Here is a 57,671-nt window from a genome sequence, read left to right on the forward strand (position 1 = left end):
GTTGACGCTTGAGATCACCGAAAGCATGTTCCTCAGCGATACACCCGGCGTGATGGACGCATTTCAGCGGCTGCGACAGAGCGGCGTCGGCCTTTCCGTCGATGACTTCGGCACAGGCTATTCGAACCTGCGCTCGCTCGAAACCTTTCCGGTTACCGAGATCAAGATAGACCGCACCTTTATCAGCGAACTCGCAACGAGGCCGTCCAGAAGGGTGATCGTCCAGGCCGTTATCGATCTTGGACGCGCCCTTGGGTTAACTGTGGTTGCAGAAGGCGTGGAGACCGAGGCCCAGCGCAAAATGCTTCGCGAAATGGGCTGTCCGGTCGGCCAAGGCTACCTTTTCGGCCGTCCCATCGACGCCGAAGTTTTTGCAGCCGGCTTGGCACGGATTGGGAGCGACGGGATGGAAACAGCCTAACGTCAGCGGGAGTAAGGACCGATTTGGCCCCGCGAGTAATCGCGGAGCCAAGAGACGCTGATCAGATGAGGCTGACGTTCTCGGCCTTGGACTTTCCAGTCTTGCGGTCCTGTCCAACATCGTAGCTGACCTTCTGGCCATCCTGAAGAGAACCACCAAACCCTACGGCGGAGATGTGGACGAAGACGTCCGGGCCGCCGTTGTCCGGTGTGATGAAGCCGAAGCCCTTGTCCTGTGCGAAAAATTTGACGGTACCTGTTGCCATGTTATCCTCGTTAATTGAATACGACGCGGTAATACTATTGTTCGATGGCGGTGGCCACAAGGCTTTATGGCCTTCTCGAGACAAGTCGCCGTGGATGAGTGGTTTTCAAAAACGCCTGTTTTGCGGTCTCAGTCACGATCAGCGCGCGATCTTTTGAATTTCAGCACGAATTAATTCGTATTTCCATTCTGCTCCCGCGCACAAAAATCGAAGCAACGAGTTGCTTATGAACAAATTTGTCGCGTTGAGCGGGCCTGATCTTGATCGGAAAAGCAGCGCAGTTTGAAGGCATAGAGAGTTGCGGCCGCCGAGATCGCTTGCTCTATGTGCATACAGCGTCTCTATAGCGGTCAAAATGCTTAAAGTTTAGTCATTCCCAGGGTTGCGGATATTTTCATCGATCTATCTTGCGGATACGCTATTTGCGTGCTTGTATAGACAACCTAGGCAGTCATCACAGTTGCCGAGCCTGAAGGCGCAGACAGAGCGCAGGAGAGATTTGCATGATCGTCTTCGACAAGGTCACCAAGCAATATGCGGGCGCGGCTACTGCCGTAAACGGTTTGTCCCTGACGGCGCCAAACGGCAAGCTGACCGTGTTCGTCGGCCCTTCGGGTTGCGGCAAAACCACATCCTTGCGGATGATCAACAGGTTGATCGTACAATCGTCCGGGTCGATCCTTCTTGACGGCGAACCGACAGATGGCATGGACGTGGCACTGCTGCGTCGTCGTATCGGTTATGTCATCCAGCATGCCGGGCTTTTCCCCCATCGCACCGTTGTTCAGAACATTGCGACCACTGCGCGGCTAAACGGAGCGCCGAAGGAAAAAGCACTGCGCACGGCGCATGAGTTGCTTGAGCGTGTAGGGCTGACCGCCGCCTTTGCCGATCGCTATCCGTGGCAGCTTTCGGGTGGCCAGCAGCAACGTGTCGGAGTTGCACGTGCACTCGCTTCCGATCCCAAATTCATGCTGATGGACGAACCCTTCAGTGCTGTCGATCCCGTCGTTCGTACACAGTTGCAGGACGAATTTCTTCGCTTGCAGCGTGAGATTGGCAAGACCATCATCATGGTGACGCACGATATAGACGAGGCGTTGAAGCTTGGCGATCAGGTTGCTGTTTTGCGTGCCGGCGGAACGCTTGCGCAGATCGCCACTCCAGAGGAATTGCTGGCGCGCCCGGCAGATGCCTTCGTGGCGGACTTTATCGGCCGGGACAGAGGGTATCGCTTCCTGAGTTTTGCAGAATTTGACGGAGCAGTTCCTCTCGGTGCGGAGCCGACAGCCTTGCTCGGCGCAACACCGGACAGCCTTCGTGGCGTTGCAACGGATCGCTGGGTTCTGGTGACTGACGCCGAACATCGTCCGATCGGATGGGCCGATGCGCAGGGTCTCAGGCAACCACTGCGTGAGGGAGATCTCAATCTCAGTGGTACGCTGGCGCCGGAAGGCAGCAGTTTGCGCCATGTGCTCGATGCAGCGTTGAGTTCGCCCTCCGGCCGCGGGGTCATCGTAGGGTCAACGGGCCAGCTTGTCGGCACCGTCACACTCTCTGATGTCGCCAAAGCCATCGAAGCCGCGCGGGTCGGTCGCTTCGGAGGTCAGCCATGAGGTTTGATTGGCTCTACCGGGAATCCGGGCGGATTTTCGAGCTTTTTATCTGGCATCTCGGCCTTTCGGTCATCCCGGTGGTGATCGGCCTGCTTCTTGCCCTGCCGCTCGGTTGGATTGCGCAGCGGGCCGGTTTATTCCGGTCGACCCTGCTGGGGGTTGCCGGACTTCTTTACACAATTCCGTCGCTTGCGCTGTTCGTCCTGCTGCCGCTGGTGCTCGGCACCCGTATACTCGATCCGCTAAACGTCGTCGTCGCGCTGACGATCTACGCGTTGGCGCTTCTGGTGCGAACAGTGAACGATGGTTTGGAATCGGTTTCGCCAGACGTCCTCCAGGCGGCGAATGCCATGGGCTACAGACAGGTTGCGCGTCTGGTGATGGTGGAGCTACCTCTCGCGGTTCCTGTGATTGCCGCCGGATTGCGTGTGGCCGTGGTTTCCAATGTCAGCATCGTTTCCGTAGCGGCACTGGTTGGAACGCCGCAACTTGGTCTGCTCTTCACGCAGGGGCTTCAGCTGCGGTTCCTGACGCCGATCATAGCAGGCATCGTACTCTGCGTGCTTCTCGCAGCCTTGCTGGACGGGCTTGTTCTGTTCATTTCACGCCGCCTGACGCCGTGGCAGCCTGGGAGTGCGGCGCGATGATAGAATGGTTTAGCGATCCAGCTCACTGGACAGGGAGTGATGGTGTCATCGTTCTCGTCGGTCAGCATCTGGCTTATAGCTTTGCGGCCCTTTTCCTCGCCTGTCTGATTGGCTTGCCGGTTGGGCTTTATGTGGGACACACGGGACGCGGTGTCGTCTTCATCGCGGGTCTTGCAAATGCGCTACGCTCCCTTCCAAGCCTCGGCCTGATCGCACTTCTTGTGATTGTTTTTGGCCCCGTTTTCGCATCCGATATGGCTTTTATCGTACCCAGCCTTATCGTGCTCGTGCTTCTGGCCGTGCCGCCGATCATGACTGGCAGTTACGCCGGTATCGCGGCGGTGGATCCCGCTGCGGTGGATGCTGCAAGAGGCATGGGGAAACGTCCGCTCGATATTCTGTTCGATGTGGAACTGCCCTGCGCTCTGCCATTGATCTTTTCCGGTCTGCGCAGCGCCACGCTTCAGATCATCTCGACCGCAACTATCGCCGCTTATGTTTCTCTTGGTGGTCTCGGTCGCCTGATCATCGATGGGCGGGCGCAGAACGATTATTATCAGATGGCCGCAGGTGCCGTTCTCGTCGGTGCGTTGGCCCTGACCGTGGATCTGATCATCGGCGTCATATCGAGGGTCACCGTATCACCAGGGCTGACGCGTCGAGCGAAGCGTTAGAGGTTCTAAAATAACCGGGTTTTCTATTCCACGACTGTTTCAACATAAAGGAGAAGCTCGCATGGCATTCAGGATCATCACTGCCGCCAGCGCATTTGCGCTCATGGCACTTTCCGCTGCTTCGGCATTGGCGCAAAGCAATCCGCTGGCCGCGCCAGCCACTCCGCGAACCGATACGACGACAATCATCGTCGGTTCCGCCGACTTCCCCGAAAGCCAGCTTCTGGCGACGATCTACGCCAAGGCCCTTGCCGCCAAGGGTGTTGCCGTCGAAACGAAGTTGAGCATCGGTAGCCGCGAAGTCTATATCCCTGCGTTGCTCGACGGATCAATCGATCTGTTGCCGGAGTATGCTGGTGCGACGCTGAGCTATCTCGACAAGAACGCGACGGCCCATTCGCCAAGCGATGTGGCCGCAGCGCTCAAGGCGGCTCTGCCGAAAGGCGTCTCTATGTTGACACCCTCCGCAGCACAGGATTCCGATAGCGTGGCTGTGACGCGCGCGACCGCTGACAAATACAAGCTGAAGACGATTGCCGATCTCGCACCCGTAGCCTCGCAGCTCGTGCTTGGCGGTCCACCGGAATGGAAAACGCGCAAGGAAGGCATTATCGGTCTGAAGGAACTTTATGGCCTCGAGTTCCAGTCGTTCAAATCGCTTGACGTCGGTGGCCCGCTGACCCTTTCGGCACTCATCAACGGTCAGGTCCATGCTGCAAACCTGTTCTCGACCGATCCGGCCATCGCTGCAAACGATCTCATCGTGCTTGAAGACGTCAAGAACCTCTTTCCCGCCCAGAACATCGTACCAGTGATTGCCACACCGAAAGTTAGCGACGTTGTGACAAGCACTCTCGATGCTGTTTCTGCCGCCCTGACGACGAAAGATCTCGTCGTTATGAACGGTCGTCTGGCCAATCACGACAGTTTCGATGTCGTGGCGGGCGACTGGCTGGCCGAACACAAATTGAACTGAATCCATCGGCAAAGGGCGTGGCATTGCCCCGCCCTTTGCCGACAACCCTGCGTATTGGTGACGTCATAGCTATGGATCACGACAGAGAGATTTTCCGGGAAGTGATGCCGCCGATATCTGAGGACGCTCGTGACGCGCAGGGCACCGAAGACCAGAGTTCACCGCTTTATGTAAAGCTGAAAGACTACGTCCGCAGTCGCGTCGAGGCGGGTGAGTGGAAGATCGGTCAACGTGTTCCATCGGAAAACGAACTGGTCGATATTCTCGGTGTCAGCCGTATGACGGCCAACCGCGCTTTGCGTGAGCTGGCCGACGAAGGGCTTGTGGTGCGTGTACGCGGCAAAGGTTCGTTCGTTGCGTCCAAGAAGCGCACATCGCAGTTCCAGAGCGTACCCAACATTGCCGAAGAAATAACACGCAACGGCGGTGTTCACAGCGCGCGGGTCATACTTCTTCAAATCGAAACCTGCGATCCAGATCTTGCCGAAGCGCTCGCTGTTCCGGCTGGCAGCCTTGCTGCGCACTCGATCATTGTGCATGCGGAAGACGGCGTGCCGATGCAAATCGAGGATCGTTTCGTCAATTCGGACTGCGCGCCCGATTACATCAAACAGGATTTCAACCTCGTAACACCCAACGGTTATCTCACGCGAGTGGCACCGATCGTGAAGGCCGAGCAGCATATCGAGGCGGTCAGCGCACAGCCCTGGGAATGCAAGCTGCTGGCGATTTCCAAGACGGAACCATGCCTGCTCGTGCGTCGTCGCACATGGTCTACAAAGGGGATCGTGTCTTCTGTCCGCCTCCTTTATCCCGGCAGCCGCTATCGTCTTTACAGCAGTAATTGAGACACGGGCCAACGCTGGCAGTATTCAAGATGGAAAATTGCCGCTCCTCGCAGCCGTTTCTGCATCATAGGAAAACGTCATGACTGTTCTACTGGATGATGGATTGAGTTGGCGCGATGTTGCCCATATCGGCAAGGGCGAGGCACTGCGTGTGTCAGACGCGGCCTATCTGCGGATTGACCGGGCGAGCCAGATCGTTGACAGCATCGTCGAAAGCGGTGTGCGTGCCTATGGCATCAATACCGGGGTCGGTGCACTGTCGGACACTGTGGTGGATCGCACCGCGCAGGGTCGGCTTTCGCGCTCCATTATTCTCAGCCATGCCTGCGGTGTCGGACCGTTGTTGGATCCTCGCGAAGTTCGGGCAATCATGGCGGCGCAGATCGCCAATTTCGCTCATGGGCACTCCGGTGTCCGACGCGAGATCGTCTCGCATCTGTCGACGTTTCTGGAACAGGATTGTATTCCCGACGTGCCGTCCCGCGGATCGGCGGGCTATCTGGTGCACAACGCGCATGTTGCGCTTGTTCTGATCGGAGAGGGCCAGGCCCGGCTCGGCGGGCGCATTATGAGTGGACGGGATGCCCTGGCGGCAATGGGACTTCAACCCATCGTGCTGGGTGCCAAGGAAGGGCTGAGCCTCGTCAATGGTACAGCCTGTGCGACCGGTCTTTCCTGCATGGCACTCGCGCGGGCCAATCACCTGCTAGATTGGGCCGATGCCATAGCGGCGCTGACGCTTGAAGCAGCAGGCTGCCAGATCGACGCTTTTGACGAGACGGTTCTCGCGCTGCGTCCCTCGAAGGGAATCGCGGCCGTCGGGGCTGCTCTGCGATCCCGGCTTGAAGGCAGTGGGCTGGTTGCCGCCGCTCATGGCAGGCGGACACAGGACGCGCTAAGCCTGCGTGCCGTGCCGCATGCGCATGGTGCTGCACGCGACATCTTCGATGCCTGCGCCTCCATCGTTGACCGAGAGCTCGCCTCCGTCACCGACAATCCCGCGATCCTTGGCACGCCCAAGCAGCCCATCGTCTCGTCGGAGGCCCATGCCGTTGCCCCGGCATTGGGGCAGGCGGCAGACAGTCTCGCCATCGCCATTGCACAGATTGCCTCCATGAGCGAGCGCCGTATCGACAGGCTGGTCAATCCTCTGGTGAGTGGTCTGCCGCCATTTCTGGCGACCGATGCCGGAAGCCATTCAGGTTTCATGATCGCGCAATATACGGCCGCAGCCCTTGTCGGCGATAGCAGACGTCTTTCCGCGCCTGCCTCCACAGATGGAGGGCTGACATCGGGATTACAGGAGGATTTCCTCTCTCATCCCACGGCAGCCGCCAACAAGCTGCTCGCGGTTCTCGACAATGCAGAATATATTCTGGCCATCGAATGGATGGCCGGGGTGCAGGCCCATGATTTCCTGGAAAATGTTGCCGTGCGGGCAGCCGGAACAAATGCGGTCTACAATCTGCTTCGCGAGCACCTCCAGCCCTATTCGGATGACCGGCCCCTGTCTGCGGACATGGAAAAGGCAAGGCTGCTCCTGCGTGATTTCTCGCCACCGGATATGTGATTGAAAGCCGTAAGGCTCGTGCCTTACATGGTGAAAGGCAGATCGATACCCTTGGCGCGGATGAAGGGCAGGCCTTTGCGCCGTGCAGTCCAGCCGATAACGTGAAGGCTCCGGGCGGCCGGTTCATGCCGTTGCGCAAGCATCCAGGATTTGCAGTCGATCGCGGCAATGTCCGCCCGGCCCTCGGCCACTGCGATGACGGAAGCGCGGTGCGCACCGGTTTCGAGACAATTTTCAAACAGATCGAGGCCCGCGCCTTCTGCTTCCAGATCGCGTTTCAAGCTGAGATAGCCGGATAATGACTTGTGCTCGTTGAATGCCAGTATTTTCCCGCTAAGAAATCCTTTCGGCAAAGCGGCCTCACCGGTTCTCGAAGGTTCAGCACCCTCTCCACCGTCGGCTATGCGGGCAATGATGGCGCTGGAATAGAACTCGCCTGCACCACCCTTGATGCCATTATAATCGCTCTGTCCAATCACCTGCACATGATCCTCCAGGCCAAACTCCATTGGCCCCCAGCAGGTGCCGGAGATCAGCAGAGCCGGATGTCGCCAGAGCACCGCAAGATCCAATGCATCGGGATCGAGCGTGGCAGGGTCTGCGGCAATGATGGCGCCGTCCTTTCCACGAATACCTCCCGGAACCGCCGGCATATCGCCGTTGCGTCTGGTGAGGCCTTTGGGAGCGTCGATACCCTTTGCTAAAAAACGGGTGCGCATATCGGCCCACAGCCTGTCCGTCTCATTGCGCAGTTCGGGCCAGTCATACATTGGCAGTGCCGCGATCCATGTCACGACGGAATTTCCAGTCTCGCGTCTTGTTCCTGCATCGCATGGTCAGAAAAAATCAGAGCGGCAGGCACGACGGGTGACGCGATTAAAACTTGCTCGTCCCGTCTCAAGACAGGATGCGCTACCGGTTCCTTGGCCTTGAAGGCGAAAGCGCGGAACACCTCGAAATAATTGCTGAACACATATCCGTCATTCATCTTCTGCCACTCCGCCCGCCTCTCGCTGTAGAGGGAGGGCAATTTATACCAGGCGGCTGTCGGCATTTTGTGATGCACGAAATGCAGGTTGTTATAGAGAAACAGTGGAGCCAGGATGGAGTTTTCAACAATGATCGTTCTCCCATCCGGCTGTTCGGACCATTGATGTTCGCAATAGGAGCGAATGGCAATGATGGATATGCCCAGATAGGCCGCCACACTGACATAGAGCCAGATTGGAACGCCGAAAATCAGGGATATGACCAGCAGTGTCGGAACAAGTCCGGCCAGATGCAGGGTCCAGGCATATATCACCCGCCGATCACCCTGCGCGATCTTGCGCCATTCGGATATCGTGAAACCAATAACCATCAGCGGAGGGCCGATGACCAGACGCCCGATGAACGTATTGTTCCATCCCAACAGGACCTTGAGGAACGACGGCATCTTTTGCCAGTCGCCCATAGCCCGGTAATAGCTTTCCGGATCGTCGAATGGGTCGGTCAGACGCTCGTCTGCATGGTGTTGCAGATGCGTGCGCTTGTAACTGCGATAGGGGTAGAAAATCCCGAGCGGCAGAAAGACCAAAGCTTCGTTCAGTCGTGCATTGCGCGTAGGGTGCCCATGCAGAACCTCGTGCTGGAGGGAGGAGTGCAGGGCAACTGCAATGCCCATGAGCACCAGAGAAACGATTGGAAACAACGGATACAGAAAATATCCTGCGAAAATCCAGAGACCGTAACAGACCGCCAACAGCGAGACTGTTGGCCATTCAATTCGGTCACGCGTTCTTCTGCGGCGCACGCCAGTCAGCCGCGCCGTCTTCTTTGCCAATATGTCTGTCATTTCATACTCTTGATGCCCCTGTCACCGTAGGGTCGCATCAGTCTCAGCCAGCCACAACGGGTTTATGGTGACCAACTGTTGATTTTGATAACAGTTTAAGCATTATGGTGATAATTATAAACAAACGGGTGAATTATGGACAAACGTGCGCTCGCAGAATTGTTTCGTGCCCGCCTGATCCAGCTGGTGAACAGGTCAGAAGACAGCCAGGCGTCTTTTGCCGCCGCCATTGGCATTGATCGATCAGCACTTTCGCAATTGCTTTCCGGTGATTCGGCGCGGCTTCCGCGTGTGGAGACGCTGCTGAATATCGCCGAGCGACATTCCGTCTCGCTCGACTGGCTACTCGGTCTTTCCCATGATCAGGGGTTGATGGGGGAATTGCGGCCAAGTTTCGAGATCGAGGAGGGCGGTGCTGATTATACGGATACGCTGTTGATGAAGTGGCATGCGGAAGCTGCAGGCACCAAAATCCGTTATGTTCCGGCACGCATTCCCGATCTGCTTCGCACACCCGAGATCATCGCTTTCGAGGCCATGGGCGCGCATCAGAGTGTGATGGCGCAGGCCAGCGAAACGGCGTTTCGACTCGATTATAATCGCCAGCCTGGTACCGATATGGAAGTTTGCATGCCGCTCGAAACGCTGGAAGCTTTTGCGCAGGGGCGCGGTATGTGGAGCGGTTTGGACCGCGAGACACGTGCCGAACAACTCAAACATATGTCGGGACTTATCAGCGAGCTATACCCATCATTCCGGCTGTTTCTGTTCAATGAAAAAGAACGCTTTTCCGTGCCCTATACGATCTTCGGTTCGCAACGGGCAGCACTTTTCGTCGGCGCCATGTATCTTGTACTCAACAACGCTGAAGCCATCCGTAAGATGCAACGTCACTTCGACGAGCTGATACGTTTTACCCGCATTCATGCCCATGAAACCGCGGATTTTGTTATGAATTTGGACGTCGCTTAGTCCTGTGACGGGTACCAGCTTTCGCACATCATCGAACCGGTTTGCTACGTGGCGATATGGTCGGGATTGAACAGGAGAGGAAGGCCGCCATGGCCGCGAAATAACGACCTCCTCCACAAACCGGATCTTTTGTAACGGCGCCAGAAAAAGCCCGGCAGTGCCGGGCTGTAATCTATGATGTTACTTCGGCCGAAAACGCGGATTTGATCAGTGTTTTGGTATATTCAGCCGCCGGCCGCTCGAATATCGCGTCCGTTTCTCCCTCTTCGACAATCTTCCCGTTTCTCATCACGATGACATAATCCGAAATGGCTTTGATGACAGAGAGGTCGTGGCTGATGAAGATGTAGGAAAGGTTGTGCGTTTTCTGCAAATTACGCAAGAGATCGATAACTTGGCCTTGAATGGATCGGTCCAGCGCCGATGTAGGTTCATCGAGAATGACGACATCTGGTTTGAGGATGATCGCGCGGGCAATTGCGATACGCTGACGTTGCCCGCCTGAAAACTCGTGCGGGTAGCGGTTGCGGGCGGCGGGATCGAGGCCGACTTCTTTCAGCGCTTCTATTGCTCGCTCGTCGCGCTGCGCGCGGCTGAGCTGTGGGTCGTGCACAAACAGACCCTCAGTGATGATCTCTCCAACAGTCTGCCTTGGCGAAAGAGATCCATACGGATCCTGGAACACGAGCTGCAGCTGCCGCCGCAATGGCCTCATTGCCGTTCGGCCAAGTCCGGTGATTTCCGTCTTGCCGAAGAAAATGCGGCCTTCTGCAGTGACAAGGCGCAGAAGCGCGCGACCGAGCGTGGACTTGCCTGATCCGGATTCACCGACTATGCCGATGGTCTGCCCTTGATGAAGGCTGACATTAACGCTGTCCACGGCCCTGAAAGCCCGTGACTTCGACAGGAAGCCGCCCGGGATCACATAATCGATCGTGACGTTCTGGCCAGAGAGAACGACCGGCGCTTCTTTGCCGACCGGCGGCTTGTGGCCGCGGGGTTCGGCATCGAGAAGCATCCTCGTATAGTCCGCCTGCGGGCGCTCGAAGATCTCTTCCGTCGGACCGGTTTCAACGATCTCGCCTCGGCGCATAACCGCAACACGATCGGCAAAATGTCTGACGACACCGAGATCGTGCGTTATCAGCACCACTGCCATGCCGAAGCGCTGCTGCAACGACTTCAGAAGATCGAGAATCTGCGCCTGGATTGTCACGTCGAGCGCGGTGGTTGGCTCATCCGCGATCAGAATATCCGGCTCGTTTGCCAGCGCCATGGCGATCATGACGCGTTGGCGCTGGCCGCCGGAAAGCTCATGCGGGTAGCTGTCGATGCGCCGCTCCGGGTCCGGAATACCGACAAGTTTCAGAAGCTCGAGAACGCGTGCCCTCGCTTCCTTCTTGCTGCCGCCCCGGTGATGGACGATTGGCTCGGCGATCTGCGCGCCGATCCTGTAAAGCGGATCGAGCGAGGTCATCGGCTCCTGGAAAATCATGGTGATTTTCGCGCCACGGATTTTGTTCAGCTCGTTGACCGGCAAGCCTACCAACTCGCGTCCACGATATTGCGCCGAGCCTTGAATGACGCCGTTGGAAGCCAAGAGGCCCATGATGCCCATCATGGTCTGGCTTTTGCCGGAGCCAGATTCCCCGACGACAGCGAGCGTTTCACCCTGCTTTACGTGGAGATCGACACCTTTGACGGCGTTGACGGTGCCGTCTGGCGTGGCAAAATCGACCTTGAGATTGCGGACGGTGAGAATGTTTTCAGATGTCGTATTCATGTCAACGATCCTTGGGATCGAGTGCATCACGCAATCCGTCGCCTACGAAGTTCAGCGAAAAAAGCGTCAGCACGAAGAAGATTGCCGGGAATATCAGTAACCACGGGGCCGACTGAATATTGTTGGCGCCTTCGGAAATGAGCGCGCCCCAGCTCGTGAGCGGTGCCTGAACGCCAAGCCCCAGGAAGGAGAGAAAGCTTTCAAGAAGTATGACCTTCGGGACAACGACCGTCACGAACACGACCACGGGACCGATGGTGTTGGGGATGATGTGACGGCGGATGATCTGCCAGTCGCTCAAACCCAAGGCCTGAGCTGCCGCCACAAATTCCCGCCGTTTCAAGGCAAGCGTCTGGCCACGCACGATACGCGCCATATCCAGCCACTCCACTGCGCCAATGACAAGGAAGATCAGGATGAAGCTACGCCCGAAGAAAACCACGAGAACCACGACCAGGAAGACGAAGGGCAGCGAATAGAGGATCTCGACGAAACGCATCATTACATTGTCGACGCGCCCGCCGATGTAACCCGCCGTAGCGCCGTAAAGCACGCCGATGCCGAGCGAAACGAGGCTGGCGAGAACGCCGACGGCAATGGAGATCTGGCCGCCCAGCATTACGCGAGCCAGCATGTCGCGACCGTTTGAATCTGTGCCGAAGAAGAAGTATTCGCGATTGACATCGCCTTCCAACTTAAGCGTTCGACCATCATCTTCCGTAGCAACGACTTTCGTGTTTTCGAATTCGTTGGCGCGGTCGAAATAACGTGTCGTGCGCGGGTCAATCGGGCTGGTGGAGTTAACCGTTGCCGTGAAAGTCTGCCCTTCGACGGCAAACTCCTTCAGTTCGACGCGCGCACGGCCTGCCACACCTTCCATGACGCTCTGGAGGTTGTTCACGTCCGGGCGCGGCTCGAGGCTTGGCGCGACGGAGACGTAGGACGAAAACACCTGATCATAGGTGTGTGAAAGGAAATGCGGGCCGATAAATGAGAAAAGTGTGATCAGCACAAGCATGATGGAGCCAGCCATGGCGGCCTTGTTTCGTCTGAAACGCAGGGCTGCAAGCTGGAACAGGCTTCGGCTTTTCACCGATGGCTGAGGGGCGATATTGCCGGAGATATCAGTCATGTCTGACCCTCGGATCGAGCAGGCCGTAGAGAATATCGACCACGAGATTGAACAGGATCACAAAAATGGCGATGAGAACGACAGTTCCCATGACCAGCGTGTAGTCGCGATTGATGGCGCCAAGAACGAAGTAGCGGCCGACACCGGGAATGGTGAAGATCGTCTCGATGACCGCCGAGCCTGTCAGCAGCGCTGCGGCGCAAGGCGCAAGATATGAAACGACCGGCAGCATCGCCGCGCGCATGGCGTGAATCACCACGACGCTGCGAGACGGGAGGCCATAGGCCCTGGCGGTGCGGATATGGTCCATGCGCAGAGCCTCGATCATTGCACCGCGCGTCAGACGCGCGATGACCGCAAGCTGCGGCAAGGCGAGCGCGATCATCGGAAGAATGAGATAACGTAGCGACCCATCACCCCAGCTACCTGCGGGCAGAAGCCCCAGCAAGACGGCGAAGATAAGCGTGAGGACAGGTGCGACGACGAAGTTCGGCACGGTGATGCCGATGGTCGAGATGGACATGATGGAGAAATCGAAGGTGCTATTCTGCCTGAGTGCGGCAAAGGTGCCGGCAAGAATGCCGCCGACCAACGCCAGCAAAAGAGCATAGCAACCGAGCTGCAGCGAATAGGGCAGGCCTTTGCCGATCAACTGGGCGACGGTGTTGTCCTTGTAGATGTAGCTCGGACCGAAATCGCCGGTGGCGGCGTTGCCGAGATAGATGAGATACTGGCGCCACAATGGTTCATCCAGATGATAGGTTCTCATCAGGTTTTCCATGGTTTGCGGGGGCAGGGGCCGCTCGAGGTTGAACGGACCGCCCGGTGCGAAACGCATCAGGAAAAACGAAATCGTGACGACGATGAACAATGTCGGCACGGCGCTCGCCAAACGGCGCAGGATAAATGAAATCATGATTTTCAGGCTCCGACATGGCACGGTGGTTTCGGCCACCGTGCCAGCACTGCTTATTCGGAAACGCTCAGGAAGCGGCTGAGGTGTTCGTTAGCAGCATTGTCTTCCCAACCCTTCACGCGGTTGGAAACCAGCCACAGGTCCGCCTGTGTGAGAAGCGGAGCAACCGGCTGTTCCTTCATGAGGATGGTTTCTGCCTCGTGCAACAGTTTGGAGCGAGCAGCAGGATCCTTTTCGTCATAGGACTTCTGCATCAGCGCATCATATTCGGCATTATTGAACTTCGAGTAGTTGAAGGTCTTGTTGGAGGATACCGAAAGGGCGAGGAAGTTTTCCGCATCCGCATAGTCGGCAACCCAGCCTGCACGCGCAACGTTGTACTTGCCGCCTTCCTGCAGGTAGCCGTAATGGGAGGCGACGTCGAGGTTCACCAGTGACACTTTCGCGCCAAAGGTATTTTTCCACATGTCCGCAATAGCGGTGGCAACGCGCTCATGGTTCGGGTTGGTGTTGTAGCGAATTTCGACGGAAAGCGGCTTGCCGCCCTCGCCGTAACCGGCTTCCTTCATGAGTTTGACGGCTTCGTCTTCACGATCGAGTTGCGACAGCGTCGCAAACTCTGCTTTCGCAGGCTCACCGTAGGAGTCCATGCCCGGAGGAACCATGGAGTAGGCGGGAACCTGCGAACCGCTGTAGATTTCCTTGGCGAGAAAATCGCGGTCGACTGCCATGGACAGGGCTTGACGGACGCGGACATCGTTATACGGCGCTTCACGCGTGTCGAAGGTATAGTAATAGGTCGCAAGCGTCGGCGAAACGTGAACCTGTTCGCCATAGGCCTTGCGCAGACGGTCGATCTGGTCCGCGGAAAAGTTGTAGGCGAGGTCCATTTCCTTGGCTTCGAAACGACGAACGGATGCGGCCTGGTCGTCGATCGGGTAGAAGATGACCTTGTCGATCTTGGTGTTCGATGCGTCCCAGAAGTTGGTGTTCTTGACCACCGTCAAGCTGTCATTGGGAACATGCGCTTCAAGCTTGTAAGCACCGTTCGAGACCATGACGCCCGGCTTTACGAAGTTGGTTCCGTTCTTGTCAAAGCTTGCCTTCGAGATCGGCAGAGCTGTCTGGTGGGCAAGGAGTTCAAGGAAGAACGGTGTTGAGCGCTCGAGTGTGATCTCAAGGGTCTTGTCATCCACGGCCTTGACGCCAAGCTGGTCAACCGAAGTTTCGCCCTTGTTTATCTTCTCGGCGTTCTTGATCGGATAAAGAATATTCGCATATTTTGCTGCGGTCTTCGGGTCTTCGACGCGCTGATAGGAGAAAACAAAATCTCCAGCCGTTACCGGAGTGCCATCCGACCACTTCGCATCTGCACGCAGTTTGAACGTGTAGACGGTACCATCCTCAGACAGCGTCCAGCTTTCCGCCGTACCGGGAACGATCTTGCCGGCAGCATCGTAAATGGTGAGACCTTCATAAAGGTCTTTGAGGATAAAGGCTTCGATATTGATCGAGGTCTGTGCCTGATCGAGCGTCTGAGGCTCCCCGGAATTGCCGCGGTGAAGAACTGTTTCTGCAAGTGCGGAACTTGCGCCAATCAGAAGCGATCCTACCAGCAGCGTGGCGCGAGTTGTTGTTTTTATCGACATAATTTCCCTCCCGTGAAGAGTGTGAGTCTACAAACAAGGCCAAATTGCTCCGAAGGGCAACCACAATAAATTGTGAGTTTATGCATACACCGTGACTGCTGATCGAAAAGAATAAGGGCAAAGCCATGGCCCGCACGCTGGACATTGCCTCGCGTGACGCGACCTCCGGGACGGTTAAATCGATGCGGCAAGCCGTCGGCCCCATCGATATCCTCGTGAAAATACCGATGCCGCCAGCATCAAGCAGGTGCTGAAACGGTGAGGATAATCTTCTCTTTCGAGTCCGGCTCGCGAAAGCGCGCAGCCCGTCGAAAATCAAAGCCCGAGTAAGTTTACGGCATCACACATGTCATCGTTTGCATATGCCGGGTAACACTTCATTTAGTAATTTTGTGAAATCTAAAATACGCAGGTTCCAAAGTTTCATCGGCGGGGCTGGTAGAACGAGTGGATCCAACGCGCCCAGCCTTTGGCGGCCCGGAGCGGATATCCGCTTGTCGCCCTATGAGGAGGGGCACAGCTACCCGCGATGTTCCATTGTTTGTTTCCCTGGCTTCCTGCGCGGACAGCTGGAGGAGCGCTTGCCCTGAGGCTATTCATGTCTTTCCTGAAGAATACCAAAATAAAAACAAAGGTATTATTCGTCATATCGGTGATGAGTTTGATGTCGCTTTCCGGAATCAGCTACGTCAGCTTGCAATATAAAAATACCGACAATGTCTACAGTGATTTCATCGCCAATGAGGCGCTTGCTGCGGTGCTGAACGCCCGAACCAGCGGCAATCTCAATGCACTCGGCATGCAGATGCTTCGCGCCAGCCTCAATGACTCGACCAGCAGTGATTTCGAGGCCGCTGTCAAAACATTCAAGGCCGACCGGAAGCAACTGGAAGAACGGCAGAATAAAATCATGCAGCTGGTGCCGGCCCGGACGGATGCCGCTCGTGATATCCTCAAGGGCGTTGCCGAGGTTGAGGAAATCGGCAATCAGGTCATCGCTCTCATGCAGGCGGGAAAAAATGCTGAAGCTCAGCAGATGGCGCTTAACGTCCTTCGAAAAATAACTGAAGTCTCACCGAAAATCAGCGCGGGGAACGAGCAACTGATCCAGGTGATGAACGATGGGAGAGAGCGCCTCACGGCCAGCACCAACACGACAATCTGGACAGCTCTGGTCAGCATAGCACTTGTTTCCCTGGCATTGATCGCGCTCGGCCTGCTTATTTCTTCGCGTGGCATTACCACTCCGATTGCGCGGCTTCGCGAGCGGATGGGGTCGTTGGCGGCAGGCGATACAGCCAGCGAAATCGAAGGTATGGACCGCAAGGATGAAGTCGGCCAGATGGCCGCTGCTGTTCAGGCATTTCGCGAGAACGCCATCGAGCGCCTCCGGCTTGAGAATGAAACGGAAAACCATCGGTCATCTTCAGAGCAGGACCGGATAGAGCGCGAGAAACAGAAGGCGAAAGAAGCTGCCGACGTGCAATTCGCCGTCGACAACCTTGCTGCTGCCCTTTCGAAGATCGCTCAGGGCGACGTTACTTACCGGATCGCTCAGCCGTTCGTGTCCAGCCTTGACGGTATTCGCGGCGACTTCAACAGGGCAGCGGAACAGCTGCAATCGACTCTGAACCAGGTGGCGCAGAACGCGCGCGGCATCGACTCCGGCGCGAACGAGATCAGGGCCGCAGCTGACGATCTGGCCAAGCGTACGGAACAGCAGGCAGCGGCCGTCGAGGAGACTGCTGCTGCACTGGAAGAGATCACCACGACGGTGAAAGACTCGACCAAACGGGCGCAAGAAGCGGGCCACTTTGTCAGTCGTGCAAAAGTTGGCGCGGAACAGTCGGGAGAAGTGGTGCAGAAAGCTGTCACGGCTATGGAGCAAATTGCTGCATCCGCTGATGAGATTTCCAACATTATCGGCGTGATCGACGAGATTGCTTTCCAGACCAACCTTCTGGCGCTGAATGCAGGCGTGGAAGCTGCCCGTGCCGGTGAGGCGGGCAAGGGATTTGCGGTTGTTGCCCAAGAGGTTCGCGAACTGGCACAGCGTTCCGCAGGTGCCGCCAAGGAGATCAAGAATCTCATTACGACATCGAACAGTCAGGTTCAGCAGGGTGTGCAACTGGTTGGCGAAACGGGCAAAGCACTCGAACTCATCGTCACGGAAGTACAGGAAATCAACCGTCACGTGATGGCGATCGCGGAATCGGCACAGGAGCAATCCTCTGGTCTCCAGCAGATCAATACGGCTGTGAACCAGATGGACCAGGACACCCAGAAGAACGCTGCCATGGTGGAAGAAAGCACGGCGGCAAGCCACGGGCTTGCACGCGAGGCTTCGTCGCTCAACCAACTGCTCGCTCGGTTCAAATTGTCAGAAGGTGGTTACAGCGACATCTCCGCACCGGTTCGCGCAGCCTCGTCCGCCGACAGGCCTGCTGTTTCTCCTGCGCGTGCACTCGGCGGAAAGATTAAAGCTGCGTTCTCCGGCAATGCCGCCCTGAGCACATCGCCAGACAATTGGGAAGAGTTTTGAGAAATGCGAGGTCTTTCGCGCCTGAGGTCAGATGAGAGATTGAAGGCTTTTTCGTAAACACTTGCACCGGTGATTGGACTCTGATTGCCGGTGCCTTGCCGATCGCAAATCGAATCCTCGACGATTTTTGATCGTATTTTTCCACCAAAAAGTCGTCCACTTTTGGGGAAAAGTGTCAATTGATCGTCTTAGGGATTATTGGCGACTGCCCGCACCACCGACAACTTGCAACCGCATGGGTGGTTATAATGGTTGTTCTACGCAGGCGGATCGATATATCTAGCGCCTGGATCGTCACTTTAATCTGCGGGTACATGGAAACTTCACTTTATCTGCCCGTCAAATCTTTCCTTGAGCAAGCGGGTTACACTGTCAAAGGTGAGGTTGGCAGTTGTGACCTCGTCGGATTGAGCGACGCCGATCCGCCTGTTGTCGTCATCTGCGAGCTAAAACTGAGCTTCAATCTGGAGCTTATTTTGCAGGCGGTTGATCGCGCGGCTATCGCAGACGAGGTCTGGATTGCGGCACGGGTCTCAGCCAAGGGCAAGGGCCGCGAGGCTGATAAACGTTATCGCGACCTCTGCCGCAGGCTCGGGATCGGCATGCTCGGCATTTCCGATGTTGGGGACGTCAGCGTTATTGTCAGTTCCATATCACCGATGCCGCGAACCAACCCGAAACGGCGTTCGCGATTGATACGTGAACACGAGAGGCGACGCGGAGATCCGGCGGTGGGTGGAAGCACCCGCGCACCAATCATGACCGCGTACCGGCAGCAGGCACTCGGCTGCGCTTTGGCGTTGACATCGGGGCCGCTGCGCGTGCGTCAAGTCAGATCCAGCATACCGGATGCCGGGAAGATTTTGCTTGCAAACGTCTATGGCTGGTTTGACCGTCTGGATAGAGGCGTCTACGGCTTGACCGATACCGGACGGGAGGCACTGCGCCGATGGCCGCAGCAGGAGATGACGGCAAAGACCGTCGTTGATGGAGAGCCGCCGAAGGCCCCTTGATCTTTTGAAATTCGGCTCGATCTCTATGGGACGTTGATCGCGTCCCAACCCGCTGCGCAACCTACGCCAATACCGATGGCAACCGCGATGAATAGCCTGTGCCGTCGCCCCTCCCGAGGAGCAATAGCGCCACGGCCTCCAGCGAGATGAGGACCGGACTGTTGCCCGGTCCTACCTTGATCAGCCCGAGAAATAACCGAAGGTGATGACCGGTTCCGCGGCGGTTTCGACCCAGATGCTTTTTGTCTGGGTATAAGCGAGAAGCGCGTCCCTGCCGCTGGAACGGCCGTAACCGCTTTTGCCGAAACCACCAAAAGGCGACATCACGCTGATGGTCTTGTAGCCGTTGATCCAGAATGTTCCCGCCCGGACCTGCGAGGCGACCCGGTGTGCCCGTGCGACGTTTTGCGTCCAGACAGCTCCGGCAAGTCCGTAAGGATTGTCATTGGCGAGCGAGATTGCCTCCTCCTCCGTATCGAATGGCGTAACGCCGACGACCGGGCCGAAAACCTCTTCTTTCGAGATCGTCGCATCCGAAGCGACATTATCGAGGATGGTTGGCGCAAAATAAAAGCCGCCTGTCTCCTCGAGGTGCTCTGGCTTGCGTCCGCCTGTAGCCAGATGCGCGCCTTCGCTGATGCCCTGCTGGACCATCTCGCTGATCTTGTTCCACTGGCGTAGATTGTTGATCGGACCGATCTGGGTTGTGTCGAGATAGGGGTCGCCGACAGGAATTTTCGCCGTTGCCGCCGCATAGCGCTCGATGAACTGCTGATGAACAGAACGATGAATCAGCAGTCTTGAACCGGCAACACAACTTTGTCCCGCGCCGCCAAAGATCGCCGATTGGGCGCCGAGGATTGCGCGGTCGATATCGGCGTCGTCGAAAACGACGTTGGCAGATTTGCCGCCAAGTTCAAGAATACAGGGGACCACATTTTTGGCTGCCGCCGCTGCAATCAGAGATCCCGCATGCGCCGATCCGACGAACACGACAAGACCCGTCTTGGCGTGGGCCACGGCTGCTTGCCCGGCGGTCACGCCCTGGCCCGCGATGACGTTCACCAGGCCGCGGGGCGCTCCACCCTGCTCGCAGAGAAGACCCAGAATGATGGTGCTGAGCGGCGTCAGTTCGGAGGGCTTGATGACGACCGCGTTGCCAGCACAGATGGCGGGCGCGATCTGCCATCCGCCGGTGTTCAGCGGTGCGTTCCACGGCGTGATCTGTACAACCACGCCGATCGGTTCCTGGCGTGTGTAGTTGAGATGGGAAGTCGGAACGGGAATGACGTCGCCATGCAGCTTGTCGCACCATCCGGCGTAATATTCGAACATCTCTGCGACTTTGACGACTTCGCCACGGATATCGCGGATCGGACGGCCAGCCGAGCGGCTTTCGATTTCAGCGATGTCGGCCGAATGTTCGCGGATCGTGCGTGCGATCTCGTTCATGACCCGTCCGCGGCCGGAGGCGGTGAGTTGCATCCATGCGCGTTGCGCTCTGGCGGCGGCATCCATTGCGCTGTCCACCACCGAACTGTCGGCGTCTTTGTATGTCGCGAAGGATTTGCCGCTGGAGGGATCGGTAAGGGTGAGCTCTTCGCCCGAACCGAAGACAATCTCACCATTAACGAAACTGCCGATCTCTTCGGTGCCGATGAAGGCCTTGAGGATTTCGCGAATGCGCGGACCCGGATCGCGGATGATATCTACGTTGCCCATAATGCTCGTCCTTAGTTTGAAGCGGGCTGGAAAGCGCCCATGCGGGTAAAGTCGTCGGAATCTTTCAGGTCGCTGGAGCCGGACCAAAGTTTTGCAACGATCTCTGCCATAGGCAGGTCTGCACCGGTCCTTGCTGCAAGCTCATGCGCAAGCCGAACGTCCTTTCGCATCAGTCCCATCGAGAAACCGCTGTCGAACTTGTCCGACATGATCCACGTTGGGAAATGCACTTCGCTGATCATAGATCGACCCGACGCTGCGTTGAGAACACGTAGCGCTGCTTCGGGATCGATCCCTGCGGCGAGAGCAAGCTTCAGACCCTCACTGGTCGTTACCATGTGTGCTGCGGCAAGAAGGTTGTTCACCAGCTTGGCGACATTGCCCGCGCCGCTAGGCCCCACATGCAGGGCTTTGGCCGACATGGCTTCGATGGCGGGCCTTGCAAGAGCGACGTCTTCGTCAGTGCCACCAATCATCATCGTCAACTTGCCAGAGGCAGCACCGGCGGGGCCGCCGCTGACCGGTGCATCCAGAAAGCCGTGACCAAGCAAGGCAAGCTTTGCGGCAAGCTCGCGGCTCACGTCTGGTTCCGACGTCGAGGTGTCGATGATGATCACCCGCTGAGCGCTCCGGCTTTTCAGGATTTCGATCTGGTCGTTGACCACGCTGGCAACGTCCTTGGCCGTTGGCAGCGAGAAGACCAGGAAAGTGCTCTCTTCAAAGGCATGCGCGATGGTGTCTACGGCAACGACGCCGGACTGCTGCGCCAGCTCTTTCCTCTCTTCCGACAGATCGAAACCCAATGTCCGGAAACCCTTGCCAGCCAGCGTTTGAGCCATGCCAAGGCCCATGCTTCCAAGGCCAATTATTCCAACAATTGTCTGCTTTGCATCCGACATTTGATCGAACTCCCTTTATCTGCGCCGCCGCGTGGCATCGGCTGACGATCATTCAGGTGGGACGTTCTCATCAAAAGGGGACACTCGATAGTGAGGTGTCCGGGTACAGAGCGTTGCGGGTTCAGCAACGCGCATCAGGCTTTGAACGCCGTCATTTCGGCGGCGAGATATCCTGCGAGACTGTCCACCGACCTGGGCAGCCGGCGCCGTGCTTTGACCATCAGGTGGGCGCTGGCCTCGGACAGAAGCGGATCGCTCAGTTCGACGACGCCGAACGCCGACCTCATAAGTTCGGTTGACACGGCGAATCTGGGGAGGAAGGTCACGCCAAGGCCGGCGGCCACGAAGCGGCGCAGAGCATCGATGGACGGCGTCTCGATCAGCGGTGTAACCGCTGCACCACAATTGGCCGCGACACGGCTGACAAGCTGGGTGACGCCGTGTCCTTTGCTGAGCAAGGCGTATTGCGTGTCAGCCAGGCAGTCTTCGAGCGCCACCCGCGGGTTGCTCAACAGCCGATGTCCGAGTGGGGCGACAAGACAAAGCGGTTGCCGGGAAATGGCGAGGGACCGGACACGAATATCGATGACCGGATTGTAGGCAATGCCAATATCCGTATCGCCGTTGGCGACACTATCGAGAACGCCTTCGGTACTTCCCAACTGGACGTCGTAACGGATCGCCGGATAGACGGTGACGAAGGGCTTTAGCCCGTGTTCGATGAGGTCCCCTAGAAAACCCTCACCACAACAAAGCCGGATGCGTCCCCGTTGCACGCCTCTCAGCTGGTCGAGTTGTTCCGAAAGCAGACCATTGTCTTCGAGGATACGTTTGCCATGTTCAAACACCAGTTCCCCGGCCTCGGTCAGTCCAACGCCCCGGCTTGTTCTGTCGAAAAGCGGAAGACCGATCTTCTTCTCTGTATCGGCGATCTGGCGGCTGACGACTGAAGGGGCGACATTGAGATGTTCGGCCGCACTGCGGATCGAGCCGAAGCGAACGACGGCCATAAACATCCGCAGTGCTTTGGCATCCATGGTCTCCATCAAAGCCATCCTGTGCCGGAACGATTATCAGGTCAATGCGCGTTGCTTTTGAAGCAACGCCCTTACGCTGCCTTCAGCTGGTTGTCGACGAGGGATATCCACATCTGAACCCCCAAGGGGAGAAGCGCGTCGTTGAAGTCGAAATAGGCTGAGTGGAGCCCTGGATTTTTACCGGCCTTTTGCGCGCCAAGCCAGAAATAACATCCTGCCTTTTCGCGGAGCATGAAGGAAAAGTCTTCAGCAGCCATGCTCGGCATGGCGTCGACTACCTCGATCCCCGGCATGGTGGAGGCAATATCCCTGATGATTGCGGCGCATCCTGGATCGTTTATCGTCGCCGGATATCGGAAGAGATGATCGACTGTCGCAGTGCAGTCGAATCCGGTTGCAATAGAGGTTGCCAAGGCGTGAATGCGTTTCTCTATCTTTGCGCCGACATCCTCCTCGAACCAGCGCGTGGTGCCGCGGATGACGACATTCTCCGGGATGACGTTCCAGGCGTCACCTCCGTGTATCTGTGTCACCGAAATGACGGCGGATTCCAGAGGGGAGACGTTGCGGCTGGCAATGGTTTGAAGTCCGGAGACGATTTGAGATGCGGCCACGATCGGGTCAGCACCTTCATGGGGCATGGCTCCGTGAGCGCCACGGCCGGTTATCGTGATCTCGAATGTTCCAAACGCCGCCATCATCTGGTCGTCCCTGGCAACGCATTTGCCAAGCTCCAGCGCCGGCCAGTTGTGCAGACCGTAGATTGCGTCCATGGGGAAATCGCGGAACAGGCCGTCCTCGACCATCGCCCGGCCTCCGCCCTCGTTTTCTTCTGCGGGTTGGAAAATGAAATGCACCGTGCCGTCGAAGTTCAACCGGCTGCAGGCGCGGGCGGCGGCAAGCGCCATCGACACGTGACCGTCGTGGCCGCAGGCATGCATCTTGCCGGGTGTGCGGGAGGCATAGGCAAGCCCTGTTTGCTCCAGGATCGGAAGTGCATCGATGTCTGCGCGGATGCCAATCACCTTTGAAGACGTCCCGCGGCTGAGCGTTCCGACCACTCCGGTCTTACCGTAACCCGTGCGAACTGAGTAACCCCATTCGGAAAGGCGTGCCGCGATGAAAGCTGACGTTTCCTGCTCCTGAAATCCCAATTCAGGGTTTTGGTGGAGATAGTGCCGCCATTGAACGGCTTCATCGATTTCCGTGCTTGGAAAGAATTGCTGCATCTAGGTCTTGCTCCTGAAGGATGCAGCCGTCTTTGCAGGACGGCCGCATCTGGTTCCGGTATTATTGCCCACCGATCCGAAGCGCAATGTCTGCGATAAAGACCGAGCCAATATATGTGCCGAACATCACGCAGACGGCGATGATGACGATCTTCCATCCCGATTTTCGTGCGATGTCGAATTCGCCCTTGGTGAGGGCGAGGCCGCCATAAGCCAGTGCGGGCGTCGCAAGAGCGAGGAAGTTAAGAGCCTCTACCTGCGAAATCACCCATGCCGAACCGGGAATGCCCGGAATTGTCACGAGGATCGCAAGCAGCGACGTCCATGCCACGCCCGGCAAGTAGAACGGCATGAAACGGGCAAACAGAAGACCACCGACCGAAACGAGGTACAATATACTCATGCCCGGCAAGGCGGTGAGCGGGTCTGTGCCGGTGCCTACCCAGTTCGAAACGAGGCCGATGAGAGACGCGACCAACAGAAGTCCGGAGTATCGGACGACGTTGATTTTGCGTTCGTCTTCACCCTCGGATGGCAATGTGTGTTCAGCGGACGCAGTGTGGGTTGAGTTCATGCTCATATCTTCGCTCCTGTCTGAACCTTGTTGGCGGGGTCGTGAGGCCGTGATTTCTTATAAAGCCACTCTGTCAACGGAAGTGCCACGAACAGGCCGACATAAAGACCGGTCGCATAGGTGAGGATGTTGCTCGCCGCTGCCAGAGCCAGAATGATGTCCTTGTTTTCCGGCATGACGGTAGCAAGGCTACCCGTGCAGGCTGCCAGCATGCTGCCCGAGCCGACGCCACAGGACATTGCCAGTGCGCGATAATCGAACCATCCAAGCGCATGGATCAGAGGAGGCATGATTGCGAAGACGAATGTACCGATCAGCGTCCCGGTGGCATAGACGCCCATTGCGCCAGCTCCCTCGGGGCTGTTCAGGCCGTAGCGATCGGCAATCAATGCGATGTTCGGTTCGCGGTCGATCGAGTAGGTGGCTCCGATCGCCTCACGGCCCATACGCAGGAGAAACACGGCGACCGGGAAAGCGATCAGGATCGTTCCGAGATTGCCTATTTCCTGCAAGACAAGCGCCGGGCCTGCCTCGATGATTTTCTCGATCTGAGGCCCAACTGTTGTTCCGAACTTCGCAATGAACGGCATGATCGCGATGGTGATCATAGTGCCGGAAAGTTTCACGGCGCTCGGCGGAATGAGCTTTGCCGTCTTCTTTAGAATATGCGGGTTAAGCGCGATGCCGATGGCAAACGCATACAGGATCGGCAGGAACACGACGGTTCCTATGCCGATCGGAACTTTTCGGATGCCGATTATTTCCGCAATGATGACGATGGCCAGGACGATACCGTGAAGCCACCAGCTTCCTGCTGATGTTGGGGCTCTGCTCATATTTTTCTTCCTCTGGTCGGTCGCGCACCGATTGTTTTTCTTTATGTGCACCATCGACGAATATGAAGTGAGCTATGACACTTTGTAGTCCCGGAAGCGGGAACAATGCGTTGCGCGTGCGGCAACAGACGGGCAGTCCGTGAGAGAATTTTGGAACAGTATTTCTCGGGTCCGATAGACAGCCAGGCTCGGGAAACACGTGAAAAATGCAACAGGCCTGCCGCGTGCAATACATACGTGCCGGACGAAGACGCCAGGAAGCCTCCGTTTACTCAGCGGTAAGGAGACCATGCCGAGCCTACGACGCGGCGAATTTCTGGCGGATTTCCCTGTTGCCGATGATGGGAAATGCACGCGATCCGGTAACACGTTCGATTATCAAGCTGCTCATCGCCAATTTTGAACGATATGAGGCATTTGTGCAAAAACTGGTATAATTGGTATGATCATTGAGTTTGAATGAAATTCATCATACATATTTATCATTCTCTATTTTCCATGCATGGTGACCGACGTGCCAGAACAACAAAAACAGCGCAGCAAGTCTTCCGGGTCTCTGGTGACCAAGGTCAGCTTGAGCCTTAGAAACGCTATTGCGTCCGGCCAATATGGACCCGGCGACCGCCTGCCCAGCGAGATCGAAATGACGGAGGCGCACGGTGTCAGCCGCACTGTCGTGCGTGAGGCGGTTACGGCGTTGCGATGCGACGGGCTGGTGGAGGTTCGCCAGGGGGCTGGCATCTTCGTGCTGAAGCGCGGAAAGGAAGTCTCGTCCGCTCCCGGCGTCGATCGCGCCCGACTGTCTTCCGACCTTGAAGTGTTGGAAATCAGAACGCCGCTTGAAATCGAGGCGGCAGGCCTTGCCGCTCTTCGCCGTTCACCATCGCAGGAAGAGGCGATTTTCGACTGTCACGCCCGGCTTCTCGAATGTATTGAGCAGAACCGCTCCATTCGCGAGGCGGATCTGGCTCTTCACATCGCCGTGGCGACCGCGACCAACAATCCGCTCTTCACACAATTTCTCGAGTTGCACGGCCAGGCCGTCATCCCGCAATCCCGCGTGGTTTCCGAAGCCGCGGAAAACGACCAGACGGCCTACAGACGGCTGATCCACAAGGAACATGAGGCGATCGTCATCGCCATATCGGACAGAAATGAACAGGATGCCAAACTGGCGATGCAGGCGCATCTACGCGGCAGCCAGAACCGCTACCGTGACATGATGCGCGACCTGCGGGGCATCGCGCACAGCTAAAGACTTTCCGGAAGATCGGCGCCCCAGACCTCGATTTGCGTCAGTGCGGGAAATGGCGATGGGTCATCCGCTTTTTTAAGATCGTGCAGACGAATCCATTCCACCTGGCGCGGCGAGACTGAAAAAGTCTGGGCGGCTCCGGTTTTTTGCAAGGCGAAGCTTACGCACTCACCGTCGGAAAAGGTGACACTCGCTTGTTTCCACCATGCATCGTGGGGGAAATCCGCCCGCAGATAGAATGTCAGTTGGTCGATCATCACCGCACGGCCAAAAACAAGCGTCAATGAAGCGTCAGGATCGCGATTGATGCCCCAGCTGGTATAGGGCCAAAAACCGTGACCTGCGCTGGCTTTTTCACCATCAATCACATTGCGTGCCGCAAAGGCGGCCTCTCCGCGCGTCTCGGTACTCGCATAGACGTGTGGAAACAGGGCGGTGTTTTCATGTTCATCAAACGGGTTCAAGGCCAGGTTTCTACGGACCCCAACATCCCCGGCGAGCGCACGGCGCGCCGCGATCCGGTGAATGGCGCCGCTGAACGCCTGCGGCGGATAGGATTTTCGCCTTGAGGCGGAAGGAACGGGCAGGACGAATTCTGTCGTTCGTAAAAAAACCAGTGTCGCCGGCATTCCGGCATCCAGGGCAAGCCAGATGTGTCCGGGCTGTGAAACCTCGACGACAAGCCGATCACCCTCGCAATACTCGGCCCTGTAGACGAGAAAAACCTCGTCTTCCGCACCGGTCTGCGCCAAAATCGCGCCAGCCGCATTAACGACCTTGAGTGTAAGCTTCATCGGCACTTCCTTAAGTGATTTTCAGGCAAAGACGGTTGGCTTTAACAGGGATGAGAATGCGATAGATCACCGGCGGCCAGGACTGGCGAAGGCGGGTATCGTCGATCGATATCGTCTCAATGGCCGGGTCGCCCTCGCCGTCGCAGTCCACCTTTCCTAGGTCTGCAAAATTAAAGCCACCCGGTGTGATTTGCGGTTTTTCTGCAACCATCAGCGACAGGACCGCGTCAATTTCGCCCCGATGGTCATCGATGATTTCCACATGGCTGCCGCGCAGCAACCGGACACGGCGACGATAATGCGCGACAGTTGCTGCGGCTGGATATGCACCGGCTATATCAAAGGAAATTTCCGCCTTTCCCTCCGAGAATTCGGCCACAAAATCGCGTGCTGCAAACTCAGGTCCGGCGGATTGCATGACGCCGCCGAAGGTCGGCAGGTTGTGAAAGGCCGATTGCATCGTCCAGATGTCATAGCGCTGCGGGGAAAAGGTTTTGGCGGTGTAGGCTTCCACCCCCACATCGATGATGAATGGCCGGCCGTGTTTGTAAAGCGTGAAACTGCCGACATCGTTATGGTTATGGCTTTCGCCGTTATTGCCTGCCTTGACGGCAAGATCGAAAACACTGTCACGGGCAATCACCAGTCCGATGCCTGAATAAACTATGTCGGTCTTTGTGGGTGCCACGGGCGTAAGCGCTGACAATTCCGGTGTGGTGAGAACCGCCTGAACGCGATACCAAAGGTTCCATTCCTTCGACATAAGCCGGTCCGGTGAGCGGTTCCAGCAGGCGGCAGCGAAGGCCTGAAGCGGGGTCGAGGAAACGGCTTTGCCCAAGAGATATTCCCGCACCCCTGATGTCTCGACCTTCGCCGGCGCATCGGCGAAGTTGAAAAAACGGTCTTCTGCCACATGCATATTGAGGACGAATTCGGCCATGTTTCGCAGCTTCGGCGCATTGAAGAGCGGGGCAATCGAGCCGGGCGCGCAGCTTTCGACAATAGTCATCGCCCCGAACATGCAAAGTGCTGCATGGCCGTAATAAAGAACGCCCTCTTCGCAGGCCCCGTCTTCGGCATAATCCTTCTGAAACGCGTCGAGACTCTCAAGTGCCTTTTCAACCACCGAACGTCGCGTCGGCTGGTCTGTCGGCAAGAGCAGCGTCGAGAGCAGGACATTCTGGGTGATCCAGGCCGTCCAATTGTTCATCCGTTCTGCGCCGTTCCCCATCCACCAGAAATGTCTGTTCAGATATGGTGTCGTTATACGCCGGTCTATCTCTGCGTGAATTCTCGAAACGAGATTCGTATTTGCCCGCTCCAGCTCCGGTCCAAGCAGATGCAGGCACAACGCCAGATTGGCACCCGTTTCCGCAGCGAACAGGTCAATCACTGGGTTTTCCGGGTCAGGCAGAGGGTCACGCGGGCCGCCGCGAATATGGGAATTATGAGCGGGCAATTGCCAGCCGCTTTCCTCGCATATCAGCCACAGGCCATCGATGGTGGCATCGAGAAAACGGCCTTGCCCCTCCGCGCATTCACCAAGAACCAGTGCGTTCAGCTTCAGCCGGCGGGAAAAATAAAGCCACTCGAAACGATCACGATTGCCACTCCCGCTATATTCCCGGTAGTCGCCCGCCAGAATGGTGGACCAGGACTCGCCAAGAGCCTGCACCGCCGCCTCGATAAGGCTGCCGCGAACCGCAGCCGACGCTGAGGAGTGAATTTTTTTCGCTGTGAGTTCTGCCCCGAAATCGGCGAACCGATCGGGCATAAGCCGCATCATTTCGACAAACACGCCCTGAACCTCCCGCGCGTTCCGCAATCCGATGATTGGCTCCTATCATACGTATTTTTGAAAAACTAGAAAATTTGTCTGACTTAATGTAAAGTTGTTTGACCAATATCGATATTGTGTTATCCAGAGCGCGGGAGGCGGCAGGGTGAGGATCCCGCGCCGTTATGGAAAACGCAGCAGCCGACACCTGAGATGCGGTGAAACGGCAGCAATGGGAGGTAGGCTGTGGCAATCGCAACCGCGACCATGTCCGACAAGCAGGCGGCCCCGTATCGCAGGAAAAAAGTCCGCATCGTCTCCAGGCGGCGACGCCGGATCGAGAATGCGCTGGTGGCCTATTCTTTTATTGCGCCCAATTTTCTCGGTTTCGCGATTTTCACGCTCGGACCGATCCTTTTTGCCTTCGTGCTCGCCTTCATGCATTGGGACGGCTCCAATCCAATGCGTTTTGCAGGCCTGGATAATTTCTGGCGGCTGTTCGAGGACAAGGCCTTCATCGCGGCCTTATGGAACACGGTCATTTACACTGTCGCATCGGTGCCGGCCACGCTTGCCTGCGCCCTGGGGCTCGCGATACTGCTCAACCAGAAAATCTTAGGTCGCAACTTCTTCCGCACGGCGATGTTCTTTCCCTATGTGGCGTCACTGGTTGCCGTGGCCGTCGTCTGGAACATGATTTTCAATCCGGAGATGGGTCCGGTCAACATGTTGCTCTATACGCTCGGTCTCGATCCCGCCGATATGCCGGGATGGGCGGCGGACCGGCATTGGGCAATGGTTACCGTCATCCTCTTTGGCGTGTGGAAGAGCATGGGCTACTACATGGTCATCTATCTCGCCGGGCTACAGGGCATCAATTCCGAGCTTTATGAAGCGGCCGGTCTTGATGGCGCCAATTCCTGGCAGAAATTCATCCACGTCACCCTGCCGCAGCTCGCACCGACGACTTTTTTCGTCACCGTCATGCTGACGATCCAGTCCTTCAAGGTTTTCGATCAGGTCTACATGATCACGCAGGGCGGACCGGGAACCTCGACGCTGGTTCTGGTCTATCACATCTACAACGAAGCCTTCATTTCTTGGGACCTCGGTTACTCCAGCATGATCGCCCTCGTCCTGTTCTTCCTCGTTCTCATCGTCACTATCGTCCAGTTCAAACGGCAGCGGGAGGATTGAGCCATGCGTATCATGGGCCGGAAAATCCCCGCCACCACGATCGGCATCTATTTCACGGTGATTATCGTCACCATCGTCATGCTCCTGCCGTTCGCATGGATGCTGTCGGCGTCGCTGAAGCTCAGCCGCGATGTCTTCGCCTTCCCGATCGAATGGATCCCTTCTCAGCCGCGCTGGGAGAACTATGTCGATATCTGGACGAAAATCCCACTGGCGCTGTTCATCTACAATACATCGAAGCTGACAATCATCGTCACGCTGCTGCAATTGCTGACATCCAGCTTTGCCGCCTATGCCTTCGCCAAGCTGCACTTTCCCTACAAGAACACGCTGTTTCTAGGCTATATCGCCACCATCGCCATGCCCTGGCAGGTCTATATGGTGCCGCAGTTTCTGCTGATGCGCGAATTCGGGCTCAACAACACCCATCTCGCGCTGATTTTCCTGCAGGCCTTCACCGCCTTCGGCGTTTTCCTGATGCGGCAGTTCTACATGTCGGTTCCGAACGAGCTTTGCGAAGCGGCCCGTATCGATGGCATGAACGAATACCAGATCTGGGCAAAGATCATGCTGCCGCTCTCGAAGCCGGCGCTCTCCACATTGACGATCTTCACCTTCGTCACGACGTGGAACGACTTCCTCGGGCCGATGATCTATCTCACCAAGACCGAGCTGAAGACCATCCAGATCGGCCTGCGCATGTTCATTTCGCAATATTCGGCGGAATACGGGTTGATCATGGCCGCCTCGGTTGTGGCGCTTATCCCGGTTCTCATCGTTTTCCTAGCATTGCAGCGCTTCTTCGTCGAAGGCGTCGCTTCCACTGGCCTCAAGGGTTGATTTCATGTTCGACTTGACCACGACCGTTCCGAACCCGATCACCGCTGCGGAAATCGACGCCGCGCTCGTAGCCGCCGTCGCACAGGTCCGGCGCAATCTGCCGCAGTTCACCTACGCGGCGCAGAACCACTCGAGCGTGAAGAATTTTTACCCCGCAGTCGCCAACGATCAATGGACCGCCGGTTTCTGGCCGGGACAGATGTGGCTCGCCTTCGAACATACCGGCGACAGGACCTTTCAGCACGCGGCGCAAATTCAGGTGCAGAGCTTTCTTCATCGGATCGAAAACCGCATAGAGACCGACCATCATGATATGGGTTTCCTCTATTCGCCCTCCTGCATCGCCGCATGGAAACTGGTGGGTGACGAGGATGGCAGACGAGCGGCGCTGATGGCCGCCGATCAGCTGATGGAGCGGTTCCAGCCGATTGGTCAATTCATTCAGGCCTGGGGTCGCCGGGATAATCCCAACGAATTTCGTTACATCATCGACTGCCTGCTGAACCTGCCGCTGCTTTATTGGGCAAGCCGGGAAACGGGCCGGGAAGATTATCGCACCGTCGCCCTTGCCCATGCCCGCACCACGCTCGCTCACTCTGTGCGGCCGGACGATTCCACCTATCATACATTCTATATGGACCCCGAGACCGGCGCACCGGTGCGCGGCGTGACGAAGCAAGGCTACAGCGACGAGAGCTACTGGGCGCGCGGACAGGCCTGGGGCATTGCCGGCATGGCCATTTCGTACCGCTACGAGCGACTTCCCGCCTATCGCGAAACGTTCGAGCGGCTTCTTGCCTTCTATCTGAAGCGCCTGCCTGATGATCTCGTGCCCTATTGGGACCTGGTCTTTGCGGATGGCGATGACGAGCCGCGCGACAGTTCGGCAGCGGCCATCGTCGCCTGCGGTCTGCTGGAAATGGCGGAGCTGGAAACGCGGGAAAAGGCCAAGGAGTATCGCGAGCTGGCGAGACGCATGGTGAAGAGCCTGATGGACAACTATTCGGTCCGCGACCCGGCGATCTCCAACGGCCAGCTTCTGCACGGCACCTATTCCAAGAAAACCGCCCACAATACCTGCCGGGGCGAAGGGGTCGATGAGTGCGTCTCCTGGGGTGATTATTATTATCTGGAAGCGCTGATCCGGCTTTCGCGCAACTGGTCTTCCTATTGGTGAGCGCGAGGAACAGATGGCAAGCATTTCCCTGAAAAAACTCAATAAAAGCTACGGCGCGCTCAAGGTCGTTCACGATATCGATCTGGATATTGCCGACAAGGAATTCATCATTCTGGTTGGCCCTTCCGGATGCGGCAAATCCACCACCCTGCGGATGATTGCCGGGCTGGAGGAAATTTCCGGCGGCGAATTGCGCATCGGCGAAGACGTGATGAACGATGTGCCCTCCAAGGACCGCGACATCGCCATGGTGTTCCAGAACTATGCGCTTTATCCGCACATGACCGTCTACAAGAACATGGCCTTCGGTCTCGAGCTTAGAAAAGCGCCGCGCGACCTCATCGATACGAAGGTGAAGGACGCGGCGAAAATTCTAGACATCACCCACCTGCTGAACCGCAAACCCAAGGCGCTATCCGGTGGCCAGCGCCAGCGTGTCGCGCTCGGCCGGGCGATGGTGCGCAATCCGGAAGTTTTTCTTCTCGATGAGCCGCTTTCCAATCTGGATGCCAAGCTGCGCGGCACCATGCGGTCGGAAATTTCCAAGCTTCACAAGCGGCTGGACGCCACCTTCATTTATGTGACCCACGATCAGGTTGAGGCCATGACCATGGCGGATCGCATCGTGGTGATGAAGGATGGCCATATCCAGCAGGTGGATACGCCCCAAAATCTATATGACCGGCCGATTAACATGTTCGTTGCAGGTTTCATCGGCGCACCGCAGATGAACATGCTTCCGGTGACGCTGCACCGCCAGGGCGACGGCTTTATCGCCATATTCGACGGCAACCCATTGCCGCTGCCGGCAGGTATCGATCCTGGGCGTGTACTTCCCTACGAAGGAAAACAGCTCGTTCTGGGCATTCGCCCTGAAAATTTCCACGAATTTGCTCCGGCGGATATCGATGCCGCCAATGTCTCTCCCTTCAAGGCGACAGTGGAATTGGCGGAGCCGATGGGATCGGAAGTGCATCTCAATCTCATCTCGGGCGGTCAAAACCTCGTCGCACGTGTTTCACCGCGCTTCCGGGCGAAGATCGGCGATCCCGTTGAGCTGGTGGCCGATCTGACGAATGCGCAGCTCTTTGATCCCGCCACCGAGCGATCGATCCTTTATTGAACGGGCCGGGAGAAAAGCGATGCAATGGCTGGAAGGATTATGGACGAAGGAAGGAGCCGGGATCGACAAGAACGCCCCGCCGCCTACCGGTCTCGCCCTGTTCCTCGATATTATCAGACGCGAATGGTGGGAGATGGTGAAGCTAAACCTCCTCTTTATCATCGCCAGCCTGCCGGTCGTAACGATGCCCGCAGCAATGTTGGCCATGGGCCGCGTCTGCGTTTCTTTCTCGAACGACGAAAATACCTATCTGCTGCGCGATTTCCTTGAAGCCTTGCGGACATTCGCCCTGCGCGGCACCGCGCTTGTGCTTCTCGCAGCGCTGGTGGTCGGTGGCGGTGGTTACGCAACTGTCAGCTATGCCGATGCTGCCCGGTCGCAACTCGCCTACAGTGTGCCTTTTGCGATCAGCCTCGCAGTCACACTGTTCCTCACCCTTCTCTGCGCCTATGCCACCGTTGTCCTGGCGAAGGAGGATTTGCCGCTTTTACAGACCCTGCGGCGTGCGGCGTTTCTGGCGCTCACCAGACCATGGCCGATGCTGGCGGCGCTCAGCTTCGTCGCGGCGCTCTGGATCGCGCATATCCTCTTCTATCCGGTGTCCGTGTTTATGCCGGCAACCATCAATTTTTCGCTCGGCATGTTCGCCCTGTGTTTCGCGGCGAGAAACGTCGCCGCGCAAACGCGCCTGCGGATATCAGAACGGGCGGGGAGCGGCGTTTAAGACATACCAAAATCAAACGACATCAGTCAGGGAAGGAGAAACGGGCTATGGAGTTTAAAACAACCAGACGTGCATTTGCTCTGGCAACCGCCGGTCTCGGCATTGCCATGGGTATGGGAGGAACAGCATTCGCCGCGGGCGATGCCCCCGTCACCTTGAAATGGGCCCTATGGGATCTGGATAAGGGCGCTTACTTCAAGCCCTTGATGGAGGCCTATAAGCAGAAGCATCCGAATGTCACGTTCGAGGTGGTGGACCTCGGCTCGCAGGACTATACGCAGATGATATCCACGCAGTTGACTGGCGGCTCGAAGGACATTGACGTCGTTACCATCAAGGACGTTCCCGGATACGCCAATCTGGTCCGCGCCGGCAACATCACCGATCTCAGCGACTTCATCAAGGATCAGAAGATCGAGACGGCACCCTATGGCGGCCTGATCGAGGAACTGACCATTGACGGCAAGGTATACGCCCTGCCGTTCCGCTCCGATTTCTGGGTGGTCTATTACAACAAGGATATTTTCGACAAGGCAGGCGTGCCTTATCCAACCAATGACATGACCTGGGCGCAGTTCGATGAAACAGCCGGCAAGCTGAAGGGCGGCATGGGCGCGAACCGCATTTACGGCGCTCTGTTGCACACTTGGCGTTCGACGGTGCAACTGCCCGGCATTCAGGATGGAAAACACACGATGGTTGATGGAAACTATGAGTTCCTGAAACCCTGGTATGAGCGTGCGCTTGCCCTGCAAAAGACCGGCGCGATACCGTCCTACGCCTCGCTGAAGACATCCAATACCCATTACTCCGCGCTGTTCTTCAACGGAACGATCGGCATGCTGCCGATGGGCACCTGGTTCGTCGGAACCCAGATCGCCAAGGTGAAATCGGGCGAGTCGAAAAGCGCCAACTGGGGTATCGTGAAATTCCCCCATCCCGATGGCGTGGCGGCAGGTGCGACGGCCGCGCAGATTGCCGGACTGTCGGTCAACACTAATTCCGGCCATAAGGAAGCGGCGCTGGATTTCATTCAGTTCGTGACCGGGCCTGAGGGAGCGGCCATCATTGCCTCCACCGGCACTTTCCCTGCACTCCGAACCGACGATGTGGCTGAGAAGATCGCATCGCTGCCGGGCTTCCCGCAGGATCAGGGCAGCAAGGACGCGTTGCAGGCGGGCAAGGCCTATCTGGAAATGGCGGTCAACCCGAATGCAGCCAAGATCGAAGTCGTTCTGAACCGTGTCCATGACGCACTGATGACCGACAATATTTCAATCGATGACGGCATCAAGGACATGAATGACGGCGTCAAGGCCATCAAATAATTGCCATGGGCCGCAGGCGGAAAGCCTGCGGCCTTTTTCCTGACCCAAGAATTCCGGACATTCGTCACCGTGCCCCATGAAACCGCCGCAGCCAATCCGCTCTTTCACAATCCGCTTTCAAGCAGGGACGATCTCGCAAAGGCTGTGATTGATCTCTTCAATCCGCTGCTTGCCTGTTTTTCGGCGGGCGGCGCGCGCGTGCAGTTGGGCGCGACAGGCGCGATATTTGATTACCCGGCTGCCGAACTGGAAGGCTTTGCCCGACCGTTATGGGGCATCGTACCCCTTGCCGCCGGCGGCTATGACTTTCCGCACTGGGATCTCTACCGGCGCGGATTGGCCAATGGCACCAACCCGGCCCACCCCGAATATTGGGGTGACACCGCAGACCGGCACCAACGATTGGTGGAGCTGGCGGCAATAGGCTTTGCACTCGCCATGGTTCCCGAACACATCTGGGAGCCGCTTGCGGAAACGGATAGAAAGACCGTCACGGTCTACCTTCTGGCGGCGCGCGAGCGGGAATTCGTCGATAATAACTGGAAGTTTTTCCGCGTTCTGATCGATCTCGGGCTGGAGCGGGTGGGTGTCGAATTCGACACGGCCAAGACCCATGCATATCTCGACGAAATAGAGGCATTTGATATCGGCAATGGCTGGTATCGTGACGGGCCGGTACGGCGTGTCGACCACTATATTCCCTTCGCCATGCATTTTTATGGGCTGATCTATACCGTGCTTGCGAAAGACGATGAGGCGAGAAAAAAACGGCTCATCGAACGCTCGAGAGTTTTCGCCCGCGACATGCGCCATTGGTTCGGGCCGGACGGGGCCTCGCTCGCCTTCGGGCGCAGCCAGACATACCGGTTTGCGGCGGGTGGTTTCTGGGGTGCACTCGCCTTTTCCGGCTTGCAGGCGCTGCCATGGCCAGAGATCAAAGGTTATTACATGCGGCATATCCGCTGGTGGTCGAAGCGGCCGATCGCGGATCGCGATGGCGTACTTTCCGTGGGATACGGCTATCCGAACCTTTTAATGAGCGAGAGCTACAATTCTCCCTGCTCGCCCTACTGGGCGCTCAAATTCTTCCTGCCGCTGGCGCTGCCCGCCGATCATCCCTTCTGGACGGCGGAAGAGACCAGATCAGAAGAATTCGCCGAACCCGTTTCATTGCCGGAACCGGGCATGGTTGCTTTCCATACGCCCGGCAACGTCGTTGTTCTATCCTCGGGGCAGCAGCACGACAGGATGCGCGGCGCGCAGGAAAAATATTCGAAATTCGTCTATTCCACCCGTTATGCCTTCAATGTCGAGGCGGATGACCGGCATTTTGCCGCCGCAGCTTTTGACGGCATGCTCGGTCTTTCCGACGATGGTGTACACTTCCGTACGCGCGAGACGATGGAAGAGGCATTGATTGCCGGAGACTGCCTCTATTCCCGCTGGAGGCCATGGGCGGGTGTGGAGATAGAGACCTGGCTCGTGCCGCATAATCCGTGGCATATTAGGCTGCACCGCATCCGGACCCCACGCGCGCTGCAAACATCGGAAGGCGGATTTGCCATAGAGCGCGCCGATTTCAACCGTGACCGAACAGAAGCGGGAGAATGCCGCGCTGTATGCTACGGCCAAAGCGACACAAGCGTCATTGTCGATCTTTCGCTCGGGGCTCGTCGTGAAGGACTGTGCCATCAGGCCATTGCCAACACCAATCTCATCCACGCCAGAACCCTCGTGCCGCAATTGCGTGGCACCGTTCCATCAGGCGAAACGCTGCTTGTTACGGCCTGCATGGCGCTACCCGCCGGCAAGGCGGCAGAAGCGGCATTGGTGACCTTACCGGATGCTCCCGATCTCACCGCGCTGGAAGAGATGTTCAGGCTTGAGGGACGTCGCGTTTCCGCCTTTGCACTCGATGAAAGCCGTGCAGGCTTGCCATTATGACAGACGAAACCCAGACTGTTTTCCAACGGCTGGATCGGCTGAATATCCTGACCTGGGAACGAAAACAGGAAGATATCGACCGTCCCGACCATCAGGCGCTGTTGCGCGGTCTTGAGCGCTCGGCCAATGCCAGTTTCGGGCAGGGCGTCTACATCGCCGCAAAAGCCGAGTTGCATACGGACAGGCTGGTGATGGGCGCGCAGTCCTGGATTGCCGGTTACGCAATCGTGCGCGGTGATATCGAACTTGGAGAAAACGTCTCGATCAACCCCTATGCCTGCCTTTCCGGCAGGGTGAAGATCGGTAATGGTGCGCGCATCGCCTCGCATGTCAGCATCGTCGGCTTCAATCACGGTTTTGACGATACCGACACCCCCATCTATCGCCAGCCGTTGACCTCGCTCGGCATAGATATCGGCGACGATGTCTGGATCGGCGCCAACGCAGTCGTGCTGGACGGCGTGAAGATAGGGCGCGGAGCGATTATTGCCGCGGGCGCGGTGGTGGCGAAAGACGTTCCCGCCTTGGCTGTTGCCGGTGGTGTTCCCGCCCGGGTTCTGAAATATCGCGGGGAAAAGGCAGATACGCCCAAGGTGCCTGAAACCGATCGCCTGTTGCGAGAACTCGGCGAGGAAATTGCCGGCGACTGGCTTGCCGCCATTCGCTCCTATGATGAGGGGGGCTCCTATCGTTCAGCCGATGCATCCGGACATGAGGTCGAAAACGCCAGGCATCTGTGTGATGCTATCGAGATCGCCGCAGCCTTCGGGCAGCAAGAGACCGCCTTCGACGTCGAAAGAACCGTGGCTGGCCTTCATGCTATGCAGGATACCCAAACAGGACTGTTTTTCTCTGCCAACCGCCGCCCTTCATCGCCGCCGCAACAGGACCCAACGGTCCTCTACAATATTCTGGCTGTCGGATATGCGCTCGAATGTCTTGGCGCCGGCCCGAAACAGCAGATTGCTTTCGTGGAGGAGATGCGTGCCGACGCCCTCATTCTTCTTCTGGAAGAACTCCCCTGGCAAAACCGGGCATGGCATTGCGGCGCTACTATCGACGCCATCTCCACCGCGCTTTATTTCAACCGGCGCTACTTCGTATCCGGCGACAATCTCGCCGTACTATTTGGCTGGCTGATGGTGAATGCGGACAGAACTACCGGTCTCTGGGGTGACGCGACGACCGAGCAGGGCCTGCTGCAACCGGTCAACGGCTTTTACCGCCTCACCCGCGGCTCTTACGCCCAGTTCGGCCTGCCCGTTCCCTATCCGGAAGCGGCAGTCGACTCGGTCATCGCCAATTATCGCGCCTATGGCGGTTTTCAGGGTACGGAGTTTAACGCCTGCAACCTGCTCGATACGGTCCATCCCCTGCTTCTCTGCCTGGAACAGACGGATCACAGGCGGGACGAGGCAAAAGAGATCGCCCGTGAAGTTCTGAGACGCAATAGGGGGCGCTGGCAGAAAGGCAGCGGATTTGCCTTCGCGGAAGGGCATCCTGCCGGACTACAGGGCACAGAAATGTGGATGTCTGTTCTCTGGCTTTCGGCGAGGCTCCTCGGTGAACAACAGCTTCTGCCATTCCAACCGAGAGGCATTCATCGCTTTGAACCAGTGGAAATCCTCGGCGGCTGCCGCAGATTATGTACAAATATGAATGCACATCTTGGAGTTGATTTCATTTCCTCTTGATTTACCTTGTGTATTTCCGATGATGTAAGACGGACTTGCTAAACAACCGACTCTGTACTCGATGAGTCGTGCAAATGAACATAACAAACGCCAAACAGAAATTGCTTGATTTTATGTCTGTCCGGTCCGACAATCCGGACTTGGTGAAAGCGCAATATCGCGCCTTCACCCGGCAGATGCCGATGATGTATTTCATACTGATTTCAAGTACATGGGCGCTGGCGACTACACATCTGCAACTGGCGCCGTTTTGGCTCACCATTGGAATTCCGGCTTTTTTTACACTCGGCTGCACCGTCAGGATCGCGTTCTGGTGGAGGACCCGCGGTATCGATCCCGCGCCGAAGGTGGCTCATGCAGCGCTTCAGCGCACAAATCGCCTGGCGGCCGGCATTGCCGTGGTATTTACGCTCTGGTCTTTTCTGCTGGTGCCGTATGGGGACGCCTATACGCAATCCCACGTCGCCTTCTACATGGCGATTACCGTCATATCCTGCATCTTCTGTCTGATGTATGTGCGTTCGGCGGCGTTCATGGTCACGGCCATCGTCAACGGCGCCTTCGTCATCTTTTTTTTGGCCTCACAGCAACCGACATTCATCGCCATTGCCATCAATGTTCTGTTGGTCTGTGCGGGCATGATGTCCATCCTGTTGACCAACTACCGCAATTTCGAGCGCATGATTGTTTCGCAGCAGCGCACGGAAGCGCTGAACAATGAGAACCTGCTGCTTGCCAATATTGACAGCCTGACGGAACTGCCTAACCGCCGCGCCTTTTTCGCCCATCTGGAAGCCGAGATCGAGAAAGCAAGGGTGGCGGGAACGCGGCTGGCGCTGGGCGTTATCGATCTCGATGGGTTCAAGCCGGTTAACGACCTTTACGGCCATTCCGTGGGCGACAGGTTGCTCGTCAGCGTCAGCAAACGTCTCACAGATACTCTGACGACCAGCAGGGCATTTAGACTTGGCGGAGACGAATTTGCGATCGTTGCCCCCATCATACCTGACGATGCACAACTCGTTGCAAATGCGAACGTGATCTCGGAACGGTTGAGGGAGGCCTATCATCTTCCCGAGGGGACTGTGCATGTCGCTGCTTCCATGGGCATCGCCGTATTTCCGTGCCTTGCTCTGACGCTTGAGCAACTTTTCGACCGTGCGGACTATGCGTTGTATCACGCCAAGAAAACCCGGCGCGGCGATGCCGTCCTCTTCGATGCGGAGCACGAAAAGCAGATCAATATCGAAGCTCGTATCGAACATCTGCTCAAGCAGAAAGAGATAGAAAACGAGCTTTCAGTCGTGTTCCAACCGATCGTCGACATACGCGATGGAAGAGCTGCGGGCTTTGAAGCACTGGCGCGCTGGCACAGCCCGGTCCTTGGGCATGTCCCGCCTGCCCAGTTCTTCGCCATTGCCGAGCGGGCCGGTATCGTCAGCTCGCTGACGCGGCCTCTTCTTCGAACCGCTCTCGCTTCCGCATCGGTATGGGAGCCATCCCTTAGACTGTCCTTCAACCTCTCGGCCCATGACCTCAATTCCTGCGAAGGCGTGCTGTCATTGATCGGCATCATCGAAAACAGCGGCTTCGACGCAACACGTATTGACCTTGAAATTACCGAAACGGCCTTTGCGCATGATTTCGAACAGGTCAGGCAGTCGGTCGAAATGCTGCGGCGGCTCGGTTGCGGCATTTCGCTGGACGATTTCGGCACCGGTTATTCCAGCCTGACACGGCTGCACGCTCTCCCCCTCACCAAGATCAAGATTGACCGCAGCTTCGTCACGGATCTGCACGAAAAGCCAGCCAGCTACAAAATCGTTAAATCGCTGCTCACGCTCAGCCGCGACATGGGGTTGGAATGCGTGGTGGAAGGGGTCGAAACACTGGAGGAACTCGCGGCCCTTGAAGGTCTCGGTGCTACGCTGGTGCAGGGTTATATCTATGCGGCACCACTACGAGAACAGGATGTCCGTGAGTTTCTTTCCGGACAGGCAAAAAAGCACATGATCCTGTCAGCCTGAAGTGGCCTGGGTTTTTCGGCCCCGATTTTCCGGCTGCGATGCCTGCCTGCTGATGTTGATCCGGGGAAGGACAGGAAACAGGGCTCGGCTACTTCTATCATGGCGTAGAAATGTCTGCTTTGAATAGACATGTTTGCTTTTTCTGCCCGGCAGGTTTTTAGCGTCCGCCTTGTTTTCCGCGCAATCCAGGCGCAGTATAGGCTTCGTTGTGCTGGCAGCACGGCTCCCCGGTGTCAGAGAGGCACCGCCTCTTCTTCGTTGTCCTTTAGTGAATGTTTGCGCTGACGGTGCCGTATTTCTTTGCGGTAATCACCGAGATGTCACCTATTGCGGCACGAGCATGCTGGTTGACGGGCGATTACGCTGCCACCAGTTGCACAACGCAGACCATCTGCATTTCTCCAGTGCCATTTCATGGCATCTGGTCGTTTCGCTCCTGGATTTTCTTGGTACCACCCGGACACGACACCGCATTTAGTCCTTAGGGATGTCTGGCTCAAGCACCACTCCGATCGATAGGGACTTTCGACCGAGAGACAGGAACGCAGCAGTCGCAATGTAGAATAAAACCGGCTCCACGCGGATCAAAGCCGCGCTGAAGCCTCGGATGAAAGGCAAGACCATGAATAGTTATAACGACCAAAGACGCCAGGCGCTCAGGATCGAAGTTTGGGAGAACGAAGGCGGGACTTCCGTCGCCGATACGGTTGACTCCCAATATGGAAGAAGGATCGAGAGGGACCAAACCTGGACCATATATCATGTATTCACCGGTGTGCCGGTACGGGTGGGTGGCCGCAGGCTGACTGAACTCAGCATATCGGAAGCAACCGATGGCATGCTTTCACTCAATCGTCGTAACGTTTTGCGAAGGGAAGAACGCAGCAGGTGTGAAGCATGACACTGGCTTTCCCCAACTCGGCCCGCAGTTTTGACGATGTGCGTAAAGCTGTGCGGTTTTTCGGCCATGACGGCATGTTCGAAATCCGGTTTTTTGTCGAAGCCGCTGCACTCGCTAAGGGCGGCGTGCATGCAACAGGCATGTCGGAAGCCCAATGCCTTTCGTCTTTTGACGCAATGCGCACGCCGATCTACGAGGCTGCCAAGAAGGTGTATGCCAAGTACCGGCGCAATTTGAACGTCCTGACGACTTCCGACTTCGGCTAGAGCACATCCTGTTTAAACAAAATTGTCTGACGTGCTCTAGCTATTTGTTTTTACGCATTTTCCGGGCGTAAAACTGCTACGCACTTTAGGAAATGCGCGACCATTGCGGGATCATGGAATGGCGCGCGGGCCGGCGGCTACGGTTGCGACGTCGCGAGCCAATGCATCATCGATTTCAGTTGGTGACACCTGAAGGAACTGGCGGCGGTTCATGGCGACAGCGACCGCGGGAATCTCTAGATGGGTTCCCACGCGGCGATACGCCGTGAAGCTGAGGCCCTCTATCAATTCCTCGTCTATGACCAGGCGATAAGTGCCCGCTCCCAAGGGTTCCGAAAGGGCCTCCAGACGGAACGGATGCGTGAATGTGATTTCGGTCTCTGTGGTTCTTTCGATCATGTCCAACACCGCTTTCGGTTGCGTTAAAACCCGCACAGTTACAGCCGGTTATCGCAACTATGCGCCGATCAGGATGTAAACGATCAACGCCACACTTGCCGCAGACAAGACGTAGCCAGCCAGCGTTGCGAGATTCTGTTTTGTCGGTTGGTGGAATATGGAAGACATGGCGTCCTCCTTTGTCGGGGCCAGGGTATTCAACCCTTAAACAGCAGCGCCCGTACTATAGCTGCTGGAACAAACATAGTGGACCCGTTTCATTCGTTTAGCAATGAAACAATCCTGATAATCCGAGGTGCTGATCGAAGACACCTCTATGTGAAGGCGAGGAGCGCCGTCACTCGTCTCGCGATTGCCCTTCTCCGTCGGAAGGCCGCAAAAGTCTCCGATATGCCAAAATTCGAATGCCTCACCAAATGATCTTGACAGGGGGCAAGTTTTGGATTTCCTTGTAAACCGGTTTAGTAAATCGCTTTACAAGCTCTATCAAGAGGCCAAAGGCCCACGGGAACAGGAACGGGAAGAATGATGGCGCCAAATCGCGCGACCAGTCTGAAGGATGTTGCCCGCACGGCGGGTGTTTCCGTCGCTACGGTGTCGCGGCTGCTCAACGGCTCACTGGAATTGCCTGCGGACACGAAGGCCCGCATCGAAGACGCCATTCGCCAGCTCAACTATGTTCCTAACCCGCATGCCCGGCGTCTGAGCCGTGGGCGCTCCGATACGATCGGTCTCGTCGTTCCCGATATCGGCAACCCGTTCTTCGGCATGCTGGTTGCAGCAGTGGAAGAGGAGGCAGACAGGCGCGGTCTTGCCGTATCGCTTTTCGCAACGTTGAACCGGCCGGGACGCGAACTGTCCTATCTGCGGCTTCTTGCCCGCAACCATGTCGACGGGCTGGTCTTCGTTACCAACCACCCCGATACGGACGAGCTTGCCGAGCTTATCAGCGCCACCGGCAAAGTCGTTGTGGTCGATGAAGACGTCAGTGGGGCATCCGTGCCGAAGCTGTTCTGTGACAATGAACAGGGCGGCCGCTTGGCTGGTGAACACCTTGCCGGATATGGCCACGAACGCGTACTTTATGTCGGCGGCCCGGCAGAGATGCTCAGCACGCAGCGGCGTTTCCTTGGGTTGGAGGCAGCGTTGCGGACACATTGCGGCTCCGAGCCGTCGATCATGCGCTATTGCGGCGACTATACCGCGGAGTTCGGTCGCGAGGCGGCCTTGCGTTTTCTTTCCGAAGGCCGTCCCGCCACGGCAATTTTCGCCAGCTCCGACGAAATCGCCATCGGGATGATTGAAGTCTTGCGGGCGCAGGGTGTGCGCATTCCGCAGGACGTATCGATGATCGGCTTCGACGATGTCGGCCCGCTGCATCTGTTCGATCCGCCGCTTACCGCCATTCGCCAGCCGGTCAGGGCCATTGGCCAGCGCGCCCTGTCGTTGCTCGCCGAAACCAATTGGGAACAGGAAACTCCGGCCCATCCGGAAGAGCTGCTTCCCGTAGAAATCGTCGTGCGGAGCTCCGTTGCGCCGCCGTCGAAACAATAATTGCGACGGACAAAACCAACAGAGGAAGAACGCAAATGACAATAATCAAACGCAGATATTTCTCCGCAGCCCTTGCCGCCACCTTTCTGGCCGGGGCGACGCTTTCCGCCGGCATTGCCGGTGCCGCGGAAAAGACGATAGCCCTGGTGCAGATCAACCAGCAGGCCATCTTTTTCAACGACATGAACAAGGGTGCGGAAAAGGCGGCGAAGGAAGCGGGCGTCAAGCTCGTCATCTTCAATGCCAATAACGATCCGGCAGCGCAAAACAGCGCCATCGAGACCTATATCCAGCAGAAGGTCGATGGGATCGCGGTCGTTGCCATTGATGTCAACGGCATCATGCCTGCGGTAAAGCAGGCCGCCGAAGCGAACATCCCAGTGGTCGCTATCGACGCAATATTGCCGGAAGGGCCTCAGAAGGCACAGATTGGCGTCGACAATGCCAAGGCTGGTGCCGACATGGGCAAGTTCTTCGTCGACTATGTGAAGTCAGACATGGGCGGCAAGGCCAAGATCGGCGTCGTCGGGGCCCTCAACTCATTCATACAGAATATCCGCCAGAAGGGCTTTGAGGACACGCTCAAGGATCAGCCCGGCATCACGGCGGCTGGCGTCGTTGACGGACAGAACGTGCAGGATACGGCTCTTTCCGCAGCGGAAAACCTCATAACTGGCAATCCGGGTATGACCGCAATCTACGCAACGGGTGAACCGGCCCTTCTCGGCGCCGTCGCTGCCGTCGAAAGCCAGAGCAAGCAGAAGGACATCAAGGTCTTCGGCTGGGATCTGACCAAGCAGGCGATCGCTGGCATCGACGCTGGTTATGTCGCGGGTGTCATTCAGCAGGACCCGGCGGCCATGGGTGCTGCGGCCGTCAAGGCGCTGAAGACTGTTTCTGATGGTGGCAGTGTCGAAAAGACGATTGCCGTGCCCGTGACCATCGTCACCAAGGCCAATGTCGAGCCCTACCGGGCGGTCTTCAAATGATCGCCGGCGGACAGCACCCAACCGCTGTCACCGGCGCTGGGGGAGATATTCTCCCCCAGCATCTCTCCGGTGCGGCGCAAGAACCGCGCGTCTCGCTTCGCGGTATCGTAAAAACCTTCGGTTCACATCAGGCGCTGCGCGGCGTCGATCTCGACATCTATCCCGGTGAATGCCTGGGCCTTGTCGGTGACAACGCGGCTGGAAAATCGACGCTGACGAAGGTTATTTCCGGAACCTACATTCCGGATGAAGGATCCATTACGCTCGAAGGGGAAGAGGTCCGTTTCTCCGGTCCCGCCGATGCGCGCAATCGCAATATCGAGATGGTCTTTCAGGATTTGAGCCTCTGTGACCATATAGACGTGATCGGCAACCTGTTTCTTGGGCGCGAGATCACCAAGGGTCCGTTCCTCGACCGGCAGACGATGTTGGCCGAGGCCCGCAAGATGCTCGACGCGCTGGAAATCCGTATTCCAAGGTTGACGGCCAAGGTGGAAAAACTCTCCGGCGGACAGCGGCAGGCAATCGCAATCGCCCGTGCGGCGTCCTTCAATCCCAAGGTCCTGATCATGGACGAACCCACTTCGGCGCTTGCCGTAGCAGAGGTGGAGGCCGTTCTGGCGTTGATCAACCGGGTCAAGGCCAAGGGCGTGTCCGTCATCCTCATCACTCATCGTCTTCAGGATCTGTTCCGCGTGTGTGATCGCATCGCCGTCATGTACGAGGGAACGAAGGTCGCCGAACGGCAGATCAACGAAACCAGCCTCGAAGACCTCGTCAAACTGATCGTGGGAGGTCGCCATTGACCGTCTACACTGAACGCGCCAAGGGCTCACCCGTCGCCGATTTCATCGCCGAAAACGCGCAGGTCTTGTCCATAACGGCCTTTTTCATCGCCTGCATGCTGTTCTTTGCCGTAAGCACGGATACGTTCCTGACGGCAGGCAACCTGCTGAACGTCGTGCGTCAGGCCGCTCCCATCCTCATCGTTTCCGTCGCCATGACGCTTGTCATCATCACCGGCGGCATCGACCTGTCGGTCGGCTCCATGGTTGCGCTGATCAACGCCGTCGGTGCCATCCTCATGGCGGCGGGCTATCCGTGGCCTCTGGTGCTGGTCGCCATGCTCATGCTCGGAGCCGTGCTTGGTCTCTTGCAGGGCTGGTTCATTGCCTATCAGGGCATTCCGGCCTTCATCGTTACGCTCGCAGGCTTGTCCATCCTTCGAGGGGTCGCACTCTATATCACCCAAGGGTATTCGGTGCCGATTCCGGATGCGCCCGGCTTCTTTTTTCTCGGTCGCGGAGACCTGTTCGGTTTCCCGGTGCCGGCGCTGATCGGTATCCTCATCACTGTCGTGGCCTATGTGGTCATTTCGTCCACCCGCTACGGACGCCGGGTCGTGGCGGTAGGCTCCAATCTGGAGGCTGCCCGTCGTGTGGGTATGCCGGCAAAATGGATCCTTGCATCGGTCTATCTGGTCGCAGGCGTGGCATCCGCAATCGCTGGGCTGCTGATCGCGTCACGCCTTGGCTCGGGTTCCTCCAATGCTGCTGTCGGCTTTGAGCTGCAGGTCGTGGCAGCGGTTGTGCTTGGCGGCACATCTTTGATGGGCGGACGCGGAACCATTCTCGGCTCCGTGCTTGGCACCATGACCATTGCCGTGATCGGCAACGGGCTGATCCTGATGCATATTTCGCCCTTTTTCACACAGATCGTCACGGGCGCGATCATTCTTGCCGCCATCTGGCTGAACACGCGCATCTTCACCACCAACTTCCGCTTGGGTTCCAGAAAAAAGGGTTGAGGCCATGGTGGATGAACTCTCGAAAGGCCATATTCGCTCCGGCAATTTCATGACGGTTGCCGGTCCCGTCCCGGTGGAAAAGCTCGGCGTGACGCTGATGCACGAGCATATTCTCAACGATTGCCGCTGCTGGTGGCACGCACCGAAAACGCCGGAGCGGCAATATCTGGCAGAGGGCTTGGTCTGCCAGGAAATCCTCGGCGAACTTCGCCAGGATCCCTTCGTCAACAAGCACAACATCACGCTGGATGATGAGCCGCTTGCGATTAAAGAACTGCATGAATTCGCCGCTCAGGGCGGCCATACAGTGGTGGAGCCGACCTGCCAGGGTATCGGCAGAAATCCGCTTGCCCTCAGGCGGATATCCGAGGCGACCGGGCTCAACATCGTGATGGGGGCGGGTTATTATCTGGCCTCCTCCCATCCTGAGAAAGTGGCAGCGCTCAGCATCGACGACATCGCCAATGAAATCGTTCACGAGGCGCTTCAGGGCGTCGACGGAACCGGCGTGAAAATCGGTCTGATCGGAGAGATCGGTGTGTCCTCGGACTTCACCCCCGAGGAGCAAAAATCGCTGCGGGGTGCGGCGAGGGCGCAGGCCCGTACAGGTTTGCCCCTCATGGTGCATCTTCCGGGCTGGTTAAGGCTGGGTCACAGGGTTCTCGATGTAGTCGAGCAGGAAGGCGCGGATGTCAGTCACACCGTTCTGTGTCACATGAACCCGTCGCATGATGACCTTGGCTATCAGGGAGAACTTGCCGGCCGCGGTGCCTTCATCGAATACGACATGATCGGCATGGATTTCTTCTATGCCGATCAGCAGGTCCAATGCCCGAGTGACGACGAAGCGGCCAAAGCCATCGTCCAGCTGGTGGAGCGGGGATATCTGGACCGCATCCTGCTTTCCCACGATGTTTTCCTGAAGATGATGCTGACGCGGTATGGCGGCAATGGTTACGCCTATATCCTCAAGCATTTCCTGCCGCGATTGAAGCGGCATGGTCTGGATGACCTCACCTTGCAAATCCTCATGCGGGATAACCCGCGCTCGGTCTTCCAGGCGAAGACGTGACGAACCCATAGAAATGGAACGAAAAATGATAAAGAAAATACTTCTCGTGGGCGAAAGCTGGGTCAGCTCCGCCACTCACTACAAGGGCTTCGACCAGTTCGGCAGCGTCACCTTTCACTTGGGCGCGGAACCTCTGGTAAAGGCGCTCGAAGGTAGTGAATACGAGCTGACCTACCTGACGGCTCATGATGCTGTCGAGAAACTTCCCTTCGATATGGCGGGGCTGGATGCGTATGACGCGATCATCCTCTCTGACATCGGTGCCAATTCGCTGCTTTTGCCGCCTGCGGTTTGGTTGCACTCGAAAACCGTTCCAAACCGTCTGAAGCTTCTCAAGGCATGGGTCGAAAAGGGCGGCGGCCTGCTGATGGTTGGCGGATATTTCTCGTTCCAGGGTATCGATGGCAAGGCCCGGTGGCGTCGCACCCCCGTGGAAGATACGCTTCCCGTGACCTGCCTGCCATGGGATGACCGCGTTGAAATTCCAGAAGGATCGACGGCCGACATTCTGATGCCGGATCATCCCACCGTTGCAGGTCTTTCCGGCGAATGGCCGCTTCTCCTCGGTGTCAATGAGGTAGAGGTGCGCGAGCGCGCGGATGTGGACGTGGTCGCCCGCCTGCCTGCGGAGCAGGGCGGTCATCCGCTTCTGGTCACCGGCGTTTTTGGCCAGGGTCGGACAGCGGCGTGGACGTCCGACATTGGTCCGCACTGGCTCTCTCCCGCCTTCTGCGAATGGCAGGGCTACGGCCGTTTGTGGAAAAACATTCTGGGCTGGCTGACAGAAGCTCGCTGAGCGCGGCGGCATGTATCGGTGGAGAGGATCGTCAGTTGGACAAAATATCCGCGAGCTCAAGGATATCGGGAAAGGCTGAAAGCGTGCCCCGACGACTGACGGTCAGCGCAGATGCCTTTGCGCCATGCCTCAACGCCCGTTCATCCACACTGACGTTTCTCAACGCGGCGGAGGCCAGCGTGACGGCCATGAAGCAATCGCCAGCACCCGTCGTGTCGACAACGCCAGTTTTTTCGGCGGGCACGGTCAGGCATTGGTTTGTCGTGCCAAGCATCGAACCCTCGCCGCCAAGGGTGAGGATGACCTGGCGGACACCGGCTGAAATGAGCAATTTTATCGCTGTCGAGCCGGTATCCCCGGTCAGGGCGGCCGCTTCGCCGCGGTTGAGGAAAGCGATGTCCGTGAGCGGCCAGAGACTTTCAAACCAGGGTTGGAGAGGTGACGGATTGAATGCGGTGATCATTCCCGTTGCCTTTGCCTGCGACAGTGCGAGACGGGTGGTTGTTTCGCCCAGATTGCCTTGCACGACGAGAAGGTCGCCGGGGCTGGCTGTACCAAGGGTTCCGGCCACGTCTTCCGGGGTCAGGGATTGTGCGCAGGCAGTGGTCGTGACGATGCTGTTTTCACCATCGGGCGTGTTGAAGATGATGGAGAGATCGCTGGTCTGCCCATCCATGCCAATGAGGTCGGCGGTCAGAGGTTCGGTTGCAAGGCGGGCGCGGATGGTCGCAGACCTGTCATCTGTACCTACAGCAGCAGTCAATGTGGTATCGAGCCCGCATCGGGCCATGACAATGGCTTGATTGCAGCCTTTTCCGCCAAGATCGCGGAAGGCCTGCCGGCCGAAAATCGAAGCCCCGGCTTCCGGCAGGGCGGAAACGGAATAGGTTTCGTCGAGCGCGATATTGCCGATGACGAAGGCACGCATGAAAAACTTTCGAGAGGACAAGGCATGCAGATCATATCCGACAATAGGGCGAATGCCATCCAGGAAATCTTTGGTCGTGACAAGGCCTTGATCGGCATGGTGCATTGCCCGCCGTTTCCCGGAGCACCAAGGTATCGTGGCGCGGCCATGGATGCCATCTACGACGTCTGCATGCGCGATGCCGAGGCTTTGATCGAAGGCGGTATGCATGGTCTTCTCGTTGAAAACCATGGCGATATTCCCTTTTCCAAGCCGGAGGATATCGGTCATGAGACACCTGCCTTCATGAGCGTGGTGACTGACCGGGTCGCGCGGGCGACTGGCGTTCCGCTCGGTATCAACGTGCTTGCCAATGCGCCGATCCCGGCTTTCGCCACTGCCATGGCAGGCGGGGCGAAATTCATCCGCGTCAACCAGTGGGCCAATGCCTATGTCGCCAACGAGGGTTTCATGGAAGGGCGTGCGGCGGAAGCGATGCGTTATCGATCCCTGCTCAGGGCCGAGCACATAAAGGTTTTCGCCGACAGCCACGTCAAGCATGGCGCGCATGCTATCACGGGTGATCGTAGCATCGATGAGCTGACCCGCGACCTTGCCTTCTTTGATGCGGATGCGGTGATCGCTACTGGCCAGCGAACCGGCAACAGCGCAACGATCGCGGAAATCGAAGAGATCGGGCAGGCCACACATCTTCCGCTTCTGGTCGGTTCTGGTGTTGGGGAAGCCAATATCGTTGAAATCCTGAAGCGCACCAGCGGTGTCATCGTCGCTTCGTCGCTAAAAAAGGGCGGTGTCTGGTGGAACCCTGTCGAGCCTGCCCGTGTGCGATCGTTTGTTGAGGCGGCGCAGCCAGGGCTTTCGGGTTGAGGGCAAACGGGAAATGATGATGACGCAAACTCTTTCGATCAACGGGCAGCGACTTATCGATCGACTCGACCGGTTTGCGCAAATAGGCGCGACGGCAAAGGGTGGCGTAAACCGCCAGGCCTTGACCGGCCTCGACCGGCAGGCGCGGCAATTGCTGACGGAGCTGGCGCTGCAGCGCGGCTTCAAGGTCTTTCAGGACCCGATTGCCAATCTGTTCATTCGCCGCGAGGGGCGCAACCCGGATCTGTCGCCGCTGCTTATCGGCAGTCATCTCGACAGTCAGCCTGCAGGCGGTCGTTTTGACGGTGCGCTCGGCACGCTCGCAGCTTTTGAGGTTCTGGAAACACTCGAAGATTGCGGGGTGGAAACCGAGCGGCCGGTGGAGGTCGTGTCGTTCACGAATGAAGAGGGCTGCCGCTTCGCGCCGGGCTGCATGGGCTCCATGGCCTTTGCGGCCGGTTCAATTCCAAGCGCCTGGGAGACCATGCGCGCGACTGACGGTGCGCTTTTCGCAGATGAACTCTCCGCCACGCTGGAAAGTCTCCCGGTTGCCGCGATGCGGCCTCTGGGCACGCCGGTTTTCGCTTATCTCGAGGTCCATATCGAGCAAGGCCCTTCATTGGAAAAAGAGGGCTTACCGATCGGCATCGTCACCGGCATACAGGGAACGCGCTGGCTGGAGGTGATTATCGACGGGCAGACCGCCCACGCTGGAACAACGGCGCTGCAATATCGGCATGACCCCATGCAAGCCACGGTCAACGCGCTGTCTGAACTCTATCGCGACATCATGCCAGCCGATCCGGCCGCGCGTTTCACGATTGGCCGAATGGCCCTTGAACCCGGCGCGGTGAACGCGATCCCGGCAACGGTGCGCTTCACGATCGATTTTAGACACCCTTCGCTGACAACAATCGGCGTCATGGAGCAGACAATCCGCATGGCTATCCAGCAGGCAGCGGCGGACACAGGCTGCTCGGCGACTATTTCGCAGATTTTCGACATGCCGCCGGCAAGTTTTCCGGATGAATTACTTGCCGTATTGGATCAGGCCGCACAAGAGCGGGACTTTGCAACAAAGAGAATGCTCTCCGGCGCATTCCACGATGCGCTTTTTATGAACCGCGTCGCGCCATCGGCCATGATTTTCGTACCCTGCCGGGACGGTCTCAGTCACAATGAGGCTGAATATGTGGAGCAGGAGCATAGTATTGCGGGTGGCAACATGCTCTTGGCTTCGCTTCTCCAGCTGCTAGCGCCGACGGCAGCGTTGTAAATCGAATGGTTGCGGGGAGCTTTCGCCCCTTGTTAGGGTTGCTCCGTTTGCAGATCACTGCGCACTGGCCGATCGCGAGTGTAATTCGGTTGAGAAAAAGCCGAAATGAATCAGCGCTGTAGCAAGTGATCGTATGAAACTGCCTTTTGCTTGAAACTTTCCTCCTGTCGCTCTCGTCACTTGTGCTGTTCCCCGAGACGGGAACGACAGGCCTTCAGAGGCGCGCTTCCGCGCCGAGGCGATTAGGGAAGAGGAATATTCAATGTTCAAGTCCGCAATCCGTACGCTCGCCCTTGCGACGGCAATCTCGACTCTTGCTTCGGGTGCCTTTGCTGAAAATCCAAAGGTCGGCGGTGCTGCAATGTACGAAAACAAGAACATCATCGAGAATGCCGTCAACTCGAAGGATCACACCACGCTGGTCGCCGCCGTCAAGGCTGCCGGTCTCGTAGAAACCCTTCAGGGCAAGGGACCGTTCACGGTCTTCGCTCCGACCAATGAGGCCTTTGCCAAATTGCCGAAGGGTACAGTCGAAACTCTGCTGAAGCCGGAAAACAAGGCGCAGCTGACCAAGATCCTGACCTGTCATGTCGTGGCGGCCGATGCCATGTCCAGCGCCATCGAGAAGATGATCAAGGATGACAACGGCACCCATGATGTGAAGACGGTCGGCGGCTGCATCCTCAAGGCGAAGGAAAGCATGGGCAAGATTACCCTGACCGACGAAGCGGGTGGTGTTGCGCATGTGACGATCGCCGACGTCAAGCAGTCGAACGGCGTCATTCATGTCATCGACAAGGTTCTGCTTCCGAAGATGTGATTGCTCTTATCTTCTGCATGCCTGATCCGGCCGCCTCCTCGGTGGCCGGATTTTTTTGTGCTCGACGTTGCTTTTATCGGTGAGGCTATGGTTTGCCGGCATCGCGTACGGCAGGCCGCGGGGAGGAATGCCGGGCGCATCCCTGGGGGCACGACGGCAGACGGCATGCCTGCCCGCATGTTCTCCTGTTCCCTTATCGAAAACAGAAACAGAGTGCGCTATCTTGCCTTCCGGCCCTGGTTGACGTACTCGAAATCGATAGGACCCTGGGCCGATTAACAATAGTGTTTCGTGGCGCTGCGTTTCGGCGCCATACACCTCATGACGTTGGGATTGCGATGAACCTTTACTTGGATTACCTGGCTGAGATCGAAAGCAGAAAAACTCAAGGGCTCGCTCCCAAGCCGATCGACGATGGCGAATTAACCGGCGAAATCATTGCCTTGATCAGGGATACCGGTAGCGAATATCGCGCGGATGCCCTCAAATTCTTCATTTACAACACCTTGCCAGGCACCACGAGCGCTGCCGGCGTCAAGGCCGCCTTTCTGAGGCAGATCATTCTGGGCGAAACTGTCGTTCCGGAGATCACGCCCACTTTCGCCCTCGAACTGCTGTCGCATATGAAGGGTGGCCCCTCCATCGAAGCGCTGCTCGACATCGCCCTTGGTGATGATGCCGGGCTTGCCCAGCAGGCAGGCGAAGTGCTGAAGACGCAGGTCTTTCTCTATGACGCAGACATGTTCCGGCTGCGCGATGCCTTCAAGGCGGGCAATACCGTCGCGAAGGGTGTTCTTGAGAGCTATGCCAAGGCTGAGTTCTTTACCAAGCTTCCCGATGTAGAGGATGAGATCAAGGTCGTGACTTTCATCGCCGCCGAAGGCGATATCTCTACCGATCTTCTGTCCCCTGGCAACCAGGCGCATTCGCGCTCCGACCGGCAGCTGCACGGCCAGTGTATGATCACGCCGGAAGCGCAGGCGGAAATCGTCGCGCTGCAGAAGCAGCATCCCGACAAGCGGGTGATGATGATCGCCGAAAAGGGCACGATGGGCGTCGGCTCGTCGCGCATGTCGGGCGTCAACAACGTGGCGCTGTGGACCGGCAAGCAGGCCAGCCCCTATGTGCCCTTCGTCAACTTCGCCCCGATCGTTGCTGGCACCAACGGCATTTCGCCGATCTTCGCCACCACTGTCGACGTCACGGGCGGCATCGGCATCAACCTCAAGAACTGGGTGAAGAAGCTCGGCGAAGACGGCAAGCCCATCCTCAACAATGACGGCAATCCGGTTCTGGAGCAGAAATATTCGGTTGAGACCGGCACCGTTTTGAAGATCGACGCCAAGAGCTACAAGCTTCGTGACGAGAACGGCACGGAACTGGTCGATCTCTCATCCTCCTTCACACCGCAGAAGATGGAATTCATGAAGGCGGGCAGCTCCTATGCCATCGTCTTCGGCAAGAAGCTCCAGACGTTTGCGGCGGAAACGCTTGGCGTCGAGGCCACCCCGGTCTTTGCGCCCAACAAGGAAATTTCAATCGAAGGCCAGGGCCTCACGGCCGTCGAGAAAATCTTCAACCGCAATGCCGTTGGCGTCACGCCCGGCAAGGTGCTGCATGCCGGCTCCGACGTGCGCGTGAAGGTCAACATCGTCGGCTCGCAGGACACGACCGGTCTGATGACGGCGCAGGAACTTGAGGCGATGGCGGCGACCGTCATTTCGCCGCTGGTGGATGGTGCGTACCAGTCGGGTTGCCACACGGCCTCCGTCTGGGACAAGAAGGCGCAGGCGAACATTCCGAAGCTCATGTCCTTCATGAACAACTTCGGCGTCATCACTGCCCGCGACCCCAAGGGCGTCTATCATTCGATGACGGACGTGATCCACAAGGTGCTGAACGACATCACCGTGGACGACTGGGCGATCATCATCGGCGGTGACAGCCACACCCGCATGTCCAAGGGCGTGGCCTTCGGTGCCGACTCTGGCACTGTGGCGCTGGCACTGGCGACGGGCGAGGCGACCATGCCGATCCCGCAATCCGTCAAGGTCACCTTTAAGGGCAAGATGCAGCCGCATATGGACTTCCGCGATGTTGTCCATGCGACGCAGGCGCAGATGCTGAAGCAGCATGGCGACAACGTTTTCCAGGGCCGCATCATCGAAGTCCATATCGGCACGCTGCTCGCTGACCAGGCCTTCACCTTTACCGACTGGACGGCCGAGATGAAGGCCAAGGCGTCGATCTGTATCTCTGAAGACGAGACGCTGATCGAGTCGCTGGAAATCGCCAAGTCGCGTATCCAGATCATGATCGACAAGGGCATGGATAATGCCGCCCAGACACTGAAGGGCCTGATCGCCAAGGCAGATCAGCGTATTGCCGAAATCCGCTCGGGCGAAAAGCCCGCTCTGGCCCCTGACGACAATGCGAAATATTTCGCTGAAGTCGTCGTGGATCTGGACGTGATCGACGAACCGATGATCGCCGACCCCGACGTCAACAACACCGATGTCTCCCGGCGCTACACCCATGACACGATCCGTCCGGTGTCCTATTACGGCGGCACCAAGAAGGTCGATCTGGGCTTCGTCGGTTCGTGCATGGTGCATAAGGGCGACATAAAGATCGTCGCCCAGATGCTGAAGAACATCGAGAAGGCCGAAGGTAAGGTCGAGTTCAAGGCGCCGCTCGTGGTCGCGGCACCGACCTATAACATCATCGACGAGCTGAAGGCGGAAGGGGATTGGGAAATCCTGCAGAAGTATTCCGGCTTCGAGTTCGATGATCTCAAGCCGAAGACTGCCAACCGGACGGAATACGAGAACATCCTCTATCTGGAGCGCCCGGGCTGCAACCTTTGCATGGGCAACCAGGAGAAGGCGGAGAAGGGTGATACTGTTCTGGCAACCTCGACCCGTCTCTTCCAGGGCCGCGTTGTTGAGGACACTGCCGAGAAGAAGGGTGAATCGCTGCTGGCCTCGACCCCTGTCGTGGTACTGTCGGCAATCCTTGGCCGCACACCGAGCGCTGAGGAATACAAGGCCGCCGTGGTAGGTATCGATCTGACCAAGTTCGCACCGCCGAAAGCTGCGCCAATCGATTCCCTGTCTGTCCAATACTAAAGTATTTCCGGGCGTAGGACTTTTACGTCCGGAAAAACGTTTGAAACCAAAGATATAGAGCGCGTCCACCGAATTCAGTTGAAACCGGACGCGCTCTAGGGTTGAAATTACCCGTCAAATTCTTTGCAAAACGCCACAATCACGCGAAAAAACGCCGGCACATAACTTCTGATTAATACGCCTGCGGCAGAATAGGAATGATAATTACTTTCGATTAAATATCTATCCGGCAAGAAGCGGCGAGTATGTCTGAAATACGCTCATTTATTGCGGACGATCTCGTGTCCGTGGCTGACATGTTTCACCGTTTTTTGCGGAAGAAGGATGGGGCCGCGACAGATGATCTGACCTCATATTTGCGCGCCGTCTTTCTCGAAAATTCAAACATAAATCCGGATATTCACTCCAAGGTCTATGTGCGTGACGATGGGCGCGTGTCTGGATTTCTGGGTGTGTTGCCCGTGGCAATGGAACTTAATGGCCGGAACATACAGGCTGCTGTCTGCTCTTCCTTTGTCGCTGAAGACCGTGAGACCGATCCCTTTGCCGGAGCGCGTTTGCTGCGCGAAGTTTTGGGTGGACCTCAGGAGCTGACATTCGGGGAGACGATCAACGACGTTTCCGCCGATATGTGGAAGACGATGCGCGGCCAGCTGCTCGCCTCCTACAGTCTCGATTGGCTGCGGATTTTACGCCCGGCTTCATTCGGGCTGGAAATAGCCGCTGATCGTTTCTCCAGCACTTTCCGCGCGCTGACGCCGTTCAGCAAGATCATCGATCGCACCATTTCGGCGCGTGGCCATGGGCGAGCATTATCCTATTACGCATCACATCCGGACAAGGTGGACAGCTTTACCGACGACGACGCGAGCGATACCGAATTCGCGCGTCTGGCACGGGAACTCGTCGGCCACTTTCCGCTCCATCCCGTTTGGACCGAGGAAAGCCTGTTGCACATGCTCCAACACGCCAAACGCAAACGTCTGCACGGCGAACCAGTCCAACGGATTGTGAGGGCCCGCGGCGGCAGGGCGGTGGGGCTTTTTCTTTACCACGGCAATCCAACGGGCGTCGGCCGGACGCTGCAGATCATGGCCGTGCCCGGGCAGGAGCAGATCGTGATCGATCGGCTGATCCGCAATGCCTATGATCGTGGTCTCGCGGCCATCAGAGGTCGCACCCAGCCGGCACTGCTGCGGGCGATGCTCGGCAAGAAATGCACGTTTCTGCATGCGTCATCCACCATCGTGCATTCGCGCAATGCGGACCTCCTCAAGGCAGCGACGGATGGAACGGCATTTTTTAACGGCTTTTGCGGTGAAAGCTGGACGCGCCTCATCGGTGACAGCTTTGGTCAGGCGGTCGAGTAATGTGCGGAATTGCCGGATTTTATCGACACGACATGCCGGCCGAGCACGCAAACGAGCGCCTTGCGCTGATGGCGTCGCGTCTTAAGCATCGTGGTCCAGATGCGCATGGAGCCCTGCTGCGCTGCGATGTCGGCCTTGCCCACGCACGGCTGGCGATTGTGGGCATTGCCGATGGCACGCAGCCGATGCGCACCGTCGAAGACGATCTTGCCATTTCCTTCAACGGTGAAATCTTCAATCACGTCGAACTGCGCGAAACGCTGTCCGCACGCGGCCACCATTTCCGCACCCACTCCGACACCGAAGTCATCCTGCATGACTATCGCGACAAGGGGCTGGATTGCCTCAACGAATTCAACGGCGATTTTGCCTTCGCCCTGCACGACGCCCGCAATGACACGCTGGTGCTTGCGCGTGACCGGATGGGTGTCCGGCCGCTTTATTATACGTGGCATGAAGGTAC

At 57.4% G+C, this 57,671-nt stretch carries 51 protein-coding genes (2 of these 51 only partly in view); 34 read left to right on the forward strand and 17 right to left on the reverse strand.

Annotation, left to right across the window (positions count from 1 at the left end; translation table 11 throughout):
- Positions 1–421 carry the 3' portion of an EAL domain-containing protein gene (locus G6L97_RS20270; RefSeq protein ID WP_272438503.1) on the forward strand. It extends 275 nt beyond the left edge of the window, so 421 of the gene's 696 nt are visible here — the last part of the coding sequence; its start codon lies beyond the left edge, outside the window; it ends in the stop codon at positions 419–421.
- Positions 422–482: 61 nt separating this feature from the next.
- Here G6L97_RS20270 and G6L97_RS20275 read toward each other — a convergent pair whose 3' ends face one another.
- Positions 483–686, reverse strand: coding sequence for a cold-shock protein (locus tag G6L97_RS20275; RefSeq protein ID WP_003518333.1), 204 nt, complete (start codon positions 684–686; stop codon positions 483–485).
- Between the two features lie 503 nt (positions 687–1,189).
- Here G6L97_RS20275 and G6L97_RS20280 point away from each other — a divergent pair.
- The 6 genes from G6L97_RS20280 to G6L97_RS20305 all read left to right on the forward strand — a co-directional run bounded on the left by G6L97_RS20280 (position 1,190) and on the right by G6L97_RS20305 (position 7,017).
- Complete coding sequence (locus G6L97_RS20280) at positions 1,190–2,302, forward strand: ABC transporter ATP-binding protein (RefSeq protein WP_076845311.1); 1,113 nt, start codon at positions 1,190–1,192, stop codon at positions 2,300–2,302.
- Positions 2,299–2,949, forward strand: coding sequence for an ABC transporter permease (locus tag G6L97_RS20285; protein WP_019566836.1), 651 nt, complete (start codon positions 2,299–2,301; stop codon positions 2,947–2,949). Before G6L97_RS20280 ends, G6L97_RS20285 begins: the two co-directional genes overlap by 4 nt.
- On the forward strand, positions 2,946–3,623 hold the full coding sequence (locus tag G6L97_RS20290) for an ABC transporter permease (protein WP_003518330.1): 678 nt from the start codon (positions 2,946–2,948) through the stop codon (positions 3,621–3,623). Before G6L97_RS20285 ends, G6L97_RS20290 begins: the two co-directional genes overlap by 4 nt.
- Positions 3,624–3,684: 61 nt before the next feature.
- Entirely contained in the window at positions 3,685–4,599 is a 915-nt protein-coding gene (locus tag G6L97_RS20295) for an ABC transporter substrate-binding protein (protein WP_003518329.1), read from the forward strand.
- 104 nt (positions 4,600–4,703) lie between these two features.
- Positions 4,704–5,447 carry a histidine utilization repressor gene (gene hutC, locus G6L97_RS20300; RefSeq protein WP_076845313.1) on the forward strand — a complete coding sequence of 248 codons (744 nt, stop codon included), beginning with the start codon at positions 4,704–4,706 and terminating at the stop codon, positions 5,445–5,447.
- A gap of 79 nt (positions 5,448–5,526) precedes the next feature.
- Positions 5,527–7,017 carry an HAL/PAL/TAL family ammonia-lyase gene (locus tag G6L97_RS20305; RefSeq protein WP_174003656.1) on the forward strand — a complete coding sequence of 497 codons (1,491 nt, stop codon included), beginning with the start codon at positions 5,527–5,529 and terminating at the stop codon, positions 7,015–7,017.
- Positions 7,018–7,040: 23 nt separating this feature from the next.
- Here the strand turns inward: G6L97_RS20305 and G6L97_RS20310 are convergent, their stop codons facing one another.
- Together G6L97_RS20310 and G6L97_RS20315 are read right to left on the reverse strand one after the other, a co-directional pair.
- Positions 7,041–7,787: a PhnD/SsuA/transferrin family substrate-binding protein gene (locus G6L97_RS20310; protein WP_076845318.1), complete on the reverse strand. Its 747-nt coding sequence runs from the start codon at positions 7,785–7,787 to the stop codon at positions 7,041–7,043.
- Between the two features lie 20 nt (positions 7,788–7,807).
- Positions 7,808–8,851, reverse strand: a complete 1,044-nt coding sequence (locus G6L97_RS20315; RefSeq protein ID WP_076845320.1) for a fatty acid desaturase — start codon at positions 8,849–8,851, stop codon at positions 7,808–7,810.
- A 135-nt stretch (positions 8,852–8,986) separates the two neighbouring features.
- On the opposite strand from G6L97_RS20315, the gene G6L97_RS20320 reads away from it, so the two are divergent.
- A complete protein-coding gene (locus tag G6L97_RS20320) occupies positions 8,987–9,823 on the forward strand; it encodes a helix-turn-helix domain-containing protein (protein WP_065663410.1) in 837 nt (278 codons plus the stop codon).
- 172 nt (positions 9,824–9,995) lie between these two features.
- Here G6L97_RS20320 and G6L97_RS20325 read toward each other — a convergent pair whose 3' ends face one another.
- Genes G6L97_RS20325 through G6L97_RS20340 form a run of 4 tightly spaced genes read right to left on the reverse strand, consistent with a single transcriptional unit; the run spans position 9,996 to position 15,303 of the window.
- Entirely contained in the window at positions 9,996–11,606 is a 1,611-nt protein-coding gene (locus G6L97_RS20325; RefSeq protein ID WP_065663411.1) for an ABC transporter ATP-binding protein, read from the reverse strand.
- 1 nt (position 11,607) lies between these two features.
- Positions 11,608–12,738 (reverse strand): ABC transporter permease, encoded by a 1,131-nt coding sequence (locus G6L97_RS20330; RefSeq protein ID WP_076845322.1) that lies wholly within the window; start codon positions 12,736–12,738, stop codon positions 11,608–11,610.
- On the reverse strand, positions 12,731–13,654 hold the full coding sequence (gene oppB, locus G6L97_RS20335; protein WP_019566844.1) for an oligopeptide ABC transporter permease OppB: 924 nt from the start codon (positions 13,652–13,654) through the stop codon (positions 12,731–12,733). Before oppB ends, G6L97_RS20330 begins: the two co-directional genes overlap by 8 nt.
- A gap of 53 nt (positions 13,655–13,707) precedes the next feature.
- On the reverse strand, positions 13,708–15,303 hold the full coding sequence (locus G6L97_RS20340) for a peptide ABC transporter substrate-binding protein (RefSeq protein WP_003518320.1): 1,596 nt from the start codon (positions 15,301–15,303) through the stop codon (positions 13,708–13,710).
- Between the two features lie 598 nt (positions 15,304–15,901).
- Between G6L97_RS20340 and G6L97_RS20345 the strand changes: the two genes are divergently transcribed.
- The gene (locus tag G6L97_RS20345; RefSeq protein ID WP_025595143.1) at positions 15,902–17,845 is read left to right on the forward strand and encodes a methyl-accepting chemotaxis protein; all 1,944 of its coding nucleotides are present in this window, start codon (positions 15,902–15,904) and stop codon (positions 17,843–17,845) included.
- Positions 17,846–18,159: 314 nt separating this feature from the next.
- The gene (locus G6L97_RS20350) at positions 18,160–18,858 is read left to right on the forward strand and encodes a DUF2161 domain-containing phosphodiesterase (RefSeq protein WP_035200048.1); all 699 of its coding nucleotides are present in this window, start codon (positions 18,160–18,162) and stop codon (positions 18,856–18,858) included.
- A gap of 180 nt (positions 18,859–19,038) precedes the next feature.
- On the opposite strand, the gene G6L97_RS20355 is transcribed toward G6L97_RS20350, so the two are convergent.
- The 6 genes from G6L97_RS20355 to G6L97_RS20380 form a co-directional block, all read right to left on the reverse strand.
- Positions 19,039–20,580 (reverse strand): aldehyde dehydrogenase family protein, encoded by a 1,542-nt coding sequence (locus G6L97_RS20355; protein ID WP_003518309.1) that lies wholly within the window; start codon positions 20,578–20,580, stop codon positions 19,039–19,041.
- An 11-nt stretch (positions 20,581–20,591) separates the two neighbouring features.
- Positions 20,592–21,479, reverse strand: a complete 888-nt coding sequence (locus G6L97_RS20360) for an NAD(P)-dependent oxidoreductase (protein ID WP_013762195.1) — start codon at positions 21,477–21,479, stop codon at positions 20,592–20,594.
- A 134-nt stretch (positions 21,480–21,613) separates the two neighbouring features.
- Positions 21,614–22,525 carry a LysR family transcriptional regulator gene (locus G6L97_RS20365; RefSeq protein ID WP_003518306.1) on the reverse strand — a complete coding sequence of 304 codons (912 nt, stop codon included), beginning with the start codon at positions 22,523–22,525 and terminating at the stop codon, positions 21,614–21,616.
- Between the two features lie 62 nt (positions 22,526–22,587).
- On the reverse strand, positions 22,588–23,745 hold the full coding sequence (locus G6L97_RS20370; RefSeq protein ID WP_013762196.1) for a M20 aminoacylase family protein: 1,158 nt from the start codon (positions 23,743–23,745) through the stop codon (positions 22,588–22,590).
- Positions 23,746–23,806: 61 nt separating this feature from the next.
- Positions 23,807–24,325 carry a hypothetical protein gene (locus G6L97_RS20375; RefSeq protein ID WP_003518302.1) on the reverse strand — a complete coding sequence of 173 codons (519 nt, stop codon included), beginning with the start codon at positions 24,323–24,325 and terminating at the stop codon, positions 23,807–23,809.
- The gene (locus G6L97_RS20380; RefSeq protein WP_013762197.1) at positions 24,322–25,155 is read right to left on the reverse strand and encodes a DUF3100 domain-containing protein; all 834 of its coding nucleotides are present in this window, start codon (positions 25,153–25,155) and stop codon (positions 24,322–24,324) included. The genes G6L97_RS20375 and G6L97_RS20380 overlap by 4 nt, the downstream gene beginning before the upstream one ends.
- A gap of 502 nt (positions 25,156–25,657) precedes the next feature.
- Here G6L97_RS20380 and G6L97_RS20385 point away from each other — a divergent pair.
- The gene (locus G6L97_RS20385; protein WP_025595140.1) at positions 25,658–26,410 is read left to right on the forward strand and encodes a FadR/GntR family transcriptional regulator; all 753 of its coding nucleotides are present in this window, start codon (positions 25,658–25,660) and stop codon (positions 26,408–26,410) included.
- On the opposite strand, the gene G6L97_RS20390 is transcribed toward G6L97_RS20385, so the two are convergent.
- Both G6L97_RS20390 and G6L97_RS20395 read right to left on the reverse strand, forming a co-directional pair.
- A complete protein-coding gene (locus G6L97_RS20390; protein ID WP_060642835.1) occupies positions 26,407–27,204 on the reverse strand; it encodes a DUF7402 domain-containing protein in 798 nt (265 codons plus the stop codon). The genes G6L97_RS20385 and G6L97_RS20390 overlap by 4 nt on opposite strands.
- 10 nt (positions 27,205–27,214) lie before the next feature.
- Entirely contained in the window at positions 27,215–29,002 is a 1,788-nt protein-coding gene (locus G6L97_RS20395) for a heparinase II/III domain-containing protein (protein ID WP_025595138.1), read from the reverse strand.
- A 246-nt stretch (positions 29,003–29,248) separates the two neighbouring features.
- Here G6L97_RS20395 and G6L97_RS20400 point away from each other — a divergent pair, with 246 nt between their 5' ends.
- From G6L97_RS20400 to G6L97_RS20450, 11 genes are all read left to right on the forward strand, one after another.
- Entirely contained in the window at positions 29,249–30,178 is a 930-nt protein-coding gene (locus G6L97_RS20400) for a carbohydrate ABC transporter permease (RefSeq protein ID WP_236759678.1), read from the forward strand.
- Between the two features lie 3 nt (positions 30,179–30,181).
- On the forward strand, positions 30,182–31,018 hold the full coding sequence (locus G6L97_RS20405; RefSeq protein WP_003518288.1) for a carbohydrate ABC transporter permease: 837 nt from the start codon (positions 30,182–30,184) through the stop codon (positions 31,016–31,018).
- A gap of 4 nt (positions 31,019–31,022) precedes the next feature.
- A complete protein-coding gene (locus G6L97_RS20410) occupies positions 31,023–32,195 on the forward strand; it encodes a glycoside hydrolase family 88 protein (protein WP_003518286.1) in 1,173 nt (390 codons plus the stop codon).
- Between the two features lie 13 nt (positions 32,196–32,208).
- Positions 32,209–33,318, forward strand: a complete 1,110-nt coding sequence (locus tag G6L97_RS20415; protein ID WP_013762201.1) for an ABC transporter ATP-binding protein — start codon at positions 32,209–32,211, stop codon at positions 33,316–33,318.
- A gap of 19 nt (positions 33,319–33,337) precedes the next feature.
- A complete protein-coding gene (locus G6L97_RS20420; protein WP_003518282.1) occupies positions 33,338–34,042 on the forward strand; it encodes a DUF624 domain-containing protein in 705 nt (234 codons plus the stop codon).
- Positions 34,043–34,089: 47 nt separating this feature from the next.
- Positions 34,090–35,370 carry an ABC transporter substrate-binding protein gene (locus G6L97_RS20425; RefSeq protein WP_013762202.1) on the forward strand — a complete coding sequence of 427 codons (1,281 nt, stop codon included), beginning with the start codon at positions 34,090–34,092 and terminating at the stop codon, positions 35,368–35,370.
- Between the two features lie 69 nt (positions 35,371–35,439).
- Positions 35,440–37,314: a DUF2264 domain-containing protein gene (locus G6L97_RS20430; RefSeq protein ID WP_025595137.1), complete on the forward strand. Its 1,875-nt coding sequence runs from the start codon at positions 35,440–35,442 to the stop codon at positions 37,312–37,314.
- A complete protein-coding gene (locus tag G6L97_RS20435) occupies positions 37,311–39,008 on the forward strand; it encodes an acyltransferase (RefSeq protein ID WP_025595136.1) in 1,698 nt (565 codons plus the stop codon). Before G6L97_RS20430 ends, G6L97_RS20435 begins: the two co-directional genes overlap by 4 nt.
- 74 nt (positions 39,009–39,082) lie before the next feature.
- A complete protein-coding gene (locus tag G6L97_RS20440) occupies positions 39,083–41,035 on the forward strand; it encodes a putative bifunctional diguanylate cyclase/phosphodiesterase (RefSeq protein ID WP_013762205.1) in 1,953 nt (650 codons plus the stop codon).
- Positions 41,036–41,642: 607 nt separating this feature from the next.
- Positions 41,643–41,936 (forward strand): hypothetical protein, encoded by a 294-nt coding sequence (locus tag G6L97_RS20445; RefSeq protein WP_025595135.1) that lies wholly within the window; start codon positions 41,643–41,645, stop codon positions 41,934–41,936.
- Positions 41,933–42,202 (forward strand): DUF1488 family protein, encoded by a 270-nt coding sequence (locus G6L97_RS20450; protein WP_013762208.1) that lies wholly within the window; start codon positions 41,933–41,935, stop codon positions 42,200–42,202. Before G6L97_RS20445 ends, G6L97_RS20450 begins: the two co-directional genes overlap by 4 nt.
- Positions 42,203–42,313: 111 nt before the next feature.
- On the opposite strand, the gene G6L97_RS20455 is transcribed toward G6L97_RS20450, so the two are convergent.
- A complete protein-coding gene (locus G6L97_RS20455) occupies positions 42,314–42,601 on the reverse strand; it encodes a hypothetical protein (RefSeq protein WP_013762209.1) in 288 nt (95 codons plus the stop codon).
- A gap of 528 nt (positions 42,602–43,129) precedes the next feature.
- Here G6L97_RS20455 and G6L97_RS20460 point away from each other — a divergent pair.
- Genes G6L97_RS20460 through G6L97_RS20485 form a run of 6 tightly spaced genes read left to right on the forward strand, consistent with a single transcriptional unit; the run spans position 43,130 to position 48,819 of the window.
- Positions 43,130–44,155: a LacI family DNA-binding transcriptional regulator gene (locus G6L97_RS20460; protein WP_013762211.1), complete on the forward strand. Its 1,026-nt coding sequence runs from the start codon at positions 43,130–43,132 to the stop codon at positions 44,153–44,155.
- A gap of 35 nt (positions 44,156–44,190) precedes the next feature.
- The gene (locus G6L97_RS20465) at positions 44,191–45,144 is read left to right on the forward strand and encodes an ABC transporter substrate-binding protein (RefSeq protein ID WP_111828677.1); all 954 of its coding nucleotides are present in this window, start codon (positions 44,191–44,193) and stop codon (positions 45,142–45,144) included.
- Positions 45,141–45,950, forward strand: coding sequence for an ATP-binding cassette domain-containing protein (locus G6L97_RS20470; RefSeq protein WP_013762213.1), 810 nt, complete (start codon positions 45,141–45,143; stop codon positions 45,948–45,950). The genes G6L97_RS20465 and G6L97_RS20470 overlap by 4 nt, the downstream gene beginning before the upstream one ends.
- On the forward strand, positions 45,947–46,951 hold the full coding sequence (locus tag G6L97_RS20475) for an ABC transporter permease (RefSeq protein ID WP_003518264.1): 1,005 nt from the start codon (positions 45,947–45,949) through the stop codon (positions 46,949–46,951). The genes G6L97_RS20470 and G6L97_RS20475 overlap by 4 nt, the downstream gene beginning before the upstream one ends.
- 4 nt (positions 46,952–46,955) lie before the next feature.
- Positions 46,956–48,023 (forward strand): phosphotriesterase family protein, encoded by a 1,068-nt coding sequence (locus G6L97_RS20480; RefSeq protein ID WP_013762214.1) that lies wholly within the window; start codon positions 46,956–46,958, stop codon positions 48,021–48,023.
- Positions 48,024–48,048: 25 nt separating this feature from the next.
- Positions 48,049–48,819: a glutamine amidotransferase gene (locus G6L97_RS20485; protein WP_025595133.1), complete on the forward strand. Its 771-nt coding sequence runs from the start codon at positions 48,049–48,051 to the stop codon at positions 48,817–48,819.
- Between the two features lie 31 nt (positions 48,820–48,850).
- On the opposite strand, the gene G6L97_RS20490 is transcribed toward G6L97_RS20485, so the two are convergent.
- Complete coding sequence (locus tag G6L97_RS20490; RefSeq protein ID WP_013762216.1) at positions 48,851–49,747, reverse strand: ribokinase; 897 nt, start codon at positions 49,745–49,747, stop codon at positions 48,851–48,853.
- A 24-nt stretch (positions 49,748–49,771) separates the two neighbouring features.
- Here G6L97_RS20490 and G6L97_RS20495 point away from each other — a divergent pair, with 24 nt between their 5' ends.
- The 6 genes from G6L97_RS20495 to asnB all read left to right on the forward strand — a co-directional run.
- Positions 49,772–50,614: a BtpA/SgcQ family protein gene (locus G6L97_RS20495; protein WP_013762217.1), complete on the forward strand. Its 843-nt coding sequence runs from the start codon at positions 49,772–49,774 to the stop codon at positions 50,612–50,614.
- 19 nt (positions 50,615–50,633) lie between these two features.
- Positions 50,634–51,890, forward strand: coding sequence for a Zn-dependent hydrolase (locus G6L97_RS20500; protein WP_041694712.1), 1,257 nt, complete (start codon positions 50,634–50,636; stop codon positions 51,888–51,890).
- 262 nt (positions 51,891–52,152) lie between these two features.
- Positions 52,153–52,710, forward strand: coding sequence for a fasciclin domain-containing protein (locus G6L97_RS20505; RefSeq protein ID WP_003518253.1), 558 nt, complete (start codon positions 52,153–52,155; stop codon positions 52,708–52,710).
- Positions 52,711–53,048: 338 nt separating this feature from the next.
- On the forward strand, positions 53,049–55,838 hold the full coding sequence (locus G6L97_RS20510) for a bifunctional aconitate hydratase 2/2-methylisocitrate dehydratase (protein ID WP_013762219.1): 2,790 nt from the start codon (positions 53,049–53,051) through the stop codon (positions 55,836–55,838).
- A gap of 245 nt (positions 55,839–56,083) precedes the next feature.
- Entirely contained in the window at positions 56,084–57,208 is a 1,125-nt protein-coding gene (locus G6L97_RS20515; protein ID WP_174003658.1) for a hypothetical protein, read from the forward strand.
- Positions 57,208–57,671, forward strand: the 5' portion of a protein-coding gene (gene asnB, locus G6L97_RS20520; protein WP_013762221.1) for an asparagine synthase (glutamine-hydrolyzing). It continues 1,489 nt past the right edge of the window; only the first 464 of its 1,953 coding nucleotides appear in the window; it begins with the start codon at positions 57,208–57,210; its stop codon lies beyond the right edge, outside the window. The genes G6L97_RS20515 and asnB overlap by 1 nt, the downstream gene beginning before the upstream one ends.

The organism is Agrobacterium tumefaciens (genome assembly GCF_013318015.2).
Lineage (GTDB): Bacteria > Pseudomonadota > Alphaproteobacteria > Rhizobiales > Rhizobiaceae > Agrobacterium > Agrobacterium tumefaciens.

What these genes read in the sequence shown, in the direction of transcription:
- G6L97_RS20275 (WP_003518333.1), bottom strand. Translation starts at nt 686, where the DNA reads ATGGCAACAGGTACCGTCAAATTTTTCGCACAGGACAAGGGCTTCGGC.
- G6L97_RS20280 (WP_076845311.1), top strand. Translation starts at nt 1,190, where the DNA reads ATGATCGTCTTCGACAAGGTCACCAAGCAATATGCGGGCGCGGCTACT.
- G6L97_RS20285 (WP_019566836.1), top strand. Translation starts at nt 2,299, where the DNA reads ATGAGGTTTGATTGGCTCTACCGGGAATCCGGGCGGATTTTCGAGCTT.
- G6L97_RS20290 (WP_003518330.1), top strand. Translation starts at nt 2,946, where the DNA reads ATGATAGAATGGTTTAGCGATCCAGCTCACTGGACAGGGAGTGATGGT.
- G6L97_RS20295 (WP_003518329.1), top strand. Translation starts at nt 3,685, where the DNA reads ATGGCATTCAGGATCATCACTGCCGCCAGCGCATTTGCGCTCATGGCA.
- hutC (WP_076845313.1), top strand. Translation starts at nt 4,704, where the DNA reads ATGCCGCCGATATCTGAGGACGCTCGTGACGCGCAGGGCACCGAAGAC.
- G6L97_RS20305 (WP_174003656.1), top strand. Translation starts at nt 5,527, where the DNA reads ATGACTGTTCTACTGGATGATGGATTGAGTTGGCGCGATGTTGCCCAT.
- G6L97_RS20310 (WP_076845318.1), bottom strand. Translation starts at nt 7,787, where the DNA reads ATGTATGACTGGCCCGAACTGCGCAATGAGACGGACAGGCTGTGGGCC.
- G6L97_RS20315 (WP_076845320.1), bottom strand. Translation starts at nt 8,851, where the DNA reads ATGACAGACATATTGGCAAAGAAGACGGCGCGGCTGACTGGCGTGCGC.
- G6L97_RS20320 (WP_065663410.1), top strand. Translation starts at nt 8,987, where the DNA reads ATGGACAAACGTGCGCTCGCAGAATTGTTTCGTGCCCGCCTGATCCAG.
- G6L97_RS20325 (WP_065663411.1), bottom strand. Translation starts at nt 11,606, where the DNA reads ATGAATACGACATCTGAAAACATTCTCACCGTCCGCAATCTCAAGGTC.
- G6L97_RS20330 (WP_076845322.1), bottom strand. Translation starts at nt 12,738, where the DNA reads ATGACTGATATCTCCGGCAATATCGCCCCTCAGCCATCGGTGAAAAGC.
- oppB (WP_019566844.1), bottom strand. Translation starts at nt 13,654, where the DNA reads ATGATTTCATTTATCCTGCGCCGTTTGGCGAGCGCCGTGCCGACATTG.
- G6L97_RS20340 (WP_003518320.1), bottom strand. Translation starts at nt 15,303, where the DNA reads ATGTCGATAAAAACAACAACTCGCGCCACGCTGCTGGTAGGATCGCTT.
- G6L97_RS20345 (WP_025595143.1), top strand. Translation starts at nt 15,902, where the DNA reads ATGTCTTTCCTGAAGAATACCAAAATAAAAACAAAGGTATTATTCGTC.
- G6L97_RS20350 (WP_035200048.1), top strand. Translation starts at nt 18,160, where the DNA reads ATGGAAACTTCACTTTATCTGCCCGTCAAATCTTTCCTTGAGCAAGCG.
- G6L97_RS20355 (WP_003518309.1), bottom strand. Translation starts at nt 20,580, where the DNA reads ATGGGCAACGTAGATATCATCCGCGATCCGGGTCCGCGCATTCGCGAA.
- G6L97_RS20360 (WP_013762195.1), bottom strand. Translation starts at nt 21,479, where the DNA reads ATGTCGGATGCAAAGCAGACAATTGTTGGAATAATTGGCCTTGGAAGC.
- G6L97_RS20365 (WP_003518306.1), bottom strand. Translation starts at nt 22,525, where the DNA reads ATGGAGACCATGGATGCCAAAGCACTGCGGATGTTTATGGCCGTCGTT.
- G6L97_RS20370 (WP_013762196.1), bottom strand. Translation starts at nt 23,745, where the DNA reads ATGCAGCAATTCTTTCCAAGCACGGAAATCGATGAAGCCGTTCAATGG.
- G6L97_RS20375 (WP_003518302.1), bottom strand. Translation starts at nt 24,325, where the DNA reads ATGAGCATGAACTCAACCCACACTGCGTCCGCTGAACACACATTGCCA.
- G6L97_RS20380 (WP_013762197.1), bottom strand. Translation starts at nt 25,155, where the DNA reads ATGAGCAGAGCCCCAACATCAGCAGGAAGCTGGTGGCTTCACGGTATC.
- G6L97_RS20385 (WP_025595140.1), top strand. Translation starts at nt 25,658, where the DNA reads ATGGTGACCGACGTGCCAGAACAACAAAAACAGCGCAGCAAGTCTTCC.
- G6L97_RS20390 (WP_060642835.1), bottom strand. Translation starts at nt 27,204, where the DNA reads ATGAAGCTTACACTCAAGGTCGTTAATGCGGCTGGCGCGATTTTGGCG.
- G6L97_RS20400 (WP_236759678.1), top strand. Translation starts at nt 29,249, where the DNA reads ATGTCCGACAAGCAGGCGGCCCCGTATCGCAGGAAAAAAGTCCGCATC.
- G6L97_RS20405 (WP_003518288.1), top strand. Translation starts at nt 30,182, where the DNA reads ATGCGTATCATGGGCCGGAAAATCCCCGCCACCACGATCGGCATCTAT.
- G6L97_RS20410 (WP_003518286.1), top strand. Translation starts at nt 31,023, where the DNA reads ATGTTCGACTTGACCACGACCGTTCCGAACCCGATCACCGCTGCGGAA.
- G6L97_RS20415 (WP_013762201.1), top strand. Translation starts at nt 32,209, where the DNA reads ATGGCAAGCATTTCCCTGAAAAAACTCAATAAAAGCTACGGCGCGCTC.
- G6L97_RS20420 (WP_003518282.1), top strand. Translation starts at nt 33,338, where the DNA reads ATGCAATGGCTGGAAGGATTATGGACGAAGGAAGGAGCCGGGATCGAC.
- G6L97_RS20425 (WP_013762202.1), top strand. Translation starts at nt 34,090, where the DNA reads ATGGAGTTTAAAACAACCAGACGTGCATTTGCTCTGGCAACCGCCGGT.
- G6L97_RS20435 (WP_025595136.1), top strand. Translation starts at nt 37,311, where the DNA reads ATGACAGACGAAACCCAGACTGTTTTCCAACGGCTGGATCGGCTGAAT.
- G6L97_RS20440 (WP_013762205.1), top strand. Translation starts at nt 39,083, where the DNA reads ATGAACATAACAAACGCCAAACAGAAATTGCTTGATTTTATGTCTGTC.
- G6L97_RS20445 (WP_025595135.1), top strand. Translation starts at nt 41,643, where the DNA reads ATGAAAGGCAAGACCATGAATAGTTATAACGACCAAAGACGCCAGGCG.
- G6L97_RS20450 (WP_013762208.1), top strand. Translation starts at nt 41,933, where the DNA reads ATGACACTGGCTTTCCCCAACTCGGCCCGCAGTTTTGACGATGTGCGT.
- G6L97_RS20455 (WP_013762209.1), bottom strand. Translation starts at nt 42,601, where the DNA reads ATGATCGAAAGAACCACAGAGACCGAAATCACATTCACGCATCCGTTC.
- G6L97_RS20460 (WP_013762211.1), top strand. Translation starts at nt 43,130, where the DNA reads ATGGCGCCAAATCGCGCGACCAGTCTGAAGGATGTTGCCCGCACGGCG.
- G6L97_RS20465 (WP_111828677.1), top strand. Translation starts at nt 44,191, where the DNA reads ATGACAATAATCAAACGCAGATATTTCTCCGCAGCCCTTGCCGCCACC.
- G6L97_RS20470 (WP_013762213.1), top strand. Translation starts at nt 45,141, where the DNA reads ATGATCGCCGGCGGACAGCACCCAACCGCTGTCACCGGCGCTGGGGGA.
- G6L97_RS20480 (WP_013762214.1), top strand. Translation starts at nt 46,956, where the DNA reads ATGGTGGATGAACTCTCGAAAGGCCATATTCGCTCCGGCAATTTCATG.
- G6L97_RS20485 (WP_025595133.1), top strand. Translation starts at nt 48,049, where the DNA reads ATGATAAAGAAAATACTTCTCGTGGGCGAAAGCTGGGTCAGCTCCGCC.
- G6L97_RS20490 (WP_013762216.1), bottom strand. Translation starts at nt 49,747, where the DNA reads ATGCGTGCCTTCGTCATCGGCAATATCGCGCTCGACGAAACCTATTCC.
- G6L97_RS20495 (WP_013762217.1), top strand. Translation starts at nt 49,772, where the DNA reads ATGCAGATCATATCCGACAATAGGGCGAATGCCATCCAGGAAATCTTT.
- G6L97_RS20500 (WP_041694712.1), top strand. Translation starts at nt 50,634, where the DNA reads ATGACGCAAACTCTTTCGATCAACGGGCAGCGACTTATCGATCGACTC.
- G6L97_RS20505 (WP_003518253.1), top strand. Translation starts at nt 52,153, where the DNA reads ATGTTCAAGTCCGCAATCCGTACGCTCGCCCTTGCGACGGCAATCTCG.
- G6L97_RS20510 (WP_013762219.1), top strand. Translation starts at nt 53,049, where the DNA reads ATGAACCTTTACTTGGATTACCTGGCTGAGATCGAAAGCAGAAAAACT.
- G6L97_RS20515 (WP_174003658.1), top strand. Translation starts at nt 56,084, where the DNA reads ATGTCTGAAATACGCTCATTTATTGCGGACGATCTCGTGTCCGTGGCT.